The 57,671-nt window shown below is 28.0% G+C and carries 53 protein-coding genes and 1 pseudogene (1 of these 54 cut by a window edge); 42 read left to right on the plus strand and 12 right to left on the minus strand.

What is annotated here, in order from left to right; genetic code table 11:
• The 4 genes from QP548_RS03450 to QP548_RS03465 form a co-directional block, all read left to right on the plus strand.
• Positions 1-4: the end of a PH domain-containing protein gene (locus QP548_RS03450; RefSeq protein WP_061428565.1), read on the plus strand. The gene continues 1,415 nt to the left of window position 1, outside the view; the window shows 4 of its 1,419 coding nt (coding positions 1,416-1,419); the start codon falls outside the window, past its left edge; its stop codon occupies positions 2-4.
• A 96-nt stretch (positions 5-100) separates the two neighbouring features.
• Positions 101-2,287, plus strand: coding sequence for a DNA topoisomerase III (locus tag QP548_RS03455; RefSeq protein WP_081109954.1), 2,187 nt, complete (start codon positions 101-103; stop codon positions 2,285-2,287).
• Between the two features lie 308 nt (positions 2,288-2,595).
• On the plus strand, positions 2,596-8,112 hold the full coding sequence (locus tag QP548_RS03460; RefSeq protein WP_081109953.1) for a glycoside hydrolase domain-containing protein: 5,517 nt from the start codon (positions 2,596-2,598) through the stop codon (positions 8,110-8,112).
• A 281-nt stretch (positions 8,113-8,393) separates the two neighbouring features.
• Positions 8,394-9,356, plus strand: coding sequence for a polysaccharide deacetylase family protein (locus QP548_RS03465; RefSeq protein WP_061428561.1), 963 nt, complete (start codon positions 8,394-8,396; stop codon positions 9,354-9,356).
• A 49-nt stretch (positions 9,357-9,405) separates the two neighbouring features.
• On the opposite strand, the gene QP548_RS03470 is transcribed toward QP548_RS03465, so the two are convergent.
• Positions 9,406-10,989, minus strand: coding sequence for an ABC-F family ATP-binding cassette domain-containing protein (locus tag QP548_RS03470; protein ID WP_061428559.1), 1,584 nt, complete (start codon positions 10,987-10,989; stop codon positions 9,406-9,408).
• A gap of 186 nt (positions 10,990-11,175) precedes the next feature.
• On the opposite strand from QP548_RS03470, the gene uraA reads away from it, so the two are divergent.
• From uraA to QP548_RS03510, 8 genes are all read left to right on the plus strand, one after another.
• Positions 11,176-12,474, plus strand: a complete 1,299-nt coding sequence (uraA, locus tag QP548_RS03475; protein ID WP_061428557.1) for a uracil permease — start codon at positions 11,176-11,178, stop codon at positions 12,472-12,474.
• 424 nt (positions 12,475-12,898) lie between these two features.
• Positions 12,899-13,912, plus strand: a complete 1,014-nt coding sequence (locus tag QP548_RS03480; protein WP_061428555.1) for a 3D domain-containing protein — start codon at positions 12,899-12,901, stop codon at positions 13,910-13,912.
• A gap of 223 nt (positions 13,913-14,135) precedes the next feature.
• Positions 14,136-14,423 carry a thiamine-binding protein gene (locus QP548_RS03485; RefSeq protein ID WP_061428553.1) on the plus strand — a complete coding sequence of 96 codons (288 nt, stop codon included), beginning with the start codon at positions 14,136-14,138 and terminating at the stop codon, positions 14,421-14,423.
• Positions 14,424-14,520: 97 nt separating this feature from the next.
• Positions 14,521-15,534, plus strand: a complete 1,014-nt coding sequence (locus tag QP548_RS03490) for an N-acetylmuramoyl-L-alanine amidase (RefSeq protein WP_061428552.1) — start codon at positions 14,521-14,523, stop codon at positions 15,532-15,534.
• A gap of 138 nt (positions 15,535-15,672) precedes the next feature.
• A complete protein-coding gene (locus QP548_RS03495; RefSeq protein ID WP_061428550.1) occupies positions 15,673-16,383 on the plus strand; it encodes a LytR/AlgR family response regulator transcription factor in 711 nt (236 codons plus the stop codon).
• Positions 16,377-17,699 (plus strand): ATP-binding protein, encoded by a 1,323-nt coding sequence (locus QP548_RS03500; RefSeq protein ID WP_061428548.1) that lies wholly within the window; start codon positions 16,377-16,379, stop codon positions 17,697-17,699. Before QP548_RS03495 ends, QP548_RS03500 begins: the two co-directional genes overlap by 7 nt.
• 168 nt (positions 17,700-17,867) lie before the next feature.
• A complete protein-coding gene (locus QP548_RS03505) occupies positions 17,868-18,743 on the plus strand; it encodes a ComEC/Rec2 family competence protein (RefSeq protein ID WP_061428546.1) in 876 nt (291 codons plus the stop codon).
• Between the two features lie 324 nt (positions 18,744-19,067).
• Entirely contained in the window at positions 19,068-19,571 is a 504-nt protein-coding gene (locus QP548_RS03510; RefSeq protein WP_061428544.1) for a QueT transporter family protein, read from the plus strand.
• A 211-nt stretch (positions 19,572-19,782) separates the two neighbouring features.
• Here the strand turns inward: QP548_RS03510 and QP548_RS03515 are convergent, their stop codons facing one another.
• Together QP548_RS03515 and QP548_RS03520 are read right to left on the minus strand one after the other, a co-directional pair.
• Entirely contained in the window at positions 19,783-21,135 is a 1,353-nt protein-coding gene (locus tag QP548_RS03515) for a PFL family protein (protein WP_061428543.1), read from the minus strand.
• 16 nt (positions 21,136-21,151) lie between these two features.
• Positions 21,152-21,421 carry an ACT domain-containing protein gene (locus QP548_RS03520; protein ID WP_003457144.1) on the minus strand — a complete coding sequence of 90 codons (270 nt, stop codon included), beginning with the start codon at positions 21,419-21,421 and terminating at the stop codon, positions 21,152-21,154.
• Positions 21,422-21,619: 198 nt separating this feature from the next.
• Between QP548_RS03520 and QP548_RS03525 the strand changes: the two are divergent.
• The 3 genes and pseudogenes from QP548_RS03525 to QP548_RS03535 all read left to right on the plus strand — a co-directional run.
• A pseudogene (locus QP548_RS03525) lies at positions 21,620-22,483 on the plus strand (tRNA 2-thiocytidine biosynthesis TtcA family protein); the annotation flags it as partial.
• A gap of 350 nt (positions 22,484-22,833) precedes the next feature.
• Complete coding sequence (locus tag QP548_RS03530; protein ID WP_003466618.1) at positions 22,834-23,325, plus strand: DedA family protein; 492 nt, start codon at positions 22,834-22,836, stop codon at positions 23,323-23,325.
• A 70-nt stretch (positions 23,326-23,395) separates the two neighbouring features.
• Entirely contained in the window at positions 23,396-23,920 is a 525-nt protein-coding gene (locus QP548_RS03535; RefSeq protein WP_081109952.1) for a DedA family protein, read from the plus strand.
• Positions 23,921-24,122: 202 nt separating this feature from the next.
• On the opposite strand, the gene QP548_RS03540 is transcribed toward QP548_RS03535, so the two are convergent.
• The gene (locus tag QP548_RS03540) at positions 24,123-24,545 is read right to left on the minus strand and encodes a hypothetical protein (RefSeq protein WP_061428541.1); all 423 of its coding nucleotides are present in this window, start codon (positions 24,543-24,545) and stop codon (positions 24,123-24,125) included.
• Positions 24,546-24,779: 234 nt separating this feature from the next.
• Between QP548_RS03540 and QP548_RS03545 the strand changes: the two genes are divergently transcribed.
• The 10 genes from QP548_RS03545 to QP548_RS03590 all read left to right on the plus strand — a co-directional run bounded on the left by QP548_RS03545 (position 24,780) and on the right by QP548_RS03590 (position 32,611).
• Complete coding sequence (locus QP548_RS03545) at positions 24,780-25,556, plus strand: sulfite exporter TauE/SafE family protein (protein WP_003454673.1); 777 nt, start codon at positions 24,780-24,782, stop codon at positions 25,554-25,556.
• Between the two features lie 103 nt (positions 25,557-25,659).
• The gene (locus QP548_RS03550; RefSeq protein ID WP_061428538.1) at positions 25,660-26,517 is read left to right on the plus strand and encodes a hypothetical protein; all 858 of its coding nucleotides are present in this window, start codon (positions 25,660-25,662) and stop codon (positions 26,515-26,517) included.
• 204 nt (positions 26,518-26,721) lie between these two features.
• Entirely contained in the window at positions 26,722-26,907 is a 186-nt protein-coding gene (locus tag QP548_RS03555) for a hypothetical protein (RefSeq protein WP_003457312.1), read from the plus strand.
• A 246-nt stretch (positions 26,908-27,153) separates the two neighbouring features.
• Entirely contained in the window at positions 27,154-28,158 is a 1,005-nt protein-coding gene (locus QP548_RS03560; RefSeq protein ID WP_061428537.1) for an ABC transporter substrate-binding protein, read from the plus strand.
• A complete protein-coding gene (locus tag QP548_RS03565) occupies positions 28,133-28,888 on the plus strand; it encodes an ABC transporter permease (protein WP_061428535.1) in 756 nt (251 codons plus the stop codon). Before QP548_RS03560 ends, QP548_RS03565 begins: the two co-directional genes overlap by 26 nt.
• Position 28,889: 1 nt before the next feature.
• On the plus strand, positions 28,890-29,576 hold the full coding sequence (locus QP548_RS03570; RefSeq protein WP_061428533.1) for an ABC transporter ATP-binding protein: 687 nt from the start codon (positions 28,890-28,892) through the stop codon (positions 29,574-29,576).
• A gap of 20 nt (positions 29,577-29,596) precedes the next feature.
• Positions 29,597-30,925 (plus strand): MATE family efflux transporter, encoded by a 1,329-nt coding sequence (locus QP548_RS03575; protein WP_061428529.1) that lies wholly within the window; start codon positions 29,597-29,599, stop codon positions 30,923-30,925.
• Between the two features lie 257 nt (positions 30,926-31,182).
• Positions 31,183-31,377 (plus strand): DUF4250 domain-containing protein, encoded by a 195-nt coding sequence (locus tag QP548_RS03580; RefSeq protein ID WP_061428527.1) that lies wholly within the window; start codon positions 31,183-31,185, stop codon positions 31,375-31,377.
• 39 nt (positions 31,378-31,416) lie between these two features.
• Positions 31,417-32,382, plus strand: coding sequence for a carbohydrate kinase family protein (locus QP548_RS03585; protein WP_004459394.1), 966 nt, complete (start codon positions 31,417-31,419; stop codon positions 32,380-32,382).
• A gap of 76 nt (positions 32,383-32,458) precedes the next feature.
• Positions 32,459-32,611: a hypothetical protein gene (locus QP548_RS03590; protein WP_003457268.1), complete on the plus strand. Its 153-nt coding sequence runs from the start codon at positions 32,459-32,461 to the stop codon at positions 32,609-32,611.
• 40 nt (positions 32,612-32,651) lie between these two features.
• Here QP548_RS03590 and QP548_RS03595 read toward each other — a convergent pair whose 3' ends face one another.
• Positions 32,652-34,307, minus strand: a complete 1,656-nt coding sequence (locus QP548_RS03595) for a SulP family inorganic anion transporter (RefSeq protein WP_061428525.1) — start codon at positions 34,305-34,307, stop codon at positions 32,652-32,654.
• 217 nt (positions 34,308-34,524) lie between these two features.
• Between QP548_RS03595 and QP548_RS03600 the strand changes: the two genes are divergently transcribed.
• Together QP548_RS03600 and QP548_RS03605 are read left to right on the plus strand one after the other, a co-directional pair.
• Positions 34,525-35,160: a hypothetical protein gene (locus tag QP548_RS03600; RefSeq protein WP_061428524.1), complete on the plus strand. Its 636-nt coding sequence runs from the start codon at positions 34,525-34,527 to the stop codon at positions 35,158-35,160.
• A 118-nt stretch (positions 35,161-35,278) separates the two neighbouring features.
• On the plus strand, positions 35,279-35,815 hold the full coding sequence (locus QP548_RS03605) for a hypothetical protein (RefSeq protein WP_061428522.1): 537 nt from the start codon (positions 35,279-35,281) through the stop codon (positions 35,813-35,815).
• Between the two features lie 16 nt (positions 35,816-35,831).
• On the opposite strand, the gene QP548_RS03610 is transcribed toward QP548_RS03605, so the two are convergent.
• Entirely contained in the window at positions 35,832-36,548 is a 717-nt protein-coding gene (locus QP548_RS03610) for a polysaccharide deacetylase family protein (protein WP_061428519.1), read from the minus strand.
• Between the two features lie 176 nt (positions 36,549-36,724).
• On the opposite strand from QP548_RS03610, the gene QP548_RS03615 reads away from it, so the two are divergent.
• Together QP548_RS03615 and QP548_RS03620 are read left to right on the plus strand one after the other, a co-directional pair.
• Positions 36,725-37,009: a hypothetical protein gene (locus QP548_RS03615; RefSeq protein ID WP_061428517.1), complete on the plus strand. Its 285-nt coding sequence runs from the start codon at positions 36,725-36,727 to the stop codon at positions 37,007-37,009.
• Between the two features lie 11 nt (positions 37,010-37,020).
• Positions 37,021-37,905: a LysR family transcriptional regulator gene (locus QP548_RS03620; RefSeq protein WP_061428515.1), complete on the plus strand. Its 885-nt coding sequence runs from the start codon at positions 37,021-37,023 to the stop codon at positions 37,903-37,905.
• Between the two features lie 46 nt (positions 37,906-37,951).
• On the opposite strand, the gene trhA is transcribed toward QP548_RS03620, so the two are convergent.
• The gene (trhA, locus tag QP548_RS03625; RefSeq protein ID WP_003481593.1) at positions 37,952-38,599 is read right to left on the minus strand and encodes a PAQR family membrane homeostasis protein TrhA; all 648 of its coding nucleotides are present in this window, start codon (positions 38,597-38,599) and stop codon (positions 37,952-37,954) included.
• Between the two features lie 238 nt (positions 38,600-38,837).
• On the opposite strand from trhA, the gene QP548_RS03630 reads away from it, so the two are divergent.
• The 3 genes from QP548_RS03630 (at position 38,838) to QP548_RS03640 (ending at position 40,667) form a co-directional block, all read left to right on the plus strand.
• Entirely contained in the window at positions 38,838-39,392 is a 555-nt protein-coding gene (locus QP548_RS03630; protein ID WP_061428513.1) for a DUF1836 domain-containing protein, read from the plus strand.
• Positions 39,393-39,477: 85 nt separating this feature from the next.
• The gene (locus QP548_RS03635) at positions 39,478-40,071 is read left to right on the plus strand and encodes a hypothetical protein (protein WP_061428510.1); all 594 of its coding nucleotides are present in this window, start codon (positions 39,478-39,480) and stop codon (positions 40,069-40,071) included.
• A gap of 128 nt (positions 40,072-40,199) precedes the next feature.
• The gene (locus tag QP548_RS03640) at positions 40,200-40,667 is read left to right on the plus strand and encodes a dUTP diphosphatase (protein WP_061428508.1); all 468 of its coding nucleotides are present in this window, start codon (positions 40,200-40,202) and stop codon (positions 40,665-40,667) included.
• Between the two features lie 145 nt (positions 40,668-40,812).
• On the opposite strand, the gene QP548_RS03645 is transcribed toward QP548_RS03640, so the two are convergent.
• Complete coding sequence (locus QP548_RS03645; RefSeq protein WP_061428506.1) at positions 40,813-42,744, minus strand: ABC-F family ATP-binding cassette domain-containing protein; 1,932 nt, start codon at positions 42,742-42,744, stop codon at positions 40,813-40,815.
• A gap of 169 nt (positions 42,745-42,913) precedes the next feature.
• On the opposite strand from QP548_RS03645, the gene QP548_RS03650 reads away from it, so the two are divergent.
• Both QP548_RS03650 and QP548_RS03655 read left to right on the plus strand, forming a co-directional pair.
• The gene (locus tag QP548_RS03650; protein WP_061428504.1) at positions 42,914-44,200 is read left to right on the plus strand and encodes an aminotransferase class V-fold PLP-dependent enzyme; all 1,287 of its coding nucleotides are present in this window, start codon (positions 42,914-42,916) and stop codon (positions 44,198-44,200) included.
• A 256-nt stretch (positions 44,201-44,456) separates the two neighbouring features.
• Entirely contained in the window at positions 44,457-44,822 is a 366-nt protein-coding gene (locus QP548_RS03655; RefSeq protein WP_061428502.1) for a C-GCAxxG-C-C family protein, read from the plus strand.
• A 58-nt stretch (positions 44,823-44,880) separates the two neighbouring features.
• Here QP548_RS03655 and QP548_RS03660 read toward each other — a convergent pair whose 3' ends face one another.
• Positions 44,881-46,083: a 6-phosphofructokinase gene (locus tag QP548_RS03660; RefSeq protein ID WP_061428498.1), complete on the minus strand. Its 1,203-nt coding sequence runs from the start codon at positions 46,081-46,083 to the stop codon at positions 44,881-44,883.
• A gap of 410 nt (positions 46,084-46,493) precedes the next feature.
• Here QP548_RS03660 and QP548_RS03665 point away from each other — a divergent pair, with 410 nt between their 5' ends.
• The 7 genes from QP548_RS03665 (at position 46,494) to QP548_RS03695 (ending at position 54,419) form a co-directional block, all read left to right on the plus strand.
• The gene (locus tag QP548_RS03665; RefSeq protein WP_003454549.1) at positions 46,494-46,913 is read left to right on the plus strand and encodes a PTS sugar transporter subunit IIA; all 420 of its coding nucleotides are present in this window, start codon (positions 46,494-46,496) and stop codon (positions 46,911-46,913) included.
• Positions 46,914-47,067: 154 nt separating this feature from the next.
• Complete coding sequence (locus tag QP548_RS03670; protein ID WP_003454565.1) at positions 47,068-47,565, plus strand: PTS system mannose/fructose/N-acetylgalactosamine-transporter subunit IIB; 498 nt, start codon at positions 47,068-47,070, stop codon at positions 47,563-47,565.
• A gap of 157 nt (positions 47,566-47,722) precedes the next feature.
• The gene (locus QP548_RS03675; protein ID WP_061428496.1) at positions 47,723-48,529 is read left to right on the plus strand and encodes a PTS mannose/fructose/sorbose/N-acetylgalactosamine transporter subunit IIC; all 807 of its coding nucleotides are present in this window, start codon (positions 47,723-47,725) and stop codon (positions 48,527-48,529) included.
• Entirely contained in the window at positions 48,529-49,356 is an 828-nt protein-coding gene (locus QP548_RS03680; protein WP_003457176.1) for a PTS system mannose/fructose/sorbose family transporter subunit IID, read from the plus strand. The genes QP548_RS03675 and QP548_RS03680 overlap by 1 nt, the downstream gene beginning before the upstream one ends.
• Positions 49,357-49,647: 291 nt before the next feature.
• Entirely contained in the window at positions 49,648-50,058 is a 411-nt protein-coding gene (locus QP548_RS03685; RefSeq protein WP_003454598.1) for a Fur family transcriptional regulator, read from the plus strand.
• Positions 50,059-50,325: 267 nt separating this feature from the next.
• On the plus strand, positions 50,326-52,749 hold the full coding sequence (locus QP548_RS03690; protein ID WP_061428494.1) for an FN3 associated domain-containing protein: 2,424 nt from the start codon (positions 50,326-50,328) through the stop codon (positions 52,747-52,749).
• 278 nt (positions 52,750-53,027) lie between these two features.
• Positions 53,028-54,419 carry an MATE family efflux transporter gene (locus QP548_RS03695; RefSeq protein WP_061428492.1) on the plus strand — a complete coding sequence of 464 codons (1,392 nt, stop codon included), beginning with the start codon at positions 53,028-53,030 and terminating at the stop codon, positions 54,417-54,419.
• Between the two features lie 342 nt (positions 54,420-54,761).
• Here QP548_RS03695 and QP548_RS03700 read toward each other — a convergent pair whose 3' ends face one another.
• From QP548_RS03700 to QP548_RS03710, 3 genes are all read right to left on the minus strand, one after another.
• The gene (locus tag QP548_RS03700) at positions 54,762-55,571 is read right to left on the minus strand and encodes a metal ABC transporter permease (RefSeq protein ID WP_081109951.1); all 810 of its coding nucleotides are present in this window, start codon (positions 55,569-55,571) and stop codon (positions 54,762-54,764) included.
• Between the two features lie 18 nt (positions 55,572-55,589).
• Positions 55,590-56,258 carry a metal ABC transporter ATP-binding protein gene (locus QP548_RS03705; RefSeq protein WP_075808097.1) on the minus strand — a complete coding sequence of 223 codons (669 nt, stop codon included), beginning with the start codon at positions 56,256-56,258 and terminating at the stop codon, positions 55,590-55,592.
• A gap of 72 nt (positions 56,259-56,330) precedes the next feature.
• Positions 56,331-56,666 carry a hypothetical protein gene (locus tag QP548_RS03710; protein ID WP_061428490.1) on the minus strand — a complete coding sequence of 112 codons (336 nt, stop codon included), beginning with the start codon at positions 56,664-56,666 and terminating at the stop codon, positions 56,331-56,333.
• Positions 56,667-56,958: 292 nt separating this feature from the next.
• Between QP548_RS03710 and QP548_RS03715 the strand changes: the two genes are divergently transcribed.
• Entirely contained in the window at positions 56,959-57,612 is a 654-nt protein-coding gene (locus QP548_RS03715) for a DUF4489 domain-containing protein (RefSeq protein WP_061428488.1), read from the plus strand.
• The last annotated feature ends 59 nt before the right edge of the window (positions 57,613-57,671 follow it).

Here is a 57,671-nt window from a genome sequence, read left to right on the forward strand (position 1 = left end):
CTAATAAAAATATAGGATTTTATTTGTTAAGTAAATATATTTAAGGTAGTATATTATTAGAGATATTACATATATGTAGTATCGTGAAAGGATGATTTTATTGAAGAAATTAGTACTAGCAGAAAAACCTAGTGTAGGTAGAGAAATTGCCAAGGTTTTAAAATGCAATAATAATAAAGGAAGTTATATTGAAGGAATGGATTATGTAATAACTTGGGCTTTAGGCCATTTAGTAGAATTACAATCTCCAGAAGATTATGATAACAAGCTTAAAACATGGTCTATGGAAACTCTTCCAATGCTTCCTAAGCATATGAAACTTAAGGTTATTAAAAAAGCCACTAAGCAATTTTATGAAGTTAAAAAGCAAATGGAAAGAAAAGATATAGATGAAATAATAATAGCTACAGATGCTGGAAGAGAAGGGGAACTCGTAGCACGTTGGATAATAGAAAAAGCCCATGTTAAAAAGCCTATAAAGAGACTTTGGATATCCTCTCAAACAGATAAAGCTATCTTAGATGGATTTAAAAATCTTAAACCAGGAGAAAATTACAATAACTTATATAAGGCTGCTCAGTGTAGAGCAGAGGCTGACTGGTTAGTTGGTTTAAATGTTACTAGAGCATTAACTTGTAAATATAATGCTCAGCTTTCAGCAGGAAGGGTTCAATCACCTACCTTAGCAATGATAGTTCAAAGAGAAGAGGATATTAAAAACTTTAAACCAAAAGAGTATAGTACTATTTTAATAGAAACAGATAAATGTAATTTTACATGGATAAATAAGGATAATAATTCAAGAATATTTAAAAATGATTTCAAAGAAAAAGTTGTTGCTAATTTAAATGAGAAGAAAAGTGGAAAAATAATTAATATAAATGAAAGTAATAAAAAGAAATTTTCTCCTCAATTATATGATTTAACTGAGCTTCAAAGAGATTGTAATAAAATTTTTGGATATTCAGCAAAACAGACCCTTAATATAATGCAAAGGTTATATGAAAATCATAAACTTCTTACATATCCAAGAACAGATTCAAGATATATTTCAAAGGACATAGTTTCTACTATTCCAGAGAGATTAAAAGCTGTAGCTACAGGAGAATTTAGAACTATAGCAAATGATTTATTAAAAAATCCTATAAAAGCAAACAAAAGTTTTGTAGATGATAATAAGGTTTCTGATCACCATGCTATAATTCCAACGGAGGAAAAAGGAAATCTAGCTAATTTAAGTTCTGATGAGAGAAGAGTTTATGAGCTTGTAGTTAAGAGATTTCTAAGTGTATTAATGCCTCCATTTGAATATATTCAAACAACTTTAACTGGTGAAGTTAATGGAGAAAAATTAATTGCAAAGGGAAAAGTAGTTAAATCTAAAGGATGGAAGAAGCTTTATGATAGAGAAGTTTATGATGAAGGAGAAGAGGATATAAAAGAACAAGAACTTCCTAAATTAAAAGAGGGAGATGAATTTAAAGTTCTTAAGGTTAATGTTAAAAAGGGTGAAACAAAACCACCAGCAAGATTTAATGAAGGAACTTTATTATCTGCTATGGAAAATCCTCAAAAATTTATATCAATAGATAAATCTTCAGCAAAGACTTTAGGAGAAACTGGAGGATTAGGTACTGTTGCAACTAGAGCTGATATTATAGAAAAATTATTTAATTCCTTTGTAATAGAGAAGAGAGGAAAGGAAATAATTCCAACATCTAAAGGAAAACAACTTATAGATTTAGTACCAAAGGATTTAAAATCACCACTTTTAACAGCTAATTGGGAAGAGATGTTAGAGAGAATAAGTAAAGGAAAAGGTGATTCTAAGAAATTTATAAAAGATATAAGAAACTATACCGTTGCTTTAGTTGAGGATGTTAAGCTTGGAGAAAGTAAATTCCATCATGATAACTTAACAGGAAAAAAATGTCCTCAGTGTGGTAAGTATATGCTTGAGGTAAAAGGCAAAAATGGAACAATGAATGTTTGTCAAGATAGAGAGTGTGGATATAGAGAGAATATATCAAGAATAACTAATGCTAGATGTCCTGAATGTAAGAAAAAGTTGGAGCTTAGGGGACATGGAGAAGGTAAAATATATGTTTGCCCGGGAGCAAATTGTAACTTTAGAGAAAAAGAATCTCAATTTAAAAAGAGATTTGAGAAAAATAACAAAACAAATAAAAGAGAAGTAAATAGAATAATGCAAAAGATGAAGAAGGAAGCAAATGAAGATGTAAATAATCCTTTTGCTGATCTTTTAAGTGGTCTTAAATTTGACTAATTAAATTTTAAGAACTATATCAAATTTACCTAATAAAATTTATAATCTGATGAAAATATATTTATTTAAGAGGCATAAATTTTATTTTAGGGTTTGATATGGTTCTTTATTTTTATAATACAAGAATAGGTTTAAAAATAATTTTAAAGTAAAATTTGTTACAATAAATTATTAGTTTATATTCAAAAAATTAATATAACAAAGCTTTGTTAAATGTATATATATAATGTATCAAAATAAATTAGAGTTTTTATAAGAGGGAGGGATATATTTTATTGGCTTTAAATTTTAATTTTAGGAGGATAAAAATGGGGATAAGAAAAAATTTAAAAAAAATAAGTAAATGCTTAGGAATTATGATAGCAGTAAATTTATTTTCAACTAGTGTTGTAGCAAGTCCTATTGATATTGATAAGAAAAATAAGAATACTAATTTAGAGGATATAGGAGAAAAATATAGTAACTACATTCTAAGTTATTCTGTAAAAGATAAGTTTATAAGTAATTCAAGAAAATATGTTGATATAAGTAAGGATATTGATAAAGTAAAAAACTTAAGTGAAATGACTGTCGTTGTAAAATTTAAAACCAATATAAATAGTGGTGCTAAAACTTTATTTAGTATATCAGATTCAAGAGATACTTCTAGTGAGTTAGCTTTAACATTAACTGATGGAAAATTAAATGCTCATATAAGGGAAAATGATAAATTCTTATGTAATATAAAATCAACAAATCAATATGGTGATAATTCTTGGCACATAGGAATTATGTCCTTAGGGGATTCTGGAGTAAAACTATATGTTGATGGTAATGAGGTAGCATCATCAGAGGAACCTGTTAATGTTAATATGATTACAGAGCTTAATTCTATGAATATAGGAAGAAATTTAGATAATAAAAGCGAAGGCGAATGGTATTTTGATGGAAATATAGATTATTTAGATATATATGATAAATACTTAAGCTTGGAAGAAGTAAAAGAACTAAGTAAACAAGAAGTGAAAATTGGATATGATATTCCTTTTGTAGATTTATCAAAGGATAATGATAGACAAGTCTTAGTTGATAAGGAAGAAAACGTTTATTTAGGGCATCCATCAACAGTTCTAATGGATGATAAAAAAACAATGTATGCTGTTTATCCAAAGGGACATGGTGTAGGACCGGTAGTTCTTAAGAAAAGCGAGGATGCAGGATTAACTTGGAGTGATAGATTAGAAACACCAGTAAGTTGGAATAATAGTGAGGAAACTCCTGTTATATATAAAATTAAGAAACCCGATGGTACAAGTAGAATTGAAATGATATCTGGAGTTCCAAGAAGCGAAAAGAAAGGTTTTAGAACTGCATATTCAGATGATGAAGGAAAAACATGGAGTGAATTCACACATCATTTTCCTACAGGAAAATATGCAGGTATAGTTGCTCATGCTAGTTTAACTCAACTTAAAGATGAAAATGGAGATATGGATAATAAGTGGATGGGAATTTTCCATGACTTTAGTTATAATAACTGGAAAACTTATTTAAGTTTTGACGAAAGTGGAAATGAGGTTTGGACAGAGCCAGTTAGACTTTTAGAAGAATATAACTCTATAGAGAAGGCTGCGCAGTTATGTGAAATTGAAGTATTACGTTCTCCAGATGGAAATCAATTAGCTTTAATAGCTAGATCACAAGCTAAGAAAAATAATTCTATGATTGCATTTTCTAATGATGAAGGTGAAACTTGGACAGAGCCTGTGGAACTTCAAGGAGCTTTAATGGGAGAAAGACATCAGGCAACTTATGATCCTATATCAGGAAGACTACTAATAACTTTTAGAGAAATAATAAGGGATCCAAAGGGAACAGGAGATAAAAATGACTGGGTAGCTGGTGACTGGGTTGCTTGGGTAGGAACCTATGATGATTTAGTTCATAATAGGGAAGGACAATATAGAATAAGACTTATGGAAGACTTTACTCCTACTGAAAAATCTGGAGATTGTGGATATGCAGGAAATGAAGTTTTAGATGATGGTACCTTTGTATTAACTTCTTATGGATATTGGGAAGAAGGATATGATAAGCCATATATAAAAAGTTTAAGATTAACTTTAAATGAAATTGATGAAATAGTTGAGAATAGAGTAGGGCCTAAAGCTATAGATATTAATACTATAACTAAAGAGGGAGTTTATGGCGTTGGTGATTCCATTGAGATTGAAGTTAATTTTGATAAAGAGGTTTATGTAAAAGGTAATCCTAAAATAGCTCTTAATGTGGGAAAAGAATCAGAAGGATTAGCTGACTATACAAGTGGATCTGGAAGTAACAAACTTACTTTTAAATATATAGTTTCAGCAGGTGATAATAGTAAAGATTTAGATAATGCGTCTAATATAAGATTAAATGCAGGTAGTATTAAAGATAAAGATGGAACAGATTGTGATATTACTTTAAGTGAAGGATTACTAGCTAAAACTTCAAATATTATTTTAGATCCTAATAAACTTCAAAGTATATATGAATTTTCTAAGGGATTTTCAAGTGAACAGGGCCAAGGGAATTGGTATTATAAAGAATTTTCTAATGGTGAATATAGAGATATGATTTACAAATCTAATTTAGATGGAGGAGTATGGCAAGGAACTCATGAATGGAGTAGAATTTATAAACCTTCATCAATGCATCCAGGAACAAATCAAAATGCAGTTTTAGCTTTTAAAGCACCTAGAGAGGGAGAGGTATTAATAGGTGGAAATGTCAAAAAGCTTTTGTCAGGTGGAAATGGAGTAAATATTAGAGTTATGCAAAATAAGGATAAGATTTGGCCAGAATCTGAAGAGTGGAAAAAGTTAAATTTTAACGATACTAGCGGTTATAACTTAGATGTAATAACTACTGTAAAAGAAGGAGACTTTATTTATTTTGAGTTGAATGGAATAGAGGGCAATATAGGTCAAGATAATACTTACTGGAATCCAGTTATCACTTATGTTGATCCTAATATAGAAAGTACTTTAAATGGATCTGTTGCAAGTAAGGATAAACATTATTTTAAAGAAGATTATGAAAATATAATAACAGAATCGTCAAGCAAGGAGTTAAATCTTACTTCTTGGAAGGGAGAAAAATTAAATTCTCAGTTAGTTTTGTGGACTGAATTTAGAGAAATGAAAGGAGTAAAGTTAGAAGTTTCTGATTTTATAAAGGAAAATGGATATACTATAGATTCTTCTAATTCTAATATTAATTTTATTGAGTATGTGAGAGCTGATAATAAATTAATACCGGATATATTAGATATAAATGAAGAAGAGCTTATTGAGAGAAGAAGTATTCAACCTTTATGGTTCTCATTAGGTATTCCAGAAGAAGCAGAAAGTGGACTTTACACTGGTACAATAAAAGCTAAGGCGGAATCAGGAGAAGAGGTTGTTTTTGATGTTAATTTAGAAGTGTTAGAGATGTCATTACCTAAACCAGAAGATTGGACATTTCATTTAGATATGTGGCAAAATCCGTATTCTGTGGCTAGATATTTTGATGTGCCATTATGGTCAGAAGAGCATATAAATTATTTAAAACCTCATTTAACTAGATTGAAGGATGCAGGTCAAAAGGTTATAACTACTACAATCGTCAAGGATCCTTGGAATGGTCAAACTTATGATCCATATGGCTCTATGGTTAAATGGACAAAAAAATCAAATGGAACTTTTGAATTTAATTTTGATGATTTTGATAAGTACGTAGAACTTTGTATGGAAATAGGAATAGATGACCAAATAAATTGTTATAGCATGGTTCCTTGGGATAATAGAGTATATTACTATGATGAGACACAAGGAAAGGAAGTTTATGAAAAGTTAAATCCAGGAAGTGATACATGGAATGCTTATTGGGGGCAGTTTATAAAGGCTTTTGTTTCTCATCTTAAATCAAAAGGATGGGAGAACATGACATATATTGCTATGGATGAAAGACCAGCTAATGTCATGAATCCAGTTTTTGAACTTTTAAAGGATACTCCTCTTAAAATATCAGGAGCTATGAACTATGGTAGTGTTAATCAAATATCTGATAAGGTTTCAGATATGTCTGTGGCAGTAAGAGAAGTTCATAATGAAGAAGAGTTTGCTAACTTTGCTAGAGAAAGAAGAGAAAAAGGACAAAATACAACCTTATATTTAGCTACTGGTGATTATCCAAATTTCTTCACATACTCTAATCCAGCAGAAAGCGCTTGGGTTGGATGGTATTCAGCTAAAACTGATATTGATGGATTTTTAAGATGGTCTTTTGACAACTGGGTTGAAAATCCTTTAGAAACAACTGATCATACAAGATTTGAATCAGGAGATTGTTTTATTGTTTATCCTGAAAGAAGTTCAATAAGATTTGAAAGATTTAGAGAAGGAATTCAAGATAATGAAAAATTAAGAAGTATACTAAAAAATTATCCAGAGTGGAAAGTAGAAGTAGATAAGATTTTAGAGAATTTAGATAGAGGACATAAAATAGGTGATGATGTAGACTTTGGATATGAGGTAAATGAAGCTAAAAAGTCATTAGAAAGTATTACTAGAAAGATCATAGATGGAGAGAAGCCATCAAAACCTAATACAAAACTAATCTCTAATGTAAATGAAAGTGTAGAAATTGGAGAAGAATTTGTATATGGATTAACTATTGACAAAGCTGTTGATATGAAAAATTTAAATATATTATTAACTTATGATAAGGATGTTTTAGATTTAATGGGAGAATTAGTTGGAACAAATGGATTTAAGATAGTATCCTCTGAGGAAAAAGAACCAGGAAAAATAAGTGTAAAGCTTGAATTTTCAGAGGAAAACAAAGGATTTAATGGAAGTGGAAAGATTCTAGAGGGAAAATTCATTCCTAAGAAAAAAATCCAGTCAACTAATATTATAGTAGAAAATGTAAATGTTTTAAGTGGAATACATGGAGAAGATATTCTAGATAATATTTCATCAACTTTAAAAGTTCTTCCAAAAAATTTAGCTTTAAATAAACCTTCAACTGCAAGCTCCAATGAACCAAGTAGAGAAGCTAATAAAGGAAATGATGGAGATGAGAGTTCTAGATGGTGTGCATCAAGTGAAAATTCTAATCAATGGTGGCAAGTAGATTTAGGAGATATTTATGATATTGAAGGGATTAGCGTTAAATGGGAAAAAGAAGCTGCCTATGGGTTTTCAATATTAGTATCAGAAGATGGCCAATCATGGAAAGAAGTTTATAACAATTCAGACAATTTAGTTGCGAAACAATTAAGTGAAATTAATTTAGAAGAAAATAATGTAAGATATGTTAAGCTTCAAATTAATACTTTACCATCAAATAATATATGGGCATCATTCTTCGAATTAAAGATATTTGGAGAAAAAACTGCTTTTGAAAGTTTTAAAAAAGAATTAGATATATTAATTAATGAAGGAAAGAATAAAGTTGAAAATTCTGTTGAAGGATTTGAAATAGGTAATTATCATAAAGGAAGCAAGAAAGATTTGCTAGAAAGTTTAAAGAGTATCGAGGATATATATAATAACTCAAGTGATTTAGAAGAAATTCTTAATTCAATAGATTCTTTAAAAAATGCTTTAGAGTTATTTAATAAGAGAATAATAAATGAATATACCGGAGATATAAACGAAGATAAAAAGTTGGATTTAGGAGATTTAGCAATTGTATCTAAATATTTGGGAACAGTTGACAATAGTAATAAATTAAGTATAAAATCAGACATAAATTTAGATGAAGAAGTAAATAATTACGATATTGAGTTTATATCATATAAAATATTAAACTAATTATTTAAAAGTATTAATTAAATTAAAAAAAGTAACTCTATTCATTTAATAACTTATTTACATTAAATAAGTAAAAAAGGATAGAGTTACTTTTTTATAAAATAATATAAATTTTTCTTTTGAGTATACTATTTGTATAGAGAAATATGTTATTTAAAAACTTCATATTAATATTAAACAAAAAGTACATAAAATAAAACTATTCTGTAATAGAAAGTTTACCATTTCAAGAGTAAAAAAATGTATAATTAAATAGAATTAAGTTGTGTTTTGGAGGTATTATGAGTAAGGAGACTTTTAGCAAAAGAAAAAGTAAAACTTTAAAGAGAAAATATATACGAAGAAGAATTGGAGTAGTATTACTTGCTATAGTTGCTTTGGTCTTTTTAGGGACAAGAATTGCTTTAAATGGAAAAGTAGAAGTAGCTAAGGGTAATACAGGTAATGAAAGTGAAAATAAAGAATTAGTAATGGAAGAAGCTACAGTTGAGCTTCCACAATATAAATCAACAGATATTATCCCAGGTAGAAATGTTACTTTTGATGGTAAAAATTATGCTGTTAATGTAAAAGATGTGAGTAAAATGGTAGATGGATCTTATGAAGGAAATGAAAAATATGTTTTTCTTACCTTTGATGATGGACCAAGTCCACTTACAGAACAAGTTTTAGATATATTAAAAAGTGAGAATGTAAAGGGAACTTTTTTTATGTTAGGTTCTAGATTAGACTCTGGACAAGCGCCTAAGGATAGTTTAAAAAGAGCAATAGAAGAGGGAAATGCTATCGCTAATCATAGTTATAGTCATAATTTTAAAAAGCTTTATCCAGGTAATATAACAGATGTTAATTATTTTATGGATGAATTTAAAAGAACAAATGATATAATGAAGGATGTTCTTGGTGTTGAGTTTGATACAAATGTTTTAAGAATGCCAGGAGGGTATAATAGTAGAGTATATTATAAGGATAGAAATTTAGAAGAGTTAAATAATAATTTAGAAAGCAATAGAATAGTAAGTATAGATTGGAATGCTTTAAATGGTGATGCAGAAGGAAAGCCTTATACTTTAAATGAAATGATTGATTATGTAAAAAGAACATCAAAAGGGAAAAATCAAGTGGTTTTACTTATGCATGATACCTTTGGAAAAGAAAAAACAGTAAAAATATTACCTGAAATAATAAAATATTATAAAGAAGAAGGATATGAATTTAAAACCATAAGTGATGCCAATGTATAAAATGAAGAGAGCGTGTATTAAAAATTTATTTTAATACACGCTCTTTTTATTACTTAGTTTCTAAATATTCATCATATGTGCAAACTTTATCAAATTTAATTCCTTCTGGAGTTAATTCTATGATTCTGTTTGCTATAGTTTCAACAAACTGGTGGTCGTGACAAGCAAATAATAATACGCTCTTATAATCTGCTAAACCATTGTTTACTGCTGTTATTGATTCTAAGTCTAAGTGGTTAGTTGGTTGATCTAAAGTTAAAACGTTAGCTGAGCTAAGCATTAATTTAGAAAGCATACATCTAACCTTTTCTCCTCCTGATAATACAGAAGCTTGTTTAAGAGCTTCTTCACCTGAGAATAACATTCTTCCTAAGAATCCTCTTAAGTAAGATTCAGATTTTTCATCAGAGAATTGTCTAAGCCAATCAACTAAGTTTAATTCGCAACCATCAAAGAATTCAGTGTTATCTTTAGGGAAGTAAGCATTAGTTATAGTTACGCCCCACTTATAATCTCCTGAATCTGGTTCCATTTCTCCATTTATTATTTTAAATAAAGTAGTTATTGATCTTTCATTTCCAACAAAGGCAATCTTATCATCTTTGTTAACTCTGAAACTTACATTGTCTAGAAGTTTAACTCCATCAACAGTTTTTGATATTCCATTAACCTCTAGAATGTCGTTTCCAACTTCTCTTTCAGGCTTAAATCCAACGAAAGGATATTTTCTGCTTGAAGGTTGAATATCATCTAAAGTAATCTTATCTAATAACTTCTTACGAGAAGTAGCTTGCTTAGATTTAGAAGCATTAGCACTGAATCTAGCAATGAAGTTTTGAAGTTCTTTAATTTTTTCTTCTTTTTTCTTGTTTTGGTCTTTAGCCATTTGAAGAGCAAGTTGACTTGATTCATACCAGAAATCATAGTTACCAACGTATAATTTGATTTTTCCAAAGTCAACATCGCATATTTGTGTACAAACCATGTTTAAGAAATGTCTATCATGGGATACAACTATAACTGTACCTTCAAAGTTTCCTAAGAAGTTTTCAAGCCAAGTGATAGCTTTTATGTCTAAGTGGTTTGTAGGCTCGTCAAGGATAAGTACATCTGGCTTACCAAATAAAGCTTGAGCTAAAAGAACCTTAACTTTTTCATCACCTTTAAGGTCTCTAACATGGCTGTAGTGAAGCTCAGTACCTATTCCTAAGCCTTGAAGTAATGAAGAAGCCTCTGATTCTGCTTCCCATCCATCTAAATCTGCAAATTCTGCTTCAAGTTCAGCAGCTTTTATTCCATCTTCATCAGAAAAATCAGGCTTTGCATATAAAGCATCTTTTTCTTCCATTATTTCAAATAATCTTGGATTTCCCATTATAACTGTCTTTAAAACTTCACAATCATCATATTGATAATGATCCTGTTTTAAAACAGAAACTCTAGTTTTAGCAGAAATTGAAACTTCTCCTGTATTAGGTTCTATTTCACCAGCTAATATTTTTAAAAATGTAGATTTACCAGCACCATTTGCGCCAATAACCCCATAGCAATTTCCAGGAGTAAACTTTAAGTTAACATCTTCAAAAAGTTTTCTTCCACCAAATCTTAAGCTTACATTATTTACTGTAATCATTAAGTTCTGTCCTTTCTTCTTTAAATTTTAATAATTTATTAATGCAAAAAACTATTTTTATGCACATGAATACTTATTATAACATAAAATGCGACAAAAAAATATTGAATTATTATGAACGGTATGCTATATTTTATATAAACTTTTAATTTAGACCTGAGAGTCTAGAAAAGGGAGGATAATAATATGACAGAATCTGTACAAAATAAAGAGGTAGAACTACTAGAAGTCATAGGAGTAGAGGACAAGGTACCTCTAAAAAAAGCAATTCCTTTAAGTGTCCAACATTTATTTGCAATGTTTGGATCATCAGTCTTAGTACCAATTCTTTTAAATATTGATCCAGCAACGGTCTTATTCTTTAATGGAATAGGAACTTTATTATATGCTTTCATAACAAAAAGAAAAATCCCAGCATATTTAGGATCAAGTTTTGCATTTATATCACCAGTATTACTTTTAATGGGAGAGGGATATTCCTTCACTGAAGTACAAAGTGGCTTTGTAGTATCAGGATTATTGTTTGCTACCATAGCAATCATTGTGGGTTTTGTAGGAACAGGATGGATTAGAAAATTATTTCCACCAGCTTCTATGGGAGCTATAGTAACAATAATAGGATTAGAGTTAGCTCCAACAGCGGCAGATATGGCTGGTTTCCCAGTAGGATTATCAAATTCAAAGGTTTTAAATCCAACATGGGTATTAGTTTCAATGATTACAATAATAACTGTAATTTTAGCTTCAGTATTATTAAGAGGATTTTTAAAGGTAATACCTATATTAATAGGTATAGTTACTGGATATTTAGTTAGTTGTTTTTTAGGACTAGTAGATTTTACACAAGTAAAAGAGGCAAGCCTCTTTGTATTGCCACAAATACATATAGCTAAACCAAGTTTAAATGCAATTTTAACAATTTTACCTGCAACCTTTGTAGTAGTTGCAGAGCATGTTGGCCATTTAGTAGTAACAAGTAGTATAGTTGGAAAAGATTTATCTAAAGATCCTGGACTTAATAGATCACTTTTAGGAGATGGTTTATCAACTATGATATCTGGATTTTTTGGATCAGTTCCTACTACAACTTATGGTGAAAATATTGGAGTAATGGCATTAACAAAGGTTTATAGTTCCTACGTAATTTGTGGAGCTGGGGTTTTATCTGTAATCTTAGGATTTTCAGGAAGCTTATCAGCTTTAATAAGAAGCATACCAACGCCAGTAATAGGGGGAGTTAGTTTGCTTTTATTTGGTACTATAGCTACCTCAGGATTAAGAACTTTCATAGAAGAGAAAGTTGATTATTCAAAATCAAAAAACTTAATATTAACATCAGTTACAATGATAGTTGGCTTAAGTAATATAGCAGTAAGATTTGGTGCAATAGAAATTAAAGGAATGGGACTTGCTACTATAGTTGCTATGATTTTAAGCATAGCATTTATGATATTCGATAAATTAGGGTTAATGAATGAAAAATAAATATTAATTAAAAAGCTAGATTCTATTAAGAGATTTAAATGAAAGATAAAGTATTAAATTTTTATGAAAGTTTATTTGGATTTTAATAGAATTTAGCTTATTTTTTCTAAAAAAGCCTTTAAAATCACTTTGTCAAATTGTCTGAATTTTTAATTAATAGCATAAAACTATGCATTATTTGAAGGAAGAAGAAGTATCTTAGAGCATTTATGGACATAAATAAGGTTTTTGCAGCCTATATCTAAGAATTTATAGAAATAGTAAGAATATGAGTAAAATAGCTTGTTTGATTAATAATTACAAATAGGTTACAATAAGTAATGTATTTTACTTAAAAAGTGTAAAATCCCTTCTGACATACAGAAAAGCGTATAACTTTCGCATGGAAGCGTAAAACTTTTACTTGCCAGAAGGAGGAGATAATATGGTAAATATTAAAAAGTTGTTTTCAAAGGAAAATAGAAATAAAACTTTATCATTAGGGCTGACGGGATTAGTCCTAGTTGGAGGAATAGTAGTATTTTCAATGAGAAAAACTCTTAACGTAGTAGTTAATGGAGAGAGAACGGAGATTGTTACCTATAAAGGTACAGTACAAGGGGCTTTACACGATAATGGAATAACATTAGCACCTAAAGACAAAGTAACACCTTCATTAGAAAGTAAAATATCAAAAAATGAAACAATCACTATAAACAAGGCTGTTAATGTAAAAATAAAAACAGAAGATGGCGAAAAAGAGATTGTTAGTGCGGAAGATAATGTAGAGGATATGTTAAAATCAGAAGGAATATCTTTTGATGATGATGATAAGATACTACCAAGCAAAAAAGACAGTTTAAAAGACGGAATGAACGTTGAAGTGGTAAAGGTTGATGTAAAAAAAGTTACAGAAGTTCATCCTATAGAGTTTACAACAGAGGTTAAAAAGGATGAAAATAAACCACAAACGTATACAGAAGTATTAAATGATGGACAAGATGGAGAGAAAAAAGTAACTCGTGAACTTGTTTATGAAAATGGAAAAGAAGTAAGTAATAACGTTATACAGGAATTAGTTGTAAAAGAGCCTGTTAATAAAGAAGTTGTTAAAGGTACAAAGGAAACTCAAACTTTAAGTAGAGGTGGAGAAAGCATAAACTTTAAGAAAAAACTAAGTGTTAAATCCACGGCTTATAATCATCCATTAGGTTCTGCAGAGGCATATACTGCATCAGGAATGCATGTTCTTAGAGATCCAAATGGATATAGTACAATAGCAGTTGATCCAAGTGTAATTCCTTTAGGGACAAAATTATATGTTGAAGGATATGGATATGCTATTGCAGCTGATACAGGTGGTGCTATAAAAGGAAATAGAGTAGATCTTTTCTTTAACACAGAGGCAGAAGCATCTAACTGGGGCGTTAGAAACTTAGACGTTTATATATTAAATTAACTACGATAAAAGGACAGGCTTTAGGCCTGTTTTTTTATTTTTAATTTTCTATTGAAGTAAATTTGTATAAACATAAAAATTTGAATTAATATGAACTTAAAATATTAAAATGAATATTTATCTACATATTACTTATGATAAAATGAAATTACAAGATTTAAAATAATAGTATTTTAGTGTTTAAAAATAAATTATGAATAATTTAAGATTAGGAGTGAAGAAAATGGATACTTGTAATGTTAGTTTACAAATACTTCCCTCAGTAGAGGATGCAAGACTTTATGAAGTTGTTGATAAGGTTATTGAATATATAGAGTCAACAGGAGTAAAGTTTGAGGTTGGTCCTATGGAAACTACCATGGAAGGGAGAATTGATGACTTGCTAGAAATTGTGAAAAAATCTCAAGAAATATGTATTGAAGAAGGTGCTGGAAGAGTTATATCAATAGTGAAAATTGATTATAAAAAAGGTGGAGTAACCATGGATGAAAAGGTTGGGAAATACAGATAATTTAAAGTTAAAAATAAATTTAGGAATAATGTAACTTAATTTACTACTTGAAAATATTTATATAGTGAGAGAAAAATATTTTCAGGAGGTATTTTGTATGAAAATAGCAGTAAGAGGGGGACATAATTTCCAGGCAACAGGTTCTAGTGCTTTAATAGATGAGACTATTGAAAATAGAAAGGTTTATAGGGCTTTAATAAAATATTTAAATATAGCAGGTCATAATGTTATAGATGTAACACCAGGAGATTCTGATATTAATACTGATTTATATCTAGGAGTTCAAAAAGCTGAAGATAATAATGTTGAATTATTTATATCAATACATTTTGATAAGGCTTATGATAGATATGAAGGGGCTTTAGGTACTGGAACTTGGATTTATGGTACAGGTGGAAAAGCAGAGATATATGCTAAGAAAATAGTAGATAATGTTTCAAAGGGAACTGGACTTAAAAATAGAGGTGTTAAGGTGAATTCTAAATTATATGAGTTAAGAAAAACATCAATGCCAGCGGTTTTAGTAGAAGTTTGTTTTTGTGAAGCAACTGAGGATGTTAGAATATATAAGGAAAAAGGTCCAGATCTTATAGGAAAATTAATTGCTGAAGCTATAAATGGAAATGAAATAGAAGAAGATATAAAACCTGAAAGTCCAGAGGATTCTTTAAAAGAGAAATTTTTAAAATCAACTAATGCAAAGGCTATAGTTGATTTAGATCCTAGAGACAATCCAAGTAGCTCCTATAGAGATTTAGGAGAGATATATAAAGGTGAAAGAATACGAGTTTTACCAGAGATATGCGACAAGAAGGATTATTTGCCTATAATCTATTGGAAGGACGCATCTAATATAGAATCTCAAAAGGTATGGGTTAATGCAAATCAGAATTATTTAAAAATAGATAATAATGCTACTGTTATAAATGTAGTTACAGAATTAGATGCTAGATATACAAAATCTCAAACATCCAGTAAGATGGGATATGTGAAAAATGGTGAAAGGCTTTATGTTCATAAAATAGAAAGTGGATATGCACTAGGAACTTACTTTGCAAGTAATGGATATAAGACTGCTTGGTTTACAGCAAAATATATAAGTTTAGATTGATTTTTATAAGACCTGGTTTTCTAGGTCTTGTTTAATTACTTTTTAAGATTTCAAATTTGTTTTATAAACTTAAGCAATATAGAATAAAATATGATAAAATTACATAAGAAATATAAGTTGAAAAGGAGATTATTAGACATGTTTAGTATTGCCTTATGTGAAGATAATTCCTTGCAAAGAGAAGAATTAAAAAATAATTTAAGTAAAGTTTTAGATGAAATAGGAGTAGAGTATAGACTTTTAACCTTTGAGACAGGAGAGGATCTATTAAGGGAGTATCCAGAAAGTTTGGACATACTTTTTTTAGATATTCAAATGGGTGAGTTAACAGGAATGGAGACTGCTAGAAAGGTTAGAGAGTATGATGATAAAGTTGAAATTATATTTATAACTGCTCTATGGGATTATATTCAAAAAGGTTATGAAGTTCGTGCTTTTAGATATTTAATAAAGCCAGTTAAATTTAAGGAGCTACAAGAGCAGGTTAAGGCTTGTGTAGAAAATATTTTACATAAAAGATATACATACATAACAATAAAAGATAAAAATAATGTTTTGAAGATTAGAACAGAAGATATACTTTTTCTTGAGACTTTTGAGAGAAAGGTAATAATACATACTAATTCTCAAGATTATATAGTAAAGATGAGTATGAATAAACTAGAAAAGGAGCTTAATAATAAGGGCTTTTTTAGATGTCATACTAGTTATATTGTAAATTTAATAAAGATAGAAGAGATTAAAAAGGATTATCTTTTAATAAATAAATTTACTTTACCTGTAAGTAAGCATAGAATGAAAAATTTAAAATTAAGGTTAACTAGCCTTTTAGGGGATTTAATATGTTAATGAATCAAATGTTTTGGGATTTCATGGAGAATGCTTCCATGATTATAGAATGGGTAAGTTTTTATTTAATTATAAGTCAATTTAGCCATAAGAAAAGAAAAAATAAACAAGAAATTTATTCTTTCATTGTAATAATAATTTTTTCTATCTTGTTAAAAGTTCTAAATGTATATCCAAATGAAAGAATAGTAATATGTTTTTTTATAGGTTTAGTATATTATAAATTTAATTTTAGAGTAAACAATATAAAATGTATTATGATCTCATTAATATTTTGGTTATTTATGCTTACAGTAGAAGCTCTATCTATTTCTTTTATAGTAAAAATAAATAATTTAGTTAATGTATCGGAACTTTTAGGTAAAAATATCTATAGGATGGAAACTATGATACTATCAAAGGTTATTTTAATATCTTTAATAATGGTTGTCAGATGTTTAAAGTTTCGTGTAGATATTGGAAAGGGAGATTTTATTTATATTCTTACTCCTATAGCTACTAATATAATTATTATTTTGATTATATTTGGATATGCCTTTAAGGGTGGACGAGAGGGCTTTGGAGATAATGTATCCATATTCTTTGTTTCAATATTATTGTTATTATCTAATATGTCCTTAATGTTTATTGTTAGTAAAATAATAAAAAATAACAAATTAAAATTAGAAAATGAATTTATAAAGGACAAGTTAGAAATGGAATATAAATATTATTCTAATTTAAAAGATAATCAAGAAAAAGTAAAGAGACTTTATCATGATATTAAAAATCACATAGCCTGTATTGAAGGAAATAACAAAGAAACAGGTATAAGAAAAAAATATATAGATAGTCTTAATTCAGAAATAGACAAGCTAAACTTAGGATTTAATACTGGAAATGAAGTATTAGATGTAATATTAAATAATAAGAGAGAAAAATGTATAGAAAACAATATTTCTTTAAAGGTTTTTATAGATTTTTCAAAGGTTAATTTTATTGAGTACTTTGATATATGTACAATTTTCTCTAATTGCATTGATAATGCAATTGAAGCTTGTAAAAAGATTAAAGATAATAATAGATACATAAGTTTAAAAGGTAATTGTGTAAATAATTTTTATGTTATTAAAATCGAGAATTCTAAAACAAATAAAATAAAAAAGTTAAATGGAGATTTTTTAACTGATAAAAAAGATAAGTTTTTACATGGTATTGGTCTTAAAAATATAAGACTAGCTTTAGAAAAATATAATGGAGAAATAATTATAGAACCTTTAGATGACAAATTCATATTAAAAATGCTCATTCCTATAAATCAAGAAAAAGAAGCCTAGATAAAAAATCTATGCTTCTTTTTGTTATTTATATATTTGTTGACTATATTTATAATTATATTATATTTATATTAATTTTAGAAGGGGTATATTTCCTATAAAAATATTTTAAATTACAAAAAAATTAAAAATGTGTTAATATTAAAAAAAAGGATTCTTGGAGGGAAAATGTTTAAAAAAATATTAGCAATAATAAGTACAGTTACAGTTTTAAGCTTTGCAGGATGTGGAGCTCAGAAAAATAATATTAGTAAGAGTTCTGCAGAGAGTGAATATAGTGGAATGAGTGTTACATATTTAAATGTTGGACAAGGTGATAGTGAGTTAATTCAGGTAAATGGAATTAATATGTTAATTGATGCCGGAACTAATGCAGGAGCTAACGACTTAGTTAAAGATTTAAAAAATAGAGGCATAAAAACTATAGATATAGCCATAGCAACTCATCCTCATGAAGATCATATAGGGGGAATGGATGAAGTTTTAGAAAACTTTGATGTTAAATCTTTTTATGCGCCTAAGGTAGCACATACAACAAAAACTTATGAAAATATGTTAAAGGCAGTAAAAAATGAGGGATTAAAAATAAAGCAGATAAAAGAAGGAACAAAGATTGATTTAGGAAAGGATACAGAGGTTCAGGTTTATTCACCAGTTAAATCTCAGTATGAAGAACTAAATAACTATTCACCAGTAATGAAAATATCCTATGGACAAAATTCCTTTATGTTTACTGGAGATGCAGAAAGCTTAGTAGAAAAAGAAATTTTAAGTGAAAATAAGGACTTAAAGGCTGATGTGCTTAAGTTAGGACACCATGGATCGCACTCATCAACTAGTGAGGAGTTTTTAAAAGCTGTTGATCCAAGCATAGCCATAGTTTCTTGCGCTAAAGATAATAAATATGGTCATCCTCATAAAGAGACTATGAGCAATCTTAAAAAAGCTGGCATAACAGTTTATGAAACTTTCAGAGATGGTGACATAACAATAAGTTCTAATGGTAAAAAGTTAGATGTAAAATTACATAGTGAAAATAAATAATAAAAGCTAAATTATAAAATCTTACATTGATTTTTAAGAATATATATTATATAATGACTAGGAAAAATAATATATAGACAGTTCGAAAGCCTCCTGTCTTTAAATAAAACTACGGTGTTTTAAGTATCATTATATAATTTTTTATATAAGATTTATTTTGTGTGCTTTTAACCGTAGAATTTTCTACGGTTTTTTATTTGCAATTATTTTTAACTTTAAATATATTTTTTTAAATTTAAAATAATATATTTAGGGTTTTATTTACCTTCCTTAAAACATCTTAGTTAGGAGTCTTTTAGAATTTGCATGTTTTAAGGAGGAAATATGACAGATAAGAATATAAAAAGAATAGTTATATCAGCACTTATTGCGGCTTTATATGCAACCTTAACAATAGCTTTAGCGCCTATAAGTTATTTGGGGGCACAATTTAGAATATCAGAAATTATGGTTCTTTTAGCCTTTTATAAAAAAGATTATATAGTAGGATTGACCCTAGGATGTTTCATAGCAAATATATTAGGACCAAATGGTACTATTGATATTGTTTTAGGAACCTTTGCAACCTTTATAAGTGTTTGGGGGATTTATTTAACTGGTAAATATATAAAAGGAAAGAAAGCAATATGGATTGCTTCAATTTGGCCAACAATCTTTAATGGCATTATAATAGGTTGGATGCTTAATTATGTTTATGGACTACCTTTAGTTTTATCAATGGGACAAGTTGCCTTAGGTGAGTTTGTTGTAATAACAGTAATAGGAGTTCCTGTATTTAATTTTATAAATAAAAAATATTTTGGTAAGTTAAATATTATAACAAGATAATTTTATTAATATAGAAATAAATTATTTTATAAAAACTAATAATAAACCTTACAAATTATCTCAAGGAATAACTAGATAAGTTTTAGGATTAAAATTCTTAATAAAACCTAGTAATTCTTAAAGGACTTTGTAAGGTTTATTTAAATTTAGTTTGTGTTTATAAGCTTATTTATAAATTTTAATTTATAAATGATTAAGTAGAATATATTTATTAATTTTTTAAAGAGTGAACAGGAGCTGGAATTCTTCCACCTCTAGATATAAAGTCATCACAATTACCAGGTGAAACTCTCATAATAGGAGCAGAGCCTAAAAGTCCACCAAACTCTACCATATCTCCAATATCTTTATTAGGTACAGGAATTATTCTAACAGCTGTGGTTTTATTATTTATCATGCCTATAGCTGCTTCATCAGCAATTATTCCTGATATTGTAGATGCTGAAGTTTTACCAGGAATAGCTATCATATCTAACCCAACTGAACAAACACAGGTCATAGCTTCTAACTTTTCAATAGTTAAAAATCCATTTTTACTTTGTTCTATCATGCATTCATCCTCTGAAACAGGAATAAATGCACCGCTTAATCCACCAACATAGGAAGATGCCATAAGTCCCCCTTTTTTTACTGCGTCATTTAATAGAGCTAGGGCGGCAGTTGTTCCATGAGTTCCACAATTTGAAAGGCCCATTTCCTCTAAGACTCTTCCAACTGAATCACCAACGGCAGGAGTAGGAGCAAGAGAAAGGTCAACAATACCAAAAGGAATATCCATAAGTTTAGAAGCTTCCTTAGCTACTAGTTGTCCCATTCTAGTAACCTTAAAAGAAGTTTTCTTTATGGTCTCAGCAACTTCTTCAAAGCTTTTTCCACGAACTTCTTCTAAAGCTTTCTTTACAACGCCAGGTCCACTAACACCTACGTTTATAACTTTTTCAGCTTCACCAACGCCATGGAAAGCTCCAGCCATAAAAGGATTATCTTCTACGGCATTACAAAAGACAACAAGCTTTGCACATCCAAATCCATCTGGAGTGATTAAAGAAGTTTCTTTTATAGTTTCTCCCATAAGTTTTACAGCATCCATATTTATACCATATCTAGTAGAGCCAATATTAACAGAGGAACATACTATATCAGTATTAGCTAGGGATTCAGGTAAGGATTTTATAAGTTTTAAATCGCTCTCTGTAAAGCCTTTATGTACTAGGGCAGAAAATCCACCAATAAAATCTACACCAACTTCCTTTGCAGCCTTATCCATTGCCTTAGCAATATCTAAGTATGAATTACAGTTAGCAGAAGCAGCTACTATGGAGACAGGAGTAACTGAAATTATTTTATTTATTATAGGGATTCCAAAACGTTTTTCTATGTCTTCACCAGTTTTAACTAGATTTTCAGCAGTCTTTGTTATTTTGTCATATATTTTTTCACTTAAAACTTTAACATCTTCACAAGCACAATCCATTAAAGATAATCCTAAAGTTATAGTTCTTACATCTAAGTTTTGTTCTTTAATCATACTTATAGTTTCTAAAATCTCATTATTCTTTAACATACCATCAAACTCCTAATTAAATTCTATGCATTGAATTAAATATATCTTCATGTTGAACGGATATATCTAGTGAATTTTTTAAAGAAAACTCTTTGAAAATTTCTTTTAGAGAAGAAATATCCTTAGTTGAATTTGATATATCTGTTAGCATTATCATGGTAAAATAACCATCCATAATTGTTTGGCTTATGTTTAGTATATTTACATTATTTTCATTCAATATACCAGATACACCATGGATTATTCCAACCTTATCTTTTCCAACAACGGTAATAACAGCATTCATATAAAAACCTCCCAATATATAAAATTTATTTATAAACAATTATACATCAAATAATACTTAATTTGTTTAATTTTGGATGAGTTTTTAAATAAATTTAGTTAAATAGGAAGGGGATTTAATTAAGTACCATTTTATAAAGACAAAAAGAAATAAAATTGTTATAATAACAAAAGAGTTTTATATAGTGAGGTGATTAAAATGAGTGGTGTAGCAGGAGAAGGATGCGAGATTTTAGTACCATTTAATGAGAGAAGACCTTTAGCTGAGATAGAGAGAAGTTTAGTTAAAACATATAGAAAACAAGTTTGGTCAAAATTTATAAAAGCTATAAAGGATTATAAATTAGTAGAAGAAGGAGATAAGATAGCTATTGCTATTTCTGGAGGAAAAGATTCTTTAATAATGGCAAAGCTTTTTCAAGAGTTAAAAAAACATGGTCAAATAAACTTTGAACTTGTATTTTTAGCTATGGATCCAGGATATCATCCTCAAATTAGAGAGTTACTTGAGGATAATTGTAAATACTTAGATATACCAGTACATATTTATGATTCAGGAATATTCCAAGTTGTAGACAAAATAGCTAAGGATTATCCATGTTATATGTGTGCAAGAATGAGAAGAGGATCATTATATGGTAAGGCAAAGGAACTTGGATGTAATAAGTTAGCCTTAGGACATCACTTTAATGATGTTATAGAAACAACAATGCTTAATGTTTTATATGCAGGTAACTTTAAAACTATGTTACCAAAATTAAAAGCTGCTAATTTTGATGGAATAGAGCTTATAAGACCTCTATATTATATAGAAGAAAAATATATAAAAAGATGGATTCAAAGAGCTGGAATATGGCCATTAAACTGTGCATGTATGGTAGCAGCTAAAAAAATAGGTAATAAGCGTTTTGAAATTAAGGATATGATTGAAGAGTTTAAAGAAAAGTTTGATGGAGTAGATAAATCAATATTTAGAGCAGCACAAAATGTAAGTGTAGATTCTATTTTAGGATGGGATATTGATGGAGAACATTATTCTTATTTAGACTTTTATGATGAAGAGTCCTTATTAAATTCAACAGCTGAGCTAAAGCAAAAAGGATTAGTAAATGAAGCTGTTGCTTATGAAAGACAAAACATAGCTAGAAATCTTATAGGACTATTAGATGATGAAGTAATAGCTGAGAAAACAGGCTTATCTTTAAAAGAAATAAAAAGTATGCAAATAGATAATTAAAAATTTGGATGTATTAAGAGAAATAGATAAATTGGTATATTTTCTCTTTATACATCCTTTTAATTTTGCACTTAATTAATAGGCATAATAAGGATTAAAAGTGACTATATGTTATAATAGTCTTATATAGTAAGCTATTTATATTAATTAAGGAAAGAATGGTGATATTTATGACCATGCAAGATATTTTGTATTATATACATACATATGGGTTAATTGTATTATTTTTAATAGTTGTAGGTGAATATTGCGTACCTGCAATGCCTACAGGTATAGTAATGCCAGCAGCTGGCATAATTGCAGGACAAGCTCATAAGGGAATAATAAAAGTAATGCTAATATCCTTAATTGCAGGTCTGGTAGGAAGTATAATATTATATTTGTTAGGTTATTTTGTAGGATCAACACTTTTAGAAAAGCTTAAAATTAAACATCCTAAAATAGAAGATAAGCTTGAAAAAACAGAAAAAATACTAGAAAAGCATAGTTTTTTAGGGATATTCATATGTAGATTAATACCTATTATTAGAACTTATGTATCCTTAATATGTGGCACTGTAAAGGTTAATTTTTTAAAGTTTATTATTTTTTCTATACCAGGTATATTTTGCTGGAATTTTACAGGCATTGTAGTTGGATATTTCTTTGGAGGAAAGATAAGATTTTAGTTTGTGATTTTAATTTTGTGTATTGAATTTTATTTAGATTTTAGGGGAAAATATTAAATTAAGGGGTTATATGAAAGGAGAAAGAGAAAGTTTTATGGACATAGATGCTGTGCTAAATTATTTTACAACTTATGGTTTAACCTTGTTATTTGTAATAGTATTTTTAGAATATTTAAATCTACCAGGACTACCAGCTGGAATAATAATGCCTGCTGCGGGGATATTAGCTTCTAGAAATAATCAAAGTCTAATTCTTGTAGTTTTTATATCAGTTGTGGCTGGAGTTTTAGGAAGTATAGTACTGTATTTAATAGGATATTATGGAGGGGCAATACTCTTAGATAAATTAGGATTGAAGTTTCCTAAGGTTCAGCCAACCATAAGAAAAAGCAGTACTATTTTAAAGGAAAAAGGACTTTTTGGAGTTTTTCTTTGTAGACTATTGCCTGTTTTAAGAACCATAGTTTCTATTATAGCAGGTTCAGTAAGAATGAATTTCTTTAAGTTTTTAATCTATTCTACTCCAGGAATATTCTTGTGGAATTTAGGTTTTATATTTACAGGATATTTCTTTGGAGATGTATTTTTAAAATAAAAATTAGTATGTAAATAAAAATGGCTGTATTAAAATAATAAGTTAAACTAAAATTTATTAATTAATCTTAGTAACTTAAATAATATATTTAAGTTTTGATTATTTTAATACAGCCAATTTAAATTTTATATGAAAAATAATAAGTCTAAAAGAAAAATTGTTTTTAAAATAAGAGGAAAAGTATTAATTATTTTCTCATATCTTACATAAGAAAGAAGTTAGCTAAGGTTGAATTAGGATTTTCTTTTAAAATTTCTTTAGCAAGATTAGAACAAATCTCATAAGTTAATAGAGGCTTTTCTAAGGTTCCAAATAATAAAAGCCATTCCATATATTTTGTGGAGTTTTCTAACTCAAAGGCCTTTTTTCCATGATAAAAAGCTAATTCTTCATAATATAAGGGTGTCATTACTATAAATAAATAGTAGGATATAAGATAATTGCAGTAAGCAAGTTCCTTTCTTTTTGTCTTTTCTATAGAAGTAAGTTTATTATAAAGATAAAAATAAAAATTATTTTGAGTGTGAAAATCCTTTGTTTTAAGTAAGATTAAGTGTTCTTCTGTTATGTCAAAAATACTACATTTATTTAAATCTAAATTCAATAAATCATTTAATGTTTCCATAATATATCTCCTTATAGTGTAATATATAAGTATAACATACTACATAAGATTTCTTATGTAAACAATTTAGGATTTAAGCTTTTTGAAATACTTTGTTGTAATATATAAATATAGAGTTTTTAGGCGAGTTTAAGTGAGCTTTTTAGATTAAATATGGCAAGGAGGGAATGTAAAAGAATATAATAGATGAGAATTTTAAAATAATATAAATAGTTAATTTAAGGAAGTGGTAATATGGTTTTAATATATTTTTTAGTGGCTCTATTATCAACAATTTGTGGGTCAATGGCTGGACTAGGTGGAGGAGTAATAATAAAGCCAGTTTTAGATTTCTTAGGAGACTACAATATAGAAACTATTGGAGTTTTATCAGCATGTACTATTTTTTCTATGGCCTTAGTTTCGGTAATCAAACAATTATCTTATAAAAGTAAGATTGATATAAAAAATACTGGGTTATTAGGTATTGGTTCTGTAATTGGGGGATTATTAGGACAAAAGTTATTAACTTTTATATTAAAAATTGTTCAAGGAAGAATCGTATCTTTAGTGCAAAGTGGAATTTTAGCATTGTTATTAATATTTGTTTATATATACATGAATAATAAAGAAAAGTTTAAGAGTTACAAAATTGATAACTTTATTTTAAGCACTATAATTGGGATATTTTTAGGATTAATAGCAGCCTTTCTAGGTATTGGGGGAGGACCAATAAATGTTGCCTTTTTAACAATATTCTTTTCCATGGAAGCTAAGAATGCTGCTAGAGATTCTGTCCTTATAATACTATTTTCTCAAGCATCTAAACTTTTAACTATTGCTTTTGGAACTGGCTTTTCTGGGTATGATCTATCCATGCTTCCATATATGATATTTGGAGGCGTTTTAGGAGGTTTTATAGGGGCAAAATTTAATAGAATCTTTAGTAATGAAATAATATTAAGAGTTTTTAATACTATAACAATTTTAATTATAGGACTAAATATATATAATTTTATAACTGCTATTTAATAAAAACTTTTTAATTTAGGCATAGATGAAATATATATGTAAATAAAATGTGATATAATAATTGAAAAGAATATATTCTCAACAAAGTGAGGGTGATAAAAACATGGGAAGAACTAACATAAGTTACGGAGCTAAGGATATTTTATATAAGCTTATGGGACAACTTTATAAAGGAAAACCACTAGAAATTTTAGGAGTTAATGATATACCTAAAATAATGGACAGGCTACCAAGAAACTTTTTTGAAAATGAAGTTTCAGAGGGAGGTCCTAACGAAATATTTATTTTAGAAGATGGCTCTATTTTACTTTTTGGATATGAGGATGAAAAAAATATAGATGAAAATATGTTTATATACTTAGAGGTGGCTGTTAAGGTTATAAAGAGATATTATAAGCATAGAGGAGCTTTTCCAAAGGTTAGAATGGCTATAATTTATAATTCAAGTGTAAAGGAAGCTAGAAACACATTAAGTTTTGGGGATATACTTATTTGTTCAGAAAGCATATTTATGAATAAGCTAACTGCGGAGAAAGTTTTAAAAGAGTTAAAGGAGAAGGTTTTAGAAGATAATTTAACTCAAGCTGATAAGATAAAATTCATAATGTTGCCACTTATGAAGAGTGAGCATGATGATAGTAATATTTTAAGAGATTGTGTTCAGTTAGCAAAATCAATAAAATCTGAAAGAGATGAGGCAATTATATTAAATGGAATAATTGAATCTACAGATAAGTTTATTACTGAGGAGCAAGCAAGAGAACTTAAGGAGTTGTTAGAAATGACTAAGATTGAGAGATTATATAATGAAGAAAGAGATTTAGCTGTTAAAAATGCAAGAAAAGAAGAGCAATTAAGGATAGCAAAAAGCCTTGCAGGAATATTATCACCTGAGTTAATATCAGAAAAGCTAGGTATAACAATAGAGGAAATTTACGAACTTCAAAATGCAGAAGGCTAAAGAGCATAGAAAAATTTAATTTTAATAAAAAAGCTTTGGATGAGAATAATTTCTAGAGATGAAAATTATTTTCCACCAAAGCTTATTTTAGTATTTTAAATAATATATTTCAAATATGAACATCATAAAGAGGATATTCATAAAAATGAAAAATGTGCTATAATTAAAATCATTATAGATTTTTTAAAGGAGAGAAGTTAAAAAATGGAACTTTTAGTTTATGTTAAAGGAAGAAGAGATCCTTTTACTTATAGTGGTGATAGAATAGATGTTTTAGATTTTGAAATGAATGGAATAAAGTATAAGCAAATAAGATATTTTAGAAAAGGTTTTTCAAAATCAGAACTTATAGAAAGTGAATTAATAACTAGAATGAGAGAAAACAAGTAGATTAATTTTGCCATGAATAAAATAAGCCTTTACTCATAAAATAAAACTGATTTAAGATGAGGAGGTGAGATTTATGGCAAAGAAAGATCAACAATCTTCTTGGAATTCAAAAAGATTTAAAGCACCTAAAAAAAATAATGAAGAACCAGTGCCAGAAATTCAAGGGAAAAAATAGATATATATTGAAAAAATAATGAATAAGTGGCAAAATAAAACATAGAAAATTTATTATATGGAGGTGCAGGGGTGAAAAAATTAAATAAGTTTTTATCATTAGGTCTAATGGTATTATTCTCATTAAGTATATTAGTAGGATGTAATACTTCTAAGAAAGAAGAAACTAAGGCACCAGAAGAAAAAACATCCATAGAAATAGTAGTACCAGATGGACTTCCAGCTATTAGTATAGTTAAAATGATAAAAGAAAAACCAGAAATAATGAAAGGCTTAGATATAAATTATTCAATAGTAAAGGGATCAGATGCTTTAGTTTCTAAGGTGTTAAAAGGAGAGGGAGATATATGTATAGTTCCTTCAAATGTAGCTGCTATTGCATATAACAAGGAAGCTAAATATAAACTTGCAGGAACAGTAGGTTTTGGTTCATTATATGTTATAAGCAGTGATGATTCTGTTAATAGCTTAGAAGATCTTAAAGGAAAAGATGTTTACAATGTTGGCCAAGGATTGACTCCTGATTTAATATTTAAAATATTACTTCAAAATGATGGAATAAATCCTGAAAAAGATTTAACACTAAGTTATGTAAATGCAGCTTCAGAATTAGCTCCTTTATTTATAGAGGGAAAAGCTAAATATGCAGTTGTTCCAGAACCTATGTTAACTCAAATAATGACAAAGAAACCAGAAACAAAAATAGTAGCATCATTAAATGAACAGTGGGAAAAAATGAGTGATTCAAAAATGGGATATCCTCAGTCTAGTGTTATAGTTAAAGAGGACTTAGCAAAAAATAATTCAGAGGCTGTTCAAAAGAGCTTAAAGGAAATAGATAATAGTACTAAGTGGGCAAATGAAAATAAAGAAGAAGCAGGTGCCTTTGCAGAAGAAGTTGGCATAACAGGCAAAAAAGAAATAATAGCTAAATCTTTAGAAAGAGCAAACTTAAATTATGTAAGTGCTTTAGATAGTGAAAGTGAATATATTAAATATTATGACAAGATTTACAGCTTAGAGCCTAAAGCTATAGGAGGTAAAAAGGTAAATGAAGAAATTTTCTTACAAAAATAAGAAATTAATATTTTTATCTTCAGTTATACTTTTTATTTTATGGCAATTAGCTAGTATGATTATAGGGAGTGAGGTAATATTACCTTCTCCCTATTTAACGTTTAAGGGTTTAATTGAAGTAATAAAATCAAATGACTTTTTCAAAATAATAATAAGTACCTTAGGAAGAACTTTCATAAGTTTTACCTTAGCCTTAGTTATTGCTTTATTTTTAGGTGTGTTTAGTGCTTTTAATAAATATGTTTATAACTTTATGGTACCTATATTAAATGTAATGAGATCTTTACCAACAATAGGCTTTATAATACTTGCTTTAATTTGGTTAAGTCAAGGCATAGCTCCTATATTAGTTGGATTTGTAATGAGTTTTCCTATATTTTATGATGCCATAATAGGAGCTATATTAAATATAGACAAAAATATACTAGAGATGGCTAAGGTTTATGAGATTGGTATAGGTAATTTAATAAAGAATATATATTTGCCAAGCATAAGTTTTGCCATATGTAGAATAATGGTTTCAACCTTTTCCCTAACTATGAAGTTAGTAGTTGGAGGAGAAGTTATTGGACAACCTAAATATGGTATAGGGACGGCACTTTTTGTGGAAAAGAATTATTTAAATACTAATATGGTATTTGCATGGATAATAGTAGTAATTATTATAGGAATAATTTTTTCTTTAATACAAAAAACTATTGATGGTAGAGTTTTTAGGTGGATGAAATAAAATGAGTATTAAATTAATAAATATAGAAAAGAATTTTGGAAGTAAAAAAATATATGATAAATTTTCTTTAGCATTTGAAGAGGGAAAGATAAACTGTATTTTAGGAAGGTCTGGATGTGGAAAAAGTACTCTATTAAATATAATAGCTAATCTTGAAGAGGTTAAATCAGGTGAAATTATAGGAGTTCCTGAAAAAATAGCCTATGTATTTCAAGAGGATAGGCTTATTGAATGGAATAGTATATACACTAATATGGAATTACCATTATTAAAAACTTACACAAAGGATGAAAGGGAAGAAAAAATTAAAAATATCCTAAGGGAAGTTGAACTAGGGGATTATATGAACTCTTACCCTAAAGAGTTAAGTGGAGGCATGAGGCAAAGAGCAAATATTGCTAGAGCACTTCTTTATAATGGGGAACTCCTTTTAATGGATGAACCCTTTAAATCCTTAGATAAAAGTAGCAAAGAAAATATTATTAGTATATTTAAGAGAACCCATTTAGAAAAAAATAATACAGTTATAATGGTTACCCATGACATAAATGAGGCCTTAAGCTTAGGAGATAATATATTTTTATTAGGTGGTAGCCCAGCAATTTTAATGGATAAATTTAAAGATGTACAAAAATCAAAAGAAAAAAATAATATAGAAGAAAAAATTCTACTTATTTTAAAAGAATAAGCTTATAAAGGAGGGGTACAATGAGCAAAAAATTAGATTTACTACAGGATAAAGAAAGTATGCTATTAAGAAAATATATGATACCTTCAGTTGCAGGAATGTTAGGCTTATCAGTGTGTATATTATTTGACACCATGTTTATAGGGCATAAAATTGGAGAATTAGGCTTAGCAGCACTAAACATAGCTTTGCCAATATATAATTTATATAGTGCAATAGGTCTTACTATTGGAGTTGGAGGAGCAACAGCCCTATCCGTAGCTATGGGGCAAAAAAAATTCCATAAGGTAAATAGAATATTTACTTCGGCAGTATTTGCAACTATCATATTTTGTATAATAATAAGTTTATTAGAAGTTTTCTTTTTAGATAAAATAGTTTATATGCTTGGAGCGTCAGAAGCAACCTTTCCTTTAGCTAAAGATTATTTAAAGATTATTTTAGCCTTGAATCCAGCTTTTATTTTTGCATCAGCATTTATTGTTTTTGTTAGAAATGATGGAGAGCCTAAATTAGCTATGTATGCAGTAATAGGATCAAATACCACCAATATAGTACTAGATTATGTATTTATATATATATTTAATCTAGGAATGTTTGGAGCAGCTTTAGCAACATCTATAGGCCAATTGGTAGCTTTAGGAGTTTTATCAATACATTTTATAAAGAAAAATAACACCATGCATATAGAGCTTGGAGGAATAAATTTAGACAATATAGGAAAGGTACTTAAAAATGGAGTGCCTAGTTTCTTAAATGAAATATCAGCAGGCTTTGTTATATTTATTTTTAATATTGTAATATACAAATTTGAAGGAGACTTAGGAGTTTCAGCTTATGGAATAATTACAAATATAGTTTTAATATTCATGGCAGTCTTTAATGGAGTTTCTCAAGGAGTTCAACCTTTAATAAGTGTAAATTTTGGAGCTAAAAAGGAAGAGCGTGTTAAAGAATTTTTAAGGTTAACAAGAATAATAGTATTGATTTTAGGTATAGGCTTCTTAGGTATGGGACTATTATTACCAAATCAAATGATAGGATTATTTACAAGTGATAAGGGAAGATTATTAAGTATAACTAGACAGGGAATATATTTATACTTTATAGCATTCTTATTTAATGGAAGCAATATACTTAATATAGCCTATTTACAAGCAGTTGAAAAATCAAAGGAATCTTCTCTATTATCAACACTTAGAGGATTAGTATTTGTTATTATATTTATAATAGTCTTACCAAGAATTATAGGGGTTTATGGAGTATGGCTAACAATTCCAATAACTGAGTTAAGTACACTTTTATTATTTTTAATATTTGAAATAAAAAGTAAAAGAAAAAATATATAAAGCAATAAAAACCGTTGATTATCAACGGTTTTTATTGTAAATGCAAAGAAGTAAATATAGTATAGTAAGAGTTATAGTGATTTTTTAAACAGGAGGTTAAGTTAGTATAATTAACCTAATAACATACTATGCAGATTTATTAAAATATGATAATAAATTAAATAAAAATATGATAATAAATTAAATAAAAAATTGTAGAAGTTAAATAAGTTGTATATAATAATATTAAAGCACTTTTTAAAGGAGAGATTTTTTAAATGGACATTGGCAATTATAGAGAGATGGATCCATATATGTTACTTAGTATTATAAATTTAAAGTTAAGAGATTACTATAGTAATATAGAAAGCTTGTGTGATGATTTAGGAATTGAAAAAGAAATTATTGGACAAAGACTTAAAGAATGTGGATACATATATAATAGAGAAAATAATCAGTTTGTTGCTGAATAATTATAATTTATGTTTTTTAAAATAGGGAGGATTAATTAAATGAACTTAAGAAAAGAACCATATTTATTGGTATTTGGAGCTTCTGTAGTGGATGTATTTGGATTTAGTAAGGCGAGTTATAGACCCTATAACTCAACACCAGGACATGTAAAGATATCTTTTGGGGGCGTTTGTAGAAACATTGCTGAAAATATGGCAAGAGTAGGCGTAAATACTAATTTCATGTCCATATTAGGTAATGATGAAAATGGAAAGAGTATAGTAGAGCACTCAAAGAAAATAGGATATCATATGGATGATTCTATGGTAATAGAAGGTGGAAGCACTCCAACTTACTTAGCTATTTTAGATGAAAATGGTGAAATGGTTTCTGCTATTGCAGATATGAAAAGTATAGGAGCTATGAATACTGATTTCATAGATTCTAAAAGAGAAATTTTTGAGAATGCTGAATATACAGTTTTAGATTCTGATAATCCAGAAATAATGGAATATTTATTAAAGAACTTTAAGGATAAAACTAACTTTATCTTAGATCCAGTATCAGCGGAAAAAGCAAGCTGGGTAAAACATCTTATAAAGGATTTCCATACAATAAAACCTAATAGACATGAAGCAGAAATATTAGCAGGTTTCCCTATAACAGATACAGATGACTTAATAAAGGCAAGTAATTATTTCTTAGGTTTAGGAATTAAAAAGGTATTTATAAGTTTAGATGCTGACGGTATATTCTATAATGACGGTGTATCTTGCGGTAAAATAAAGGCAACAGAAGTTGATGTTAAAAATGTTACAGGAGCAGGGGACTCTTTTGTAGCTGGATTAGGATACGGATATATGAATAAAATGCCTATAGAGGATATTGTTAAATTTGCTATGACTATGTCTAATATAACAATATCACATGAGGAAACAATTCATCCAGATATGGCTTTAGATACTGTTTTAGCTAAATTAGAGAAAACAACTTGGGAAGAAGAAAAATACGATTTAAATAAATAGAATAAAATATTTTGTATTTTCTTGTAGGCTTAAATTTTAAGACTACATAAATATATAAATGTGGTGAGGTGAGATTATGAGTAAAAAAATAAAAAAAGGAAAACTTGCTCTATTAGCCCTAGCAGGAAGTGCTTTTGTAGCATCACTGTTATATGATAAAAACCAAAAAAATAAAAAAGATATGGAAAACTTAGAATTAGAGTTACAAAATATAGAATCTGAAGAATAGAAAATGAAAAAGACACTAGTAATTACTAGTGTCTTTTATTTTAAATTAAAGAATTTGCTTTTTCTAAAGCTTCATCAAAATTTGTAGCAAAGTGATCTTCACCTAAAGTATCTATAAATCCCATAAGTCTCATAACTTTTTTTGGTTGTTCCTGCAATTCAGATATTATTAAAGTCATATTACGAGACTTACAACTTAGGGCTATATTTTTTATTTGTTTATAGCCTGTAACATCTAAAGTCTTAGTATGTCTCATTCTTAAAACAAGAACCTTTGCATCATCATTTATTTCCTTCATTGTATTCATAAATGTATCTACAGCACCGAAGAAAAGATGACCTCTTATATCATAAACTAAGACATTTTCTCCAACTTTAAGATTTTCCATATCAGTATCTATATTAGATTTATCAGAACAGTCATTTTCATTTAATTCATTTACTTCTATAGAAGTAGCAACTCTTCTCATAAATAAACACATAGAAACTACCATTCCTATTCCTATAGCAATTACTAAATCAAATAATACTGTTAAGAAAAATGTTGTTAGTAATATAGCTATATCACTTTTAGGAGCCTTAAGTATTGCCTTAAAAGTTCTCCATTCACTCATGTTATATGAAACAATTATTAATATTGCTGATAAAGTAGTTAATGGAATGAATTTAGCAAGAGGCATAAATACAAGCATTATAAGTAATAAAGTTATTGAATGAACTATACCAGAAATAGGAGTTCTTCCACCATTTTTAACATTAGCAGCAGTTCTAGCAATTGCTCCAGTAGCAGGAATTCCTCCAAATAGAGAAGAACCCATATTAGCTATTCCTTGTGCTATAAGTTCTGCATTTGAATTATGCTTGTCTCCAATCATACCATCTGAAACAACAGCAGATAATAAAGATTCAATTCCACCTAAAAGAGCTATTGTAAAAGCAGGTCCTATTAATGCTTTTAATGTATTAAGATTTAGGTTAGGAATATGAGGCATTGGAATATTTGAGCTTATTTTACCAAATTGACTTCCTATAGTTGCAACAGGTAAATTAAATATAAATACTACTAAAGTTGTTACTATTAAAGCTATTAAAGATCCTGGAATCTTTTTATTTATTTTTGGCCAAAAGATTAAAATAATAAGTGCTAGTAATCCTATAGCTAATGTATAAAGGTTTGTAGTGTTCATATGAGATATGTAAGCTTCCCACTTAGGTATAAACTCAGAAGGGGTTTTAGTCATTGAAAGTCCTAAAAAATCCTTAACCTGTGTTGAGAAAAGAGTTACAGCTATACCAGAAGTAAATCCTACTGTTATTGGATAAGGTATGTATTTTATTAAGCTACCAAATCGTAATAAACCAAATAAAACAAGAATAATACCAGCCATAAATGTGGCAATTATTAGTCCATCAACTCCATGATTTTGTATAATACCAAATACTATAACAACAAAGGCACCGGTAGGTCCACCAATTTGAACTCTACTTCCCCCTAATAATGAAATTATGAATCCAGCTATGATTGCAGTTATTAATCCTTTTTCAGGAGATACCCCTGAAGAAATACCTAATGCAATAGATAGTGGTAAGGCAATAATAGCAACTATTATCCCAGCGATTAAGTCTTTAAAAAATTGTTCTTTTGAAAATCCGTTCTCTTTATCATCTAAAAGAGAAATTAACTTTGGTTTGTACATTGAAATATATCAGCTCCTTATAAAACAGTCGATTTCTATTATATTACTTAAATGGTATATTTACAATTTCGTGGAACGATTTGAAACGTTATTAATTAAGAAATATATAATATTTACGGAAAGTTTACAAATTGTTTCTTGAAGGTAACCTATGTTACGGAATAATAGGGAAAGATAAAATATAATCTACTTATAAATTATATTAAGAGGTGAAAATATGAGCTTATTTTTAGGGAAAATCCATTTTTGGTTATTTGATAAAATAAAGTGGTTTGAAAATTTAGAGGAAGAAGTTTTAGAATTAGCAAAAGAAAGAAATATGCCAGTAGAGGCTTGGGTTTCTTATGCTAACTTAAATTTTGGAGAAAAAACTCCAAACAAACCTTTAGATGAAATAATAGATGAGGGTAATATACATGGCTGGTTAGAAGCAAGAATAAATTCAGCTGAGGGTAGATGTGCATATTACACAACTAATATGTTAAAGGAAGATAAGGAAATAAAGAGCGAGCTTATAAAGCTTTATGAAAACCATGGAAAAATAAATGCAGATGAGTGTAAAGGACAAATAGATGGAGAAAATATTTTAGAAGTGTATAATTCTTTAAATGATTATATATTAGATGGTATGCCTTGTGATAGAATTAATGAAGTTTTAGAAAATTCTCCTGAAAAAATAGTATGGCATATGAGTAGAGACCTACATGAAAGATTTTGGAATGAAGTAGGCGGAGATGTAACTGAGTTTCATAATTTAAGAAATTCATGGATAAGAGCCTTTGTTGAAGAAATTAATCCAGAATTAGAATTAGTTATTTATGAAAATGGAGATAAGGCTATAGTAAGAAAATAGTTTAGCCTATTAATTTTTAAATATTATAAATAAAAATATAGTGAAATAAGTGAGATAATGGCACTTTGGCAATTAAGAACATATTATAAATTAGAACCCTTTAACATAGGAGGATAATATGTATTTAGCTCAAGGTGCCATTATAAGTTTGGACTTAGGTAAAGGGCATATTATAGATAAGGATACATCAGATGATTTAAAAGAAAAAATTCAGCGAACTATTCTTTATTTTTTTAAGAAGGAAGTAGCTCAAAATAATTTAAGGTTTATTGATTTTACTCCCTATAATGAATTTTTTATTTCAAATGGAGAAAAGTTAAAAAGCATAGTGAAAAGAGTAAATAGAAGTGAATCAGATTTGCATATTACTCTAAATGTTGATTTTTCAAAGTCGAATGAAATATTTTGTTTTGTAGAAGAATTTGATTCAAAGAGTAGAAAGTTTGCAGAGAACATATGCTCATTTTTTGAATTAAGCAATTATAAGAATAAGGGTGTTAAGAACGCAGAAGTTTATAATCTTTTATATGTGGATAAACCAAGTATAATAATAGACTTAAATCTAAATATTAAGGATGAATCTGAAGTGGTTGAAAAGGGAGAATGCATAGCTAAAACCTTAGTTGAATCTATTTTAACCTTAGGAACAAAATAAATGTTGAGAATTTTTCTCAACATTTATTTTTTAATCTATAAATTTCAGGAGTAGTTTCATCTATTACTTCAAAGCTATATCCTGCTGATTTAAAATGTTTTATTATTGATGGCAATGCTTTAGCAGAATTATTATTAGAATATCCACAATGCATTAAAAGCACAATATAATCAGAATTAGAAATTGACTTTTGGATTATAGAACTTGGGCTTAAATTTGGATTAAGGGCATCAGTACTATCTACTGTCCAATCATATATTCTAAAGCCTTGTTCATGTAAGGAGTCTACTAAGGATTTTTTTAAAGTATATGTGCTATTATTAGAACCAAATGGAAATCTAAGAGAAAATACTTTCTTTCCAATAACATTTTCTATAGTTTCTTGAGCTTTTAAGTTCTCTTCTAAGAATGAAGCATCATTTCTGTAAATTTTATTTCTCTCATGGGTAAAGGTGTGTACACCTATGGAATGACCCTCATCATTCATTCTTTTCACTAAATCAGGGTGTTTTTCTACTAATTCTCCTATTAAAAAAAATGTAGCTTTTACATCATTTTCTTTAAGGGTGTTTAAAATTTCTTCTGTAACTTTACCACCAGGACCATCATCAAAGGTTAAAAATATTTTTTTTGGATTTTTTTCTAATTCAGCACCTTTAATAGGTTTTGAAAAGGTAGATAAGACTGAAAAAGAAAATATCAACACAAATAGTAGAAAAGCAAATTTTTTCATTTTATCACTTCCTTAAGTATTATTTCTATATTTAAGACATCTTAATTAGTATTTTCAAAAAAAGCATTAAATATAAGCACCTTAGGTTACAAATTAGAAAGGAATAATTGTTTTTTATTTCTTTCACTTTATGTTATAATTAATAAAATAAAAAATATAAAAGAGAGTGATAATATATGGAGAAGTATTTAAGAATATTATTAGGAACAATTGTTACAATACTTATATTCGCTTTTGCAATTTGGGTATTACCTTATGTTTTAATAGGAGTTGCAATACTGATCCTTATAGGATGGGTGTACTTTAAATTTATAAGAAAGTATGTTAATAAAAACAAAAAAGAAAAAACAGAAACTTATACTTACACATTTACAAAAGAAGAAAAGAAATCAGAGGCTGATATGCAAGATGATGGCCCTGTTATTGATGTGGATTTTGAAGAAGTAAAAGATGATAAATAAGGATTGATTTAATGAATTTTAGAAAATTAAAAATATTTTTTGAAACAGCTAAATGTTTAAATATGACTAAAGTAGCTAAGTCTATGTATATAAGTCAGCCATCTATAAGTCAAGCCATAGCTGAATTAGAAAGTGATCTTGATGTTAAACTTTTTGATAGAATAGGTAAAAGACTTTATCTTACTCATGAGGGTGAAGTATATTTTGAATATAGTAGAAGAATTTTAAACCTTTATGAAGAGGCTAACAGTACCATTAGAAGTAGCAAAGAAGGTCAAAAAGGGAAAATAGTTATAGGTGCAAGTACAACAATAGGTATATACATACTTCCAGAATTAATAAAGGAATTCAATGAGTTACATAAAAATATAGAAATATCTTTAATAATAGAAAATACACAGTTAATAGAAGAGCTTATTATAGAAAATAAGGTTGATATTGCTTTAGTAGAAGGATATGTAAAATCAGATGAATTAGAAATTTTAAATATAGGAAAGGATGAATTAATATTTATAGCAAATCCTAATAATCCTATATTTTCAAAGGAAAAAATAACTTTAAGAGACTTAGAAGATGAAAAATTTATTATGAGAGAGCCTGGAAGTGGTACAAGAGAAATTATAGAAAATTATCTTATAAACAAAGGGTGTAATTATAATGTATATATGGAACTTGGAAATACGGAAGCTATTGTAAGAATTGTTGAAACAGGACTTGGCATAGCATGTGTTTCTTGTAAGTCTATTGAAGAAAGGATTAAAGAAGGCTTAATTAAGGAAATAAAAATAGAGGATGTTAAGGTAAGTAGAGAGTTATATCTTGTATATCATAAAGATAAGTTTATTTCTAAAAACTTAGAGATATTTATAGATAAAATTAAAAATTCAGATATATAAAAAAGGATAGTAATACTTATTTTTAAGTATTACTGTCCTTTTTCTTTTATAGTAAATAAAAGAAAATTGATATAAAGTGACATAGGCTTCCTAATAATATAAAGATATGAAATATTTCATGGAATCCTAAGTTATTAAATTCAAGAAATTTTGGTTTAAGTGCATAAATTATTCCACCAATTGTATATATAACTCCACCTATTGCTAACCAAATTAATGCTAAAGCAGGTATGTTTTTGAAAAATGGAATAGCACCTAAAGAAATCCATCCCATTCCTATATACATAAGAGTAGAAAGAATTCTAGGACAATTAAACCAAACCATCTTAAATAAAATACCTAAAATCGTAAGAATTACTATTAAAGAAGTTATAAAAATTTGAGCTTTACCTTCAAGACCAATAAGACAATAAGGCATATAACTTCCGCAGATAAGTATAAAGATCATAGAATGGTCTAAACGTCTTAAAAATGCTATAGTTTTTTCCTTTGCATTAACTAAATGGTATATAGCAGAGGCACTATAAAGCAACACTAATGAAAAACCAAATAGAATAACTGATAAAAGTGGTAATCCAATCCCGTATATATAAGTAGCTTTAGCTGTTAGTGCCACTAAGGCGAATATTGATAAAATAGCACCAAATAAATGAGTAAAACCATTTATTGGTTCTCTAAAAAACGTATTTTTCATAACATACCTCCAAGGAAAAAGTTTTCAAGTAGTTTTCAAAACTACTTACTATCATATTACAATTATCCTTTAAATATAGGAATATATCAACCTTTAAATTATGGAGAATTTTAATGATATGTAGATAATATTGCCAAATAACTTGAATTTATTTTGATTTCCTTATAATATAATATATATAGGATGAAATGTAGTTTTAGAAACTATGTGATAAATTGAATGGAATGGAAGTGATTTTATGAATTTAAATGATTTATTAGAGAGTTTAAATTTAGATAATAATATTAATTTAGAGGATATACCAGAATTAGATTTATATATGGATCAAGTAATACAATTATTTGAAAATAAATTAGGTGGAAATAAGAGATTTGAAGAAGATAAGATTTTAACTAAAACTATGATTAACAATTATGCTAAGGGAAAATTGTTGATGGATATAAAAAATAAAAAGTATAGTAAGGAACATATTATACTTATGTGCTTTATATATAATATGAAGGGTATATTAGCACTTAGTGATATAAAACTAGCTTTAGGAGATATTGTTGAAGGATATAATAAGGATGAATTTAATTCAGAGGATATAAGAAAGCTCTATAGTATATATTTAAAAGGGCAAGAAAAGAATGCAGAAGATATAAAAAAAGAGATTAATATAGACTTAAATAATTTAGGGGAAGAATTTAATTCCCTAGAAAGTAGTGAAAAGAAATTACTTTTATCTGCAATGCTTGTGAATAAAGCAAATATATATAAAAAGCTAGCTGAAAAAATACTTGATAGTGAATAGAGGTTAAAACACATAAAATGTAACATTTTGTAATTGGTAGTCATAATATATATTAATCATATGATAAAACCTAGGAGGGTAAATTATGGATTATAAAGATTACCAATGTGATTCTCAAGGAATAGAATTAAATGAATTAGAAGAATTATTTGAAGATGCAAGATATAATAATTATCATCATAATCACTGTGATCATCATGATCACCACAATCATTGTGATCATCATGACCATTGCAATCATCATGATCATAATCATGGATGCTGTGATGATGGAAGAGATTGTTGTAAGAGACCTCAACCTAAACCAATTCCTAAGAAAGGAACTATTGAAGTTCAATCCTTATTAGGATGTTCTGATGGTGAACCAATAAGTGGAATGCCAATAGAATTATATAAAGTAGATTGTAATACTGGTTTTGAACTTGTAGATTGCAAATATACAGACCGTTGTGGAAAGGTTTGTTTTAAATGTTTAGAAGATGGCTTATATGCTGTTAAACAACCTGTAGATCGTTGCTATTTTGAAGCACCAGAATATTATCCATGTTATGAAGTATGTATTTCTCCAAGAAATAAATATGCTAAGGTAATAATAATCAATAGATTAAGAGATAGAGAAGAAGATTGTAATAGACCACCTATACGTTGTAGATGTAATAATGGAGCATGTTGCCAATAATTAGAATTAAATTATTACAAGCTCACAGAATATTCTGTGGGCTTTAATTTTTAGAAATAAAATTATATAATAGCTATAGTTTAATTTCTAAAAATTTATATAGATTAAACAAAAGAAAGGAATTTGATATGATAATTAGAATTAAGTATTTTGATAAAGCAACTAAATTAAAAAAAATAACAAAGGGTAATTGGATAGATGTATATGCTAATAAAGATGTATTTGTTAAATGTGGAGAGAGAGCAATGGTACCTTTAGGGTTTGCTTTAGAACTTCCAGAAGGATGGGAAGGACATTTAGCACCTAGAAGTTCAACTTTTAAAACTTGGGGAATTATACAAACTAATAGTGTTGGCGTTGTAGATGATACATATATAGGAGATAATGATCAGTGGCATATGCCTGTTTATTGCCTACAGGGAAAAGACATTGAAAGTGATGATAATGGGGAAGAAATTAAAGGGACTTGGATAAGGAAAGGGGATAAAATAGGTCAATTTAGAATTATGGAAGTTATGCCAGAAATAGAGTTTGAAGAGGTAGAATCCTTTGGAAACAAAGATCGTGGTGGATTTGGTACTACAGGAACTAAATAGATAAATAAAGGAATAGTATATTAAAATAACTTTAAGAAATTTATTTTAATACACTATTTTATAGTTCAATTTAAAAGAGACTGTGTAGAAACTTATTTATAAAAATTTTCTACACAGTCTCTTTTTTTATGGTGTTATAATATGCTTAGTCTTCTAGAGATTCAGAAAGTTCTTCCCAAGTGGCATAAAGAGAATCTATTTCTTCTTGAATGGAATTGATTTCTTTATTTACTCTTACACTTTCCTCTGGATTTGAATAAACTTCCTCAGTACAAAGCATTCCTTGAAGTTTTTCAAGTTCTTCTTCTTTTTGAGGAATTAATTTTTCAACATCTCTAAGTTGAGCTCTTAAAGCTCTAGCTGATTTTTCAGCAGATTTTTTCTTTTTTCTTTCTTCTTTTATTTGAGTTTTTGTTTTACCTTGGTTTATTTCTTCGTCAATATCTTCATATCTATTAGGATTAGCTTTCTTATCCATATAATAATTGTAATTTCCTAAGTATGTTTTAAGTCCATTTTCTTGAAGTTCAACGATTTTATTAATTACTTTATTTAAAAAGTATCTATCATGGGAAATTACTATTAAAGTTCCATCATAACTTAAAATAGCATCTTCTAGAGCTTCTCTAGACATAATATCTAAGTGATTTGTAGGCTCATCTAAAAGAAGAAGATTGGCTTTTGAAAGCATAAGTTTTAAAAGGTTTATCTTACACTTTTCACCACCACTTAATAGGGAAATTTCTTTAAATACATCATCACCAGTAAATAGGAAAGAAGCAAGATAATTTCTAACCTCAGTAGTAGTAAGATTAGGGAAGTCATCCCAAACTTCATCTATTATGGTTTTATGGAGATTTAAATTAGATTGCTCTTGGTCATAATATCCTGTAAATACGTTTTTACCAAGGGATACAGAACCAGAATCTTGTTTTAACATTCCCATTATTATTTTAAATAGAGTAGTCTTACCTCTACCATTTTCCCCTATTAGAGCAACCTTTTCTCCACGTTTTAAATCTAAATTTACATTTTCAAATAAAAGACTATCATAGCTCTTTTTTAGGTTTTCAATATGTAAAACATCATTTCCGCTTTTAACTAAGGTTTCAAAGCTTATTTTAGAAGCTTCTTTTATAACCTCTGGTGCCTCTAAACGATCCATTTTATCTAAAGCTTTTTGTCTACTTTCAGCAGCTCTAACACTTTTTTCTCTATTAAATGAACGGAACTTTTCTATAATTTCCTCTTGTCTTTTTATTTCTGCTTGTTGAAGATTATAAGCTTTCAATCTAGCTTCAATATCCTTTTTTCTAAGTTCAAGAAATTTTGTATAACTTGCATTATAACAATGTATCTTTCCACCAATAAGTTCAAAGGTTGTATTTGTTACAGAGTCTAAGAAAAATCTATCATGGGAAATAACAAAGACTGTTCCCTTATAACCATTAAGATATTCTTCAAGCCATTCTATAGCTTCTAAATCTAAGTGGTTTGTAGGCTCATCTAAAAGAAGTAAGTCTGGTTTTCTTAAAAGCAGTTTACAGAGTGCTAATCTAGTTTTTTGCCCCCCACTAAGGTTTATAATTTGATTGTTGAAATCTTCCTCTAAAAAACCTAAACCTTTAAGAACTCTAGAAATTTCTCCCCTAAAAGTATAACCACCTCTATTTTCATAAAGTTCTTGAGATAAGGTATAATCTTTTATAAGTTTATTATGATATTCTTCCTTTGAAGCATCATAAGGTTCATTAAGTTTTTCTTCTAAGGTTTTAATTTTATCTTCAAGTTCCGTTAAAGATGAGAATACAGAAAGCATCTCATCATAAATAGTATTTTCACTATCTAAAGATAAGTTCTGAGAGAGATATCCTAGGGTTTTGTTTTTATCTAAAAATAATTCACCACTATCATAATCTAGTTGCTTGGTAAGAATTTTAAATAAGGTTGATTTACCTTCTCCATTTGGGCCTATTAAACCAACCTTTTCACCTTCATTTATATTAAATGTTACATCTCTTAAAATCTCATCAATACCAAAACTTTTAGTTAAGTGTCTACAGCTTAAAATAATCATTTTAAAACTCCTATCATCGAATTTATAGTATTAATCACATACAATTATACTAATAATGAAGAGTTTCATCAAATTAAATGTTTACTTAGAAAGGATTCCATGAAATGCTTATGTTTTAAGAACCTAATTTAAACCTTTAGAATAATATATACCATTGGAGTGATGTGTTATGAATAATAATTTTAGAGAATTGTTTATAGGCGTTGATGAAGAAATAACTATTTACAATGGAAAAAAGATAGTACCAATTAATCTTGATAATGCAGCTACTACACCTGCTTTAAAAGAAGGGTTAAAATGTGTTAGTGACATGTTGCATGTATATAGTTCCATTGGAAGAGGAAAAGGATATAAAGCAAATTTTTGTAATGAATTTTATGAAAACTCAAGAAAAAAGATTTTAGAGTTTTTTAATGTTAAGAATACAGAGGATTATACTGTAATATATGTTAAAAATGCTACTGAAGGGTTGAATCTTTTAGCACATTCTTTAGGAAACAAAAAGGATTATATAATAAGCACTAGAATGGAACATCATGCAAATGATTTGCCTTGGAGAGAAAGTAGCAATATTTTATATGTTGAAGTGGATGAACTAGGACTTTTAAAAAAAGAAAAGATAGAAGAATTAATTAAAAAACACAAAGGAAAAGTAAAATACTTAACAATAACAGGTGCTTCTAATGTAACAGGATACTTAAATCCAATAAATGAAATAGCCAAAATAGCCCATGATAATGGAATTAAAATAATAGTAGATGCAGCTCAGTTAGTTGCTCATAAACCAATAAATATAGGGGGAACAGGAAATAATGATCACATAGATTTTCTAGTTTTCTCAGCTCATAAGATGTATGCTCCCTTTGGAACAGGAGTAATTATTGCATTGAAAGAGCTTATAAAAGATAAAGATCCATTATTAAAAGGTGGAGGAGCAGTGGATTTAGTTTCAGATAATAAAGTCTTTTTAGATAGTGAACCAGAGCGTTTTGAAGCAGGAACACCTAATATAATAGGCGTTTGTTCACTTTTATCATCAATTAAAGTAATAAAATCTATAGGCTTTGAAAAAATAGAATTATTAGAGGAAAAATTAAAAAAAGCTTTATTAGAAGGCTTAAAATGTATGCCAGATATAATAACATATGGAGATTCTAATTATAAAAATAGAATAGGAGTAGTTGTGTTTAATATTAAAGATATTCACCATGATGTAATATCAGAAAGGTTAGCTAACCTTAGGGGAATATCTATTAGAAATGGAACTTTTTGTGCTCATCCTTATGTTAGAAGGCTTTTAAACCTTAAGGATGAAGAATTTTCAAAATATGCTTATAGCAATAAACCTAGACCAGGTATGTTAAGAGTAAGTTTAGGATTATATAATACTAAAGAAGAAATAGAGGAATTTTTAAATACCTTAGAAATAGTAAAACAAAAAGATTTTAGATTGTAAAATTAATTCTAAATAAATTCTTAAGTTTTCATATATAAGAATTTATTTAGAATTTTTTTATGTAAAATCACAGAAATAAAAAGAAATTTTTGATATTATAAATTATGTAATTAATCTTATATTAAATTAAAAAATAAAAGTTATATATTTTATTTAGAAGTTATTTTACTAGTTTAATTTAATAGGTTGAAGAATATTATAAATATTTATCTTTTGTTAAATATACATGAGATATTTTAGAAAGAAGGAGAAAAATATGAAAAATCCATCAGAATATCATAAGGAAGGATATACTTGTGCAGAGGCTATTATAAAATCTTATAATGAAGAATTTAATAAGGACATACCAGTAGCCTTAGGAAGTGGCATGGGAACAGGAATGGCTGTTGGAAGTTTATGTGGAGCCGTAAATGGAGCAGTTGTAGCTATTGGTTTCATAAAAGGAAGAGAGAATAATGATGAGAAAAATGAGGCAAGAGCTTATTCAAAAGAACTTCTAAATAGAATAAGAGAAGAGTTTAATTCAGAAATTTGTTTAGACTTAAAGAAAAGTAAGGTAAGTTGTGCGGAAATAATAGATTTTGCATATGATACCTTAAAGGATGTTCTTAAAGAAAAATAAAAGACATGCATTTTCTGCATGTCTTTTATTAAATGTAGGTAATTGAGTTAAATAATATTTATAAAACAAAACTATGATAAAGAGGAAGAGAATCTCTATCCTCAAAATCGCTAATTAATGGTTTAAGGTATGATAAACCTTCTTCGGTTATATTATTACCTTCTTCATTTATCCATTCATCTGGAAAATATTTTATATTATTAGCTATTTTATCAGCTTCAATTAAAAAAGTAGAACTCTTATATGGGAATGAAGAATCTCTTCTTATAGCAACCATATAGCCACCTTCTGAATTAATAGAAGCTTCTAAGGCAGCTTGTCCTACCATAACAGCTTCATTTACATCTATTTTAGATGAAGCATGCATAGAACATCTTTGTAGAGTATTAAGTTCTAGAGATTTAACTCTATGTGTTATACTAGCTTGGATTATTAGGTTCTTTAAGTAAGCACCTACACCACCTAATTGAGCATGTCCAAATGAATCGTCATTTGGTGCAGTTTCAGTAAGAAACTTTCCATTTTCATCTTTTAATCCTTCAGAAGCTACTATATATACATGTTTTTTTTCTTTAAATATTCTAGCTACATCAGTTAAAAAGCTTTGTACTGAAAATGCTCTTTCAGGTAAATATACTAAATCAGCACATTTAGTTCCATTTATAGTTGCTAAGGCACCAGAAGCTGCTAACCAACCTGTATCTCTTCCCATAGTTTCAACTATGAAAATTCCATTATTAGTATAAACTTTTGAGTCTAAATAAGTTTCTAAAACTGCTGTAGATATGAATTTTGCAGCGCTACCAAATCCTGGAGTGTGATCTGTGTGCATTAAATCATTATCTATTGTTTTAGGGATTCCAAAGAATTTTATATCTATATTTTTAGCTTTTGCAAAAGCATTTAATTTAGCAGTAGTATCCATTGAGTCATTTCCACCTACATAAAAGAAAGCTTTTATATTAAGTGAGTTTAAAATATCTAAAAGTTTTAAATACTCATCTTCACTTTCGCTAAGAGGTTTTAATTTATATCTACAAGAACCTAAACCAGAGGCTGGTGAATTTTTAAATCTTTCTAATTGAAGTTCATCAAGATCTGAAAGGTTTATTATTTTCTTATTTAAAATACCTTCTATTCCATTTAATCCACCATAAACATTCTCATATAAATTAAGTTTTTTATTTGCTTTAACTAGACCATAAACACTAGCGTTTATTACTGAAGTGGGTCCGCCAGATTGAGCTATAATACAATTCATTTGAAAAATCTCTCCTTTTATTATGCACATTTATATATAAAAAGGTAAATGTGCTATACTATTAAACTTAATAACGTACTCTATTTCATAATATACACTACTTTAATATTTCTTGTCAAATAGAAATAAATAAAACTTTAATATAAATTGAGTTGGAAAATAATTCGTGTTTATTTTGAAATTTTTAAAAAGTATAGGATTTAATTAAATTTTTTTAAAAATTAATTGATATTTTAATTTAAAAAAATAAATGGAGTTTTATTTAAAAATTGAGTAACTTATTAAAAATATTATCAAAAAACTATTAAGAAAAACTAAGAAAGATTCAAAAAATATTTCTATTTTATTCATTTTTTGGTTGATTTTTGTTCAAGTGGTGATATAATTAGTAAACGAGAGGTGAATTTTTTATGAACAAAAAAATCTTAATAGCAAGCCATGGTAAGTTGGCAGGGGGAATTCAAAGTTCCTTAAATATACTTGCAGATAAGGGTGATGATGTAGAAGTTATAAATGCATATATCACCGATGAGGATTACACTCCACAAATTGTAAATTTTATAGAGAGCATTGGAGAGAATGAGCAAGGTATAATATTTACTGATTTATTTGGTGGTAGTGTTAATCAAAAAGCAGTAACACAAGTTGCAACTGCTAAAAAAGAAAATATTTTTATAATTTCTAACGCTAATTTAGCAATAGTATTATCAATATTATTTTCAGCTGAAGATGAGTTAACAGAGGAGTCTATAAAAAATGCTATAGATGAAGCTCAAGTAACTCTTGTTTCAACAAAGTTATCTAGTGATGATGAGGATGACTTTTTCTAGATATTAAGAAATTAAAAACCAATATCTAACAATACCCTTTAAGAAAACGATTAATTATATTTATATGAAATAATAAATTTTTTTAAAGTAATAGTAATCGTTTAAAAAGAAAAAATTAACAAAATAGTATTTTGAATTTTAGGAGGAAAAAATTATGATAACTCAAATACGTGTAGATGACCGTTTAATACATGGACAAGTAGCAGTAGTATGGACAAAGGAGCTAAATGCACCACTTTTAGTAGTAGCAAATGATGAGGCTGCAAAAAATGAAGTTATGCAAATGACTTTAAAAATGGCTGTACCAAATGGAATGAAACTTTTAATTCGTTCAGTTGAGGATGCTATAAAAGTTTTTAATGATCCTCGTGGTAAGGATAAAAGAATGTTTGTTATAGTAAACAGTGTATCAGATGCTACAAAGATTGCTAAAGAAGTTAGTGATATAGAATCTGTAAACGTTGCTAATGCAGGGCGTTTTGACAAGTCTAATCCAAAAGACAAGGTAATGGTATTTTCAAGTGTTCAATTAAATCCAGATGAATTAAAAGCTGCTAAGGAATTATCAGAGCTAACTAATGTTAAATCTTATAATCAAGTATTACCATCAAATCCACAGCTTGATTTAAAGAAAGCTTTAGCACAATTTTAATATAATATTTGATTAGATAAACTAGACTTAGTTTAAATTAAAATTTTAGAATAGTTTATAAATCGATTTACATTGAATTTTTTTAGAAAAAATAAAGCTTAATAGAGCTTTTAGAAGTAAATATTAAAAAACTAAATATTTTTAGGGGGTAAAAAATATGTTGATGCATGCTTTAATGGCAGCACTAAGTGTATTTATCTGTTTTGCTGGTAACTATTTAACAGGACAAAGTATGATGGAACGTCCTTTAGTAGTAGGTCTTGTAACTGGTATATTAATGGGAGATATGAAAACAGGTATATTAATGGGGGCAGCTTTAGAAGCCGTATTCCTAGGAAATGTTAATATAGGTGGGGTTATAGCAGCAGAACCGGTTACTGCAACTACCTTAGCAACAACTTTTGCAATTATTTCTCATGTTGAAACAAAGGCAGCCATTACACTAGCTATACCTATTGGTATGTTAGCAGCTTTTGTTGTTATGTTCTTAAAAAACGTTTTAATGAATGTTTTTGCACCTGCTTTAGACGATGCTGCTAGAGAAAATAATCAAAAGAAAATAGTAGCACTTCATTACGGTACATGGGTATTATATTATCTTATAATATCAGCTATATCTTTCTTAGGTGTATTACTTGGAAGTGGTCCTGTAAATGCCTTAGTAGAAAATATACCTGCTAAACTAATGAATGGATTAAGTGCCGCTGGTGGACTTTTACCTGCAGTTGGTTTTGCAATGTTAATGAAATTACTTTGGGATAATAAATTAGCAGTATTTTATCTATTAGGATTTATTCTTACAGCTTACTTAAAACTGCCAGCTGTTGCGGTAGCAGTGGTGGGAGTTGTAATATGCGTTGTAACTTCACAAAGGGATTTACAGATTTCAAATCTTGTCCTTGCAAGTCCTAAAGGGTCTGGACAGATGACCAAAGAAGATGAAGAGGAGGAATTTTTTGCGTAATGAAGATGAAGGAAAACTTATCAATTGAAGATAAAAAAATGTTACGTTCAGTATTTTGGCGTTCTTGGACTATGAATGCTAGCCGTACTGGTGCTACACAATATCATGCAGTGGGAGTTATATATACTCTTTTACCTGTAATAAATAGATTTTATAAAACTAAAGAGGAAAGATCAGAAGCTTTAGTTCGTCATACTACTTGGTTTAATGCTACTATGCATTTAAACAATTTTATTATGGGACTTGTATCTGCTATGGAACGTCAAAATAGTGAAGATGAAAACTTTGATTCAAGTTCAATTACTGCTGTAAAGGCCTCATTAATGGGGCCGCTTTCAGGAATAGGTGATTCCTTTTTCTGGGGAATTTTAAGAGTTGTTGCAGCAGGTATAGGTATATCATTAGCTAGTACAGGTTCACCTTTAGGGGCAATAGTATTTTTATTGTTATATAATATTCCAGCATTTTTAATACATTATTATGCACTTTATAGTGGATATTCAGTAGGTGCTAACTTTATACAAAAATTGTATGAAAGTGGCGGTATGAAAATATTAACTAAAGCTTCAAGCATACTTGGTCTTATTATGATGGGTTCTATGACTGCATCTAATGTTAAGTTCAAAACTATACTTCAAGTTGCTGTAGAAGGAAGCGACAAGCCTATTATGATTCAAGAATATCTGAATCAGTTATTCATTGGTATAGTTCCATTATGTGTAACTTTACTTGCATTCTATCTTTTACGTAAAAAAGTTAACATAAACATGGTGATGTTTGGTGTTATGTTCTTAGGTATAATATTAGGTTTATTAGGAATATGCTAAAATATACTTATAAAAATTCAGTGGTTTAAATATTAAGAATTTTTACTTTACATTTTGATTAGATAGTACGTGGATAATTTCTACTAAAAAATGAAATTATAAAAAGGATATATTATGGTTGCAAATATGCAATTTTAATATATCCTTTTGTATTTTAATTTATCATTAATTTTTAAATCATAAGTAAGACTAGATTAGTTTAATATTGCAATTTAGAAATATATTTTATACAAGTTTTTTTATGTGATATAATTTATATTAATGATTTAAATATTTGTTTAGGAGATTGTTATGGAAGTAAAAGAAATATTTAAAGCTAATGGTGTGAAAGTTACCAAAGCTAGATTATTAATATATGATTTATTAAAGGAAAGTGATAGAAGTGTTACTGCCGATTATATATATAGTAAATGTAAAGAAATAAATTTATCTACTGTTTATAGAACTCTAGAGGTGTTTTTAGAGAAGGATTTAGTAGATAAGTTTGAATTAGGAGATGGGAAAAGTTCTTATAAGTTAAAGAACAGAAATATTCATAAGCATATTTTAGAATGTGATTTATGTCATAAAGAAATAGAAGTTCCATGTCCTATGCAACAGATTGAGGAGCTTTTAAGAAATCAAACAGGATTTAAAGTAAAAGAGCATAATCTTACTTTAAAGGGTATATGTGAAGAGTGTATAAATAATAAGAAAAAATAATTTTAAAATAGAATATTTACTTCAAAATTATAAATATATGAATATTTATAATTTTGATATTTTATTTATAATTAATACTAGATTAAATAATAAATTATAGGCTATGAAGTAGTGAATAAAAATATTCATTATTTTATAGCTTTTTTTATTAAATTGTATGAACTTACAAAAAAGAAAATATAAAGAAAATCTTAATAAAACCTAAAATTTTTTCATTGTTTAAAGTATTTAGATTACTTAAAATGGGTTTAAAAAGGAGGGGATTATATGATAAAGTTTGAGAAAAAAAAGAAGAATAATATTACTATAGTAAATATATATAATTTTATAAGAAAAACTGTTTATCCAAGTGGAGAATTTGTTGAAGATGATTTTCAGACAGTAGTTCAAGAGATTGAGTTAATAAAACAATATGGGTTTCCTGCAACCTATGCACTTAAACATGATGCTTTAATGGATGAAAGATTTGTAAACCTTATAAAAGAATCCATAGATGAATATGACGAGGTTGGAGCTTGGTTTGAAATAACTGAGGAATTAGCAAAGAAGGCAGGAGTTAAATGGAAGGGGGAAACTCCTATTGATGATCATGTTGATAAGGGATATTCACTAGGATATAGTCCAGAGGATAGATTTAAAATGGCTGATGTTTATATGGCTGATTTTAAGGAGATATTTGGATACTATCCTAAGACAGTTGGTTCTTGGGTTATAGATATAAGAACTCTAACTTATTTAAAGGAGAAGTATGGAGTAATAGGTGGAGCTATTTGCAGAGATCAAATTGGAACTGATGGATTTACTCTTTGGGGAGGGTATTTTAATCAAGCTTATTATCCAAGCAAGTTAAATGAATATATTCCAGCTCAAAGGGAAGAAATGCAATTAGATTTACCTTTATTTAGGCTTTTAGGACCAGATCCAATTTATAATTTTGAAGAGGGATTAAGAGAAGAGTTAAAAGGAGTCCATACTTTAGAGCCAGCATGGATAATTGGACAAAATAAGGAATGGGTTCATTGGTTTTTTGAATGTTTAAATGAAGAGGAAACCTTAGGATTTTCTTACGCTCAAGTAGGGCAGGAAAATACATTTTTGTGGAATACCATGTATAAAGGATATGAAGTTCAAATAGAGCATATATTCAATTTAGAAAAGGAGAAAAGGCTTAGGGTTGAAACCTTAGCTGAAAGTGCCCTTTGGTATAAGAAGAAATATAGGCTAACTCCGCCTACTACCTTTGGAGCTAAAAAAGATTGGAACACTTATAACATGAAAACTTTATGGTACAATAGTAGGTTTTATAGAAGTAGTTTTTTATTTGAAAATAATGTTTTAAGTATAAGAGATATTCATTTATTTAATGAAAATTATAAATCAAGATATTATGATAATTATTTAAATAGCAATGAAAGTGTATTTGATGCATTACCTTTAATGAGACCTCATTACTGGAAAAATGAAATAGATGAAAGACCAGAAATAAGCTTTGTTAAATTAAAAAGAATTGGTGTATATGAAAAAATTAAAGGAGATACCATAGACTTTAGGGGAGTTAATGAAGATAAATGTGAAATAATATGGGATTTAAATCATGAGGAAAGTATAAAAATACTTTGCTATGAAGATAAGATAAATATTAAATTTAATGTGGAAGATTCTAAAGAATGTATGCTTTGTATAAATACCTTACCTGTTTTTCAGGAATTAAATTTAAATACGATTTTATGTAAACATAATGACTTTAAATATAAAATCTCTTTAATTAATGGAAAATTTTCAGTAGATGAGGAATCTAAGATATTAATAATTCCAGAGGAGGGAGAAATAGTTTTAGATTTAAATACTATTTGTGAAAAACCTAAGGAAAATGAGTTCTTTACTGATGAATATTTAAAAAATAGAGAAGAGATAGATGGATATGTACCAGAATATAAAAGGTATAAGAAAGGTAGTAAGGTTAAACTTAGAGCCTTTAGACCAATTGTAAATATAGATACTTTACTTATGAATAAACCATTTTCTCAAGAAATTATTTTAGGAAAAAGAGATAAAAAAGGAGAAATTAGATATACCTTAGATGGAAGTGATCCAAATGAGAAATCCTTGTTATACGAAGATCCAATAGTTGTTAATGATAGAGCTTTTATAAAAGCTAAGGTTTTTAAAGAAGGATACAAGCCTAGTAACACTGTGGAAAGTAGAATATATGTAACTTTGCCAATAGCTCATATTAAAGGGATAACTAAGCCTACAGACCACTATATGTACAATAAAAGGGGAGTTTATGATTTAATAGATGGGCAAAAAGGAAGTTTACATTATACTGATGGAAAATGGCTTGGGTATACAGAAGATATGGAAGTAATAGTTGACTTAGGGGAAGTAAAAGAAATAAAAGAAATAATGGTTGGATTTTTACAAGACACAAGGGCTTGGATTTACTATCCAAAGTTTGTAGAGTTTTATTCTTCATTAGATGGAGAAGAGTTTACCTTATTAACAAGGGAAGAAAAGGATAAATATGAAAAAAGAGAAGAAGTAGGAAAAAAGGACATTACATCACAAAGAGAAATTAAGACTAGGTATATTAAAATATTTGCAAAGAATGAAGAGGTATGTCCAGCTTGGAGTATAATGCCTGGAGAGGGTCCTACTTTTATGTTTGTTGACCAAGTTACAGTAATATAAAGAGATTAATAGCAATAAAATTTAAAGGTTTTAAAGCTATTTAAAAGGAAAATTTTGTTCCTTTATAAAGGTATATAGGTAATATATTATTTAAAATACAGATGTATATTTAGGTTTTAGGTATGTTATCATATCTAAAACTTAAATTAATTTACAAGAAATTAAGGTTAAAAATATAAATTTAAATTATTATATATAAAATAATTTTATATATTTAGCTTATATAAAATATGAATTATAATGTGTGGGAATAATTTTTTTGATAAACAGGGGGAAAAATGGACAAGAGAATTGATTTAACCGAAGGAAAAATAACAAGCAACCTTATAAAACTTTCCATACCTATTATGGCTACCTCTTTTATACAAATGGCTTATAACATGGCAGATATGATATGGGTTGGTAGAATAGGAAGTAATGCAGTGGCAGCTGTTGGAACAGCAGGATTCTTTCCTTGGCTTGGTATGGCCTTTGTAATGATTTCTAAGGTGGGAGCTGAGATAAAAGTAGCACAGAGCTTAGGAAGAAATGATATAGATAGCACAAAGGATTATATAAAAAGTGCTTTTCAAATAAATATTATACTAGCTATTATTTATTCAATAATATTACTTTTATTTAATAGTCAGTTAATAGGATTTTTTGACTTAGGTGATGCTGAAGTTATAAAAATGGCTAAGACATATTTAATTGCAGTTGCTTTAGGAATGATATTTAACTTTTTAAATCCAGTGTTTACAGCTGTCTTTACTGGTTCAGGAGATAGTAGAACGCCTTTTATAGCTAATACTATAGGATTAATTTTTAACATAGTTTTTGATCCAATATTAATTTTTGGTATAGGAATATTCCCAGAGATGGGTGTATTAGGAGCTGCCTTGGCTACAGTTTTAGCTCAGGTTATAGTTACAGTTACATTTTTATATATAATGATAAAAAGTAAGGCTGAATACTTAAAAATAAATATTTTAAGTGGAATTAAAATAAATTGTATGAAAACTTTATTCCATATTGGATTACCTGCAGCACTTCAGAGTGGATTATTTACTGTTTTTTCAATGTTTATAGGAAAAATAGTTGCAGTGTTTGGCCCTGTTCCTATAGCTGTTCAAAAGGTAGGATCACAGGTTGAAGCCATTGCATGGATGACAGCAGGTGGAATATCTACAGCCTTAAGCACATTTGTTGGACAAAATTATGGAGCTGGAAAGCTAAAGAGAATAGTAAAGGGATTTAATATAACTATGATAATTTCTCTTATAGTAGGAGTATTTGCTTCCTTAGTATTAATTTTCTTTGGAGAAGAGATATTTAGAATATTTATACCAGAGGCACAAGCTATAGAACAAGGAACAGTTTATTTAAAGATACTTGGCTATTGTCAGATTCTTGTTTGTGTAGAAATAACAACAACAGGAGCATTTAATGGATTAGGAAGAACTTATATACAATCAATAATAAGTATATTATTAACAGGAGCAAGAATACCAATGGCTTATATTATGTGTAAACCTGAGTTCTTAGGATTAGAGGGCATTTGGTGGGCCATAAGTATAACAGGTGCTTTAAAAGGGGTAGTGGTATATGCAATATATAGATACTTATATAAGAAAAATAAACTTTTTAAAGTATATAAGGATGAAAATGGAGAGGAATGTATAAATATATAGCTTCTAAGTTATATATTTATGACTCTGTTTTAAAAATAACGTGGTTTATAAAAGATTAATAAAACGTACAAACATATTTCGAGAATTACTAGACTTCGCTAAGAATTTATAATTATTACTCCAAAGATATTACTAAAGCTTCGAAAGTTAAGTGAAAGTCCAAATTTTTAATTTGGATTCTTGAACTTATGCAATCGAACTTTGTGAGATTGTATTCCTAAGAAGTTAACAGTTTCAGCTTCTTAACGTAATATCTTCTCCATAATAATTTAAATTCTAAAGCTCATCTAGATATTCTCTCCATATTGTTTGTACGTTTTATTATTAATTCTTGTACTTATATTATAATTTTTTTCTGTTTAAAATTAATGATAATATAAGCACTAGTACTGATGTTAGAGCTATAGTTCCTCCTGGAGCTAAATCAAATAGAGAAGCTAGAAGTAAACCGCTTAAGACATCTATAACTCCTATTATCATTGAAATAATAAGGGATTTAGTAAATCCTTTTTTAAATTGCATGGCAGTAGCTGCTGGTATAACAATTATTGATGAAATAACCAGTATTCCCATAACTCTAATTGAAACAGAAATAGTAGCTCCTACTATGATTGTAAAAATATAATTTATAAGTTTTGTATTTATTCCAGAAACCTTAGCTCCTTCTTCATCAAAGGTAGTATAAACTAATTTATCATATAATGAAAATATTCCTATAAAACAAAGTAGAGAAACTAAAGCTATTATGGTTAAATCAGTTTTTGAAACTGTTAATATACTTCCGAATAAAAAAGAATTAACTGTTGTACTAGACTTACCACTACTAACTAGTATTAATGCTAATCCTAAACTAAAGGTAAGTATAATAGACATAGATAATTCTGCATATTTTTTATAATAATTTCTTAATAATTCTATAAGTAATGCACAAATAGTAGTAAATAAAAATGCTGTTAAAAGAGGATTAAATCCAAATACTAGCCCAATTGCAACGCCTGCAAAGGAAGAGTGGGAAAGTGTATCCCCTATCATTGAATATCTCTTTAACACAAGAAAAAGTCCTATACAGGGACATAAAAGAGATATTATAAAACCAGCCATAAATGCATTACGCATAAATTCAAATTGAAACATATTTTGTATAATAGACATTTTAAAAAAGAGCCCTTTCTATATAAATTCATTATTTATTTCATCTAGTTTTTTTAAGTATTCATTATTTTTAAATAAAGTAGCTTTAGAATCTTTTAATTCAAGAATATATGATGAATACTTAAGAGATTTTCTTATATTGTGTTCAACACATATAATAGTCATTTCCTTTTCTTTATTTAACTTATAAATAAGTTCATATATATCTTTTTGAGTCTTTTCATCTATTCCTGTAGAAGGTTCATCTAATATTAATATATTAGGGTGTCCTATTAAAGCCCTTGCAATAAAAACTCTTTGTTGCTGACCACCAGAAAGAGAACCTATTAATCTATCTTTAAATTCTAGCATATTAACAGCTGAAAGAACCCTGTCTATTTCGTCTTTATCTTTTATTTTTAATGTTTTTAAATGTACTTTTAATACTTCATAAACCGTAATGGAAAATTGGGAGTTAAAGTTATCAACTTTTTGAGGAACATACCCAACGCTATTTAAATTTATTTCGATGTTTCCTTTAATTGGTTTTAAGTATCCTAAAAGAAGTTTTAAAAGAGTAGTTTTAGAACTTCCATTTTCTCCTACTATTGATATAAATTCATTTTCAGGTAAGGTTAAATTTATATCATTTAATTGATAGGGTTTTTTACCACTGTAGGAAAAGGAAAGATTATTTATCTTTATCAAATCGTATCACTCCTAGTATAATTCTAAATAAATTATACATGGATTTTAAATCAAGTGCAAATAATTTGCATTTTAAGTTAGCTTTTCTATTTCTTTTAGATCCCAAACTGAATTTTCCTTTTTTTCAAAATAAGCTTTGCAAGAAATAGATTGGTGAGGCTTATCATAACTAAGTCCATTAATTTCTACAATGGCAATATCCTTATCTAAAAAGGATAACTCAAAATTTCTAATAGTTAAAAGGCTATTTTCTAAATTACCTCTTGTTGTTAAATATTCAGTTGCAAAATATAAATCTTTACATTTTTGATTTATATAAATCTTATTAAAAATAAAGGCACTTAAAAATATAAGTATAAAAACTAAAGATATTCCTAAAATAATTCTTCTTAGCATAAATTTATTCACGAAAATCACCTCTTTGGTTTAATGATACATAATGATATATTACCATAATTTTACATAAATATAAAGCATATAGTTATTATATTACTTCAACACATTTTGAGAAAATTACAATTATATTATTATAAATTATTTAGTTTCTATTGTTACTAATATAAATACTTTAAGAAGTCATAAGTTATTTTTTATACTACCTTTTATTAGGTAACCATTTTGAAAAAATAAACATAGTATGTAATATATATATTTGAAATAATTTACCAAATAATTTGGGAGATAATTAACGGAGGATATTATGAAAATGATACAAGAGAAGAATAATTGTTATGATAATTGCGAAACTAAAGAAATTATGGCTAATAGCTATAATGATTGTTGTGAATATAAATGTGAACCACCTAAAAAAGTTTGTTGTGAATGTTGTGAATGCTGCGAATGTAAATGTGAGCCACCTAAAAAAGTTTGTTGTGAAAAATGTTATGTTGTAGAGAAAAAAGTTAATTGTGCTCCAGAACCTGGTAGAGCAATATTAAGATGTGGAAGAGGATCTGCTGGACCATTCCCAATTCTTAACCTTGGTGTAATTTTTGGAGAATCTAATGCAATAGAAGTTGGTAGTGTTAATATAGATACAACTAACTTATGCAATCCTTCAATTTTATTAAATGTTACTATAACATTAAACGCACCAGTTGCTATACTTTCTACTTTAACATTCTCAATTATTAAATGCTGCAATGGATGTAGTCAACCAGTAGGAGATTCATTTACTTTTTCATCACCACTTGAAGCACTTTCAAGTCAATCATTTAGCTTCCAAGCATGTGATACATCAAATTGCTGTGAATGTGTAACTTATAAACTTAAAATAACAAATGCTACCTTAGCTGCTGCTGGATTATCATTAACAGCAAACATGTCTGCACTTGCTGTAGAAAACCTTTGTTAGAATAAATTAAAATTAGAGTGTTGATATTTTATCAACACTCTAATTTTAATTTATAGTTA

The organism is Clostridium sp. UMB9555A, from assembly GCF_030222355.1.
Taxonomy (GTDB): Bacteria; Bacillota; Clostridia; order Clostridiales; family Clostridiaceae; genus Sarcina; species Sarcina perfringens.

What these genes read in the sequence shown, in the direction of transcription:
- QP548_RS03460 (WP_081109953.1), top strand. Translation starts at nt 2,596, where the DNA reads ATGGGGATAAGAAAAAATTTAAAAAAAATAAGTAAATGCTTAGGAATT.
- QP548_RS03465 (WP_061428561.1), top strand. Translation starts at nt 8,394, where the DNA reads ATGAGTAAGGAGACTTTTAGCAAAAGAAAAAGTAAAACTTTAAAGAGA.
- QP548_RS03470 (WP_061428559.1), bottom strand. Translation starts at nt 10,989, where the DNA reads ATGATTACAGTAAATAATGTAAGCTTAAGATTTGGTGGAAGAAAACTT.
- uraA (WP_061428557.1), top strand. Translation starts at nt 11,176, where the DNA reads ATGACAGAATCTGTACAAAATAAAGAGGTAGAACTACTAGAAGTCATA.
- QP548_RS03480 (WP_061428555.1), top strand. Translation starts at nt 12,899, where the DNA reads ATGGTAAATATTAAAAAGTTGTTTTCAAAGGAAAATAGAAATAAAACT.
- QP548_RS03485 (WP_061428553.1), top strand. Translation starts at nt 14,136, where the DNA reads ATGGATACTTGTAATGTTAGTTTACAAATACTTCCCTCAGTAGAGGAT.
- QP548_RS03490 (WP_061428552.1), top strand. Translation starts at nt 14,521, where the DNA reads ATGAAAATAGCAGTAAGAGGGGGACATAATTTCCAGGCAACAGGTTCT.
- QP548_RS03495 (WP_061428550.1), top strand. Translation starts at nt 15,673, where the DNA reads ATGTTTAGTATTGCCTTATGTGAAGATAATTCCTTGCAAAGAGAAGAA.
- QP548_RS03500 (WP_061428548.1), top strand. Translation starts at nt 16,377, where the DNA reads ATGTTAATGAATCAAATGTTTTGGGATTTCATGGAGAATGCTTCCATG.
- QP548_RS03505 (WP_061428546.1), top strand. Translation starts at nt 17,868, where the DNA reads ATGTTTAAAAAAATATTAGCAATAATAAGTACAGTTACAGTTTTAAGC.
- QP548_RS03510 (WP_061428544.1), top strand. Translation starts at nt 19,068, where the DNA reads ATGACAGATAAGAATATAAAAAGAATAGTTATATCAGCACTTATTGCG.
- QP548_RS03515 (WP_061428543.1), bottom strand. Translation starts at nt 21,135, where the DNA reads ATGTTAAAGAATAATGAGATTTTAGAAACTATAAGTATGATTAAAGAA.
- QP548_RS03520 (WP_003457144.1), bottom strand. Translation starts at nt 21,421, where the DNA reads ATGAATGCTGTTATTACCGTTGTTGGAAAAGATAAGGTTGGAATAATC.
- QP548_RS03530 (WP_003466618.1), top strand. Translation starts at nt 22,834, where the DNA reads ATGCAAGATATTTTGTATTATATACATACATATGGGTTAATTGTATTA.
- QP548_RS03535 (WP_081109952.1), top strand. Translation starts at nt 23,396, where the DNA reads ATGAAAGGAGAAAGAGAAAGTTTTATGGACATAGATGCTGTGCTAAAT.
- QP548_RS03540 (WP_061428541.1), bottom strand. Translation starts at nt 24,545, where the DNA reads ATGGAAACATTAAATGATTTATTGAATTTAGATTTAAATAAATGTAGT.
- QP548_RS03545 (WP_003454673.1), top strand. Translation starts at nt 24,780, where the DNA reads ATGGTTTTAATATATTTTTTAGTGGCTCTATTATCAACAATTTGTGGG.
- QP548_RS03550 (WP_061428538.1), top strand. Translation starts at nt 25,660, where the DNA reads ATGGGAAGAACTAACATAAGTTACGGAGCTAAGGATATTTTATATAAG.
- QP548_RS03555 (WP_003457312.1), top strand. Translation starts at nt 26,722, where the DNA reads ATGGAACTTTTAGTTTATGTTAAAGGAAGAAGAGATCCTTTTACTTAT.
- QP548_RS03565 (WP_061428535.1), top strand. Translation starts at nt 28,133, where the DNA reads ATGAAGAAATTTTCTTACAAAAATAAGAAATTAATATTTTTATCTTCA.
- QP548_RS03570 (WP_061428533.1), top strand. Translation starts at nt 28,890, where the DNA reads ATGAGTATTAAATTAATAAATATAGAAAAGAATTTTGGAAGTAAAAAA.
- QP548_RS03575 (WP_061428529.1), top strand. Translation starts at nt 29,597, where the DNA reads ATGAGCAAAAAATTAGATTTACTACAGGATAAAGAAAGTATGCTATTA.
- QP548_RS03580 (WP_061428527.1), top strand. Translation starts at nt 31,183, where the DNA reads ATGGACATTGGCAATTATAGAGAGATGGATCCATATATGTTACTTAGT.
- QP548_RS03585 (WP_004459394.1), top strand. Translation starts at nt 31,417, where the DNA reads ATGAACTTAAGAAAAGAACCATATTTATTGGTATTTGGAGCTTCTGTA.
- QP548_RS03590 (WP_003457268.1), top strand. Translation starts at nt 32,459, where the DNA reads ATGAGTAAAAAAATAAAAAAAGGAAAACTTGCTCTATTAGCCCTAGCA.
- QP548_RS03595 (WP_061428525.1), bottom strand. Translation starts at nt 34,307, where the DNA reads ATGTACAAACCAAAGTTAATTTCTCTTTTAGATGATAAAGAGAACGGA.
- QP548_RS03600 (WP_061428524.1), top strand. Translation starts at nt 34,525, where the DNA reads ATGAGCTTATTTTTAGGGAAAATCCATTTTTGGTTATTTGATAAAATA.
- QP548_RS03605 (WP_061428522.1), top strand. Translation starts at nt 35,279, where the DNA reads ATGTATTTAGCTCAAGGTGCCATTATAAGTTTGGACTTAGGTAAAGGG.
- QP548_RS03610 (WP_061428519.1), bottom strand. Translation starts at nt 36,548, where the DNA reads ATGAAAAAATTTGCTTTTCTACTATTTGTGTTGATATTTTCTTTTTCA.
- QP548_RS03615 (WP_061428517.1), top strand. Translation starts at nt 36,725, where the DNA reads ATGGAGAAGTATTTAAGAATATTATTAGGAACAATTGTTACAATACTT.
- QP548_RS03620 (WP_061428515.1), top strand. Translation starts at nt 37,021, where the DNA reads ATGAATTTTAGAAAATTAAAAATATTTTTTGAAACAGCTAAATGTTTA.
- trhA (WP_003481593.1), bottom strand. Translation starts at nt 38,599, where the DNA reads ATGAAAAATACGTTTTTTAGAGAACCAATAAATGGTTTTACTCATTTA.
- QP548_RS03630 (WP_061428513.1), top strand. Translation starts at nt 38,838, where the DNA reads ATGAATTTAAATGATTTATTAGAGAGTTTAAATTTAGATAATAATATT.
- QP548_RS03635 (WP_061428510.1), top strand. Translation starts at nt 39,478, where the DNA reads ATGGATTATAAAGATTACCAATGTGATTCTCAAGGAATAGAATTAAAT.
- QP548_RS03640 (WP_061428508.1), top strand. Translation starts at nt 40,200, where the DNA reads ATGATAATTAGAATTAAGTATTTTGATAAAGCAACTAAATTAAAAAAA.
- QP548_RS03645 (WP_061428506.1), bottom strand. Translation starts at nt 42,744, where the DNA reads ATGATTATTTTAAGCTGTAGACACTTAACTAAAAGTTTTGGTATTGAT.
- QP548_RS03650 (WP_061428504.1), top strand. Translation starts at nt 42,914, where the DNA reads ATGAATAATAATTTTAGAGAATTGTTTATAGGCGTTGATGAAGAAATA.
- QP548_RS03655 (WP_061428502.1), top strand. Translation starts at nt 44,457, where the DNA reads ATGAAAAATCCATCAGAATATCATAAGGAAGGATATACTTGTGCAGAG.
- QP548_RS03660 (WP_061428498.1), bottom strand. Translation starts at nt 46,083, where the DNA reads ATGAATTGTATTATAGCTCAATCTGGCGGACCCACTTCAGTAATAAAC.
- QP548_RS03665 (WP_003454549.1), top strand. Translation starts at nt 46,494, where the DNA reads ATGAACAAAAAAATCTTAATAGCAAGCCATGGTAAGTTGGCAGGGGGA.
- QP548_RS03670 (WP_003454565.1), top strand. Translation starts at nt 47,068, where the DNA reads ATGATAACTCAAATACGTGTAGATGACCGTTTAATACATGGACAAGTA.
- QP548_RS03675 (WP_061428496.1), top strand. Translation starts at nt 47,723, where the DNA reads ATGTTGATGCATGCTTTAATGGCAGCACTAAGTGTATTTATCTGTTTT.
- QP548_RS03680 (WP_003457176.1), top strand. Translation starts at nt 48,529, where the DNA reads ATGAAGATGAAGGAAAACTTATCAATTGAAGATAAAAAAATGTTACGT.
- QP548_RS03685 (WP_003454598.1), top strand. Translation starts at nt 49,648, where the DNA reads ATGGAAGTAAAAGAAATATTTAAAGCTAATGGTGTGAAAGTTACCAAA.
- QP548_RS03690 (WP_061428494.1), top strand. Translation starts at nt 50,326, where the DNA reads ATGATAAAGTTTGAGAAAAAAAAGAAGAATAATATTACTATAGTAAAT.
- QP548_RS03695 (WP_061428492.1), top strand. Translation starts at nt 53,028, where the DNA reads ATGGACAAGAGAATTGATTTAACCGAAGGAAAAATAACAAGCAACCTT.
- QP548_RS03700 (WP_081109951.1), bottom strand. Translation starts at nt 55,571, where the DNA reads ATGTCTATTATACAAAATATGTTTCAATTTGAATTTATGCGTAATGCA.
- QP548_RS03715 (WP_061428488.1), top strand. Translation starts at nt 56,959, where the DNA reads ATGAAAATGATACAAGAGAAGAATAATTGTTATGATAATTGCGAAACT.